This is a genomic window from Micromonospora sp. NPDC053740 (assembly GCF_040677775.1).
GTDB lineage: Bacteria > Actinomycetota > Actinomycetes > Mycobacteriales > Micromonosporaceae > Micromonospora > Micromonospora alfalfae.
This window is the reverse complement of the sequence record NZ_JBFASO010000012.1, coordinates 209,988-264,895: the sequence shown is the minus strand read 5'-3', so window position 1 is coordinate 264,895 and position 54,908 is coordinate 209,988. Positions and strand designations below refer to the sequence as shown.

The following is a 54,908-nucleotide window of genomic DNA, read 5'->3' as shown; positions in this document are numbered from 1 at the left end:
GCCTCCCGGGCCCGGACGAGCAGCCGCTGGCCGGTCGCCGGGTCGCCGGAGTCGCGGTGTAGCTGCGCCCGGCACAGCGCGACCACCGCCGCCGCCACCGGTTCGTCGGAGGCGGCGGCCGGCGAGTCGACGCCCGCCTCAGCGTCGCCGGGCCAGCCGCCGGTCACGTCCAGCCCCGGGAGGGCGAGGGCGAGGTTCGCACTGGCCTCCTCGGGCTGGTCGCGCAGCAGCGCCACAACGGCGAGAGCCAGGTACGCGTGGGCGCAGTCGAGCCGACAGGACCAGCCCCGACCCTGCGGCATGCCGAGCGCGTCCCTGGCTGCCTGCTCGGCTGCCCGCAGCTCGCCGCGCACGGCGAGCAGCAGCGCGGCGCGGCTCGCGGCGACCAGTTCGGTACGAGGCCGGCCGGCTTCCCGAGCGGCCGCCCGGGCCCGCACGAACCGGGCGGTCGGCAGCGCCCCGTCGGCCAACTCGACCAGCCCCAGCGCGGTGCCCGTGAACGCCCGCAGGTCCAGGTCGTCGGCGGCGGCGCCGCCACCTGCCGTCGGGGCGGAACCGGTCACCCCGGTCGGCAGCCGGGTCGGCGTGGCTTCCGCGGGGCGGGTGCGCAGCAGGCGAGCGGCGGCGGCCCGGACCTCGACACGGTCGTCGGCGAGCCGGGCCACTGTCAGCTCCAGCGCGGTGACCAACCGCAGGAACCGGTCCCGGCGCGGCACCGGCAGGCCGGTGGCGTGTTCGGCGGCGGCCCGCAGGTGACCGGTGGCGGCCGGCAGGTCACCGGCGTACGCGCGCTCGGCGGCGCAGGCCAACGCCACCTCCGGGTCGGCGCGGATCACCTCCGCAGGCGGCGGCGTGGGCGCCGAGGCGTGCACCGGGCCCCGGTCGTAGCGGGTCAGCTCCGGCCAGTGCGCGACGAACAGGTCACCGGCCAGGTCCCAGCGGCCGGCGGCCAGGGCGTGCCGCAGAGCGTCGGCGGGCCGGCCGTCACCCGCGTACCAGTCGGCGGACCGGACGTGCAGCTCCCGCAGCTCGTCGGTGGGCAACCGGGCCAGGTCGGCGCGGAGCAGGTCGGCGAGGAGTGACTCGCACCGGTACCAGGGTGGCCGGGTGTCCTCCCGGTGCAGCAGACCGCCGGTCCCGGCCAGGTCGGCCAGCACCTGCCCGGCGTCGGCGCGGCCGGTCAACGCCTCGGCCAGGTCGGCGCAGACGGCGTCGACGACTGCGGTACGGCGCAGCAGGTCCTCCTCGGCCGGGTCGAGCGTCGCCAGCACCTCCTCGCGCAGGTAGCCGGCGATCTCCGGCTGGTCGCCGCCGAACTGCCCCACCCAGCGCTCCGGGTCGGGCTGTGCGCGTACCGCCAGTGCGGCGATGCGCAGCGCGGCCGGCCAGCCACCGGTGCGCTCCCGCAGCCGGTGCACGGCGGTCGCCGGCAGCGCGGCGGCGTGGGCGGTGAGCAGGTCGGCCACCTCGTCGTCGGTGAACGCCAGTTCGTCCGGGCCGATCTCGGTCAGTTCGCCGGCGAGGCGCAGCCGGTGCAGCGGCAGGTGCAGTCCGGCGCGCGCACCGATCACCAGACGGAGCCGCCGCCCGGCATGCCGCAGCAGGAACTCCAGGCCGGTCAACGCCGCCGGGTCGGCGACCCGGTGCAGGTCGTCCAGGATCAGCAGCACCGGCCGGTCGGCGTCGGCGAGCGTGGCGGCCAGCGCCTCCAACTGGTCGGGGCGCGGCGGTCGGTCGGGCACCGGGCCGCCCTCCGTCGCCCCGGTCGCCGAGCGCAGCGCCGCGGCGAGGTACGCCCAGAGCCGGTCGGAGTCGTCGCCGGCCTCCACCGACATCCACGCCGACACCGGGACGTCAGCCGACGAGACCGACAGGTCGCCGGAGTCCGGCACTGTCGCGCCCGGCTGCACGTCGGGTGGCGCGCCGCCCAGCCGTATCCAGGAGGCGAGCAGTGTGGTCTTGCCCCAGCCGGCGGGGGCGGCCACCAGGGTGACCGGTCCCGCGCTGCCCTCGTCCAACCGGCGCAGCAGGCGGGGCCGGGCGACCACCGGCTCCGGCGGCACTGCCGGCGTCAGCCGGGACGCCAACAGTGGTGGCCCCGGTGCCGGTTTGACCCGTACGTGATCCTGTTGCGGCACCCAGCCCCACCCCCACCACACGCTCCGCCCCCGGTCGGCGAGCGGTTACCCGGCACAGGCCGGTTCACCCCTTCCGGGCGAGCGCGCTTCACCCGGGTGCGACAGACGATCGGGGGACGTGAACCGGGAGGACGGGTGGTACCGATGGGACGGCTGGCGCGGGCGGGACCCGCCCTCGGCGGGGCGGCGCTGGCCGGGGCGGCGCGCCTGCTGCGCGTACCCCGTCGGGGTGCCCGGCCCGGCGCAGACGGCGACGCTGCCGCGCCGGCCCGATGGGAGGTGGTGACGGTCGACCGGCCGCCGGAGCAGGTGCTGCCGGAGGGCCACTGGCCGGAGCCGCTACGCCGCCTCGACGGGGCGGTCGAGGTGCGGGTGCGCCTGGCGCCCGGTGACCGGGGCACCGAGCTGGCCGCCCGGCCGCTGGCCGGCGTCACCCCGCCCACCGGGCTGGCCGCGCACCTGGTCGGCGACGACCCGGGTCTGCTGGTCCGCCGCACCCTGCGCCAGATCAAGCAGCGGGCGGAGGCCGGTGAGGTGCTCCGCGCGGACCGGTCCGCGCTGGACCGCCCGGAGGTCCACGGGTGAGAGCGCTCTGTTGGGTGGCAGCCGGCGAGCTGGCCGTACGCGAGGTCCCCGACCCGGAGCTGCGCAACGAGCGTGACGTCATCGTCCGGGTTCGGCGCAGCGCCACCGGCGGGGGTGATCTGCCGCTGCTGGCCGGCCGGCACCCGCTGCTGCGGCCCGGCGACGTGCTCGGTGCGGAGTTCCTGGGCGAGGTGGTGGAGGCCGGCCCCGGGGTCCGCCGACACCGCGCCGGCGATCGGGTGGTGGTCGGCGCGAGCGTGGCCTGCGGCGGCTGCTGGTACTGCCGCCGGGGCCTGCACTCCTGCTGCGACAACGCCCATGCCGACCTGCCCAGCGCCGACCCCGACTGGGTCCGCTCCGACGCCGGCTGTTTCGGCCGGCCCCGGGCGGCGGGCGGTTTCGCTGGCGGCCACGCCGAGTACGTGCGGGTGCCGTACGCCGACGTGAGCGCCTTCCGGGTGCCGGACGCCGTCGACGACGTCCGGGCGGTGTTCGCCGCGGACGTGGCGCCGACCGGGTGGCTCGCCGCCGAGTTGGGTGCGGTACGCCAGGGCGATGTGGTGGCGATCTGGGGCGCCGGGGCTGTGGGCCAGGTGACCGCCCGGGCGGCGGTGCTGCGCGGCGCCGCCCGGGTGCTGGTGGTGGACCGGCACGAGGAGCGGTTGCGGATGGCCGAGCGGCACTCCGACGCCGAGCCGCTCGACTACCGCCGCACCGACGTCGCGGCCGAACTGCGCGACCGTAGCGGTGGGCGCGGGCCGGACGTGTGCGTGGTGGCGGTCGGCACGCCGCCGGCCCGGTCGAGGGCCGACCGGTTCGGTGGCCAGCACGCCGACCGGCCGGACGCGCTGCGGGAGGCGGTGCACGCGTGTCGCAAGAGCGGGGTGGTGGTGGTGCTCGGCGGGACGGACGGGTTCGTCGACGCGTTCCCGCTGGGCGCGCTGACCGAACGGCGGCTCACGCTGCGCGGCGCCGGTCGGCCGGATCTGCGGGACGTGCCGATGCTGCTGGACCGGATGGCCCGCGGCGAGCTGCGGACCGAACACCTGGCCACCCACCGGCTGCCGTTGGCGCAGGGCCCCGAGGGGTACGCGCTGTTCCGGGACCGGGCCGACGGTTGCGTACGGGCGGTGTTCACGCCCTGACTGCCCACTGGTGATCACGTCATCGTCGGCGGTGGATGGCAGACTCCGGGGATGGCCGTGGAGCGAACGTACGACGTGGTGTTGTTCGGAGCGACCGGGTTCACCGGCGGCCTGACCGCTGAATACCTGGCCCGACACGCGCCTGCCGAGCTGCGCTGGGCGTTGGCCGGGCGCAACCCGCAGCGCCTCGCCGCCGTACGGGACCGGCTCGCCGCGATCGACCCGAGCCTGGCCGACCTGCCGCTGCTCACCGCCGACGTGACCGACGCCGACTCCCTGCGGTCGGTGGCCCGGAGCGCCCGGGTGGTGGCCAGCACTGTCGGCCCGTACATCCACCACGGGGAGCCGCTGGTCGCGGCCTGCGCCCGGGCCGGCACCGACTACCTGGACATCACCGGCGAGCCGGAGTTCGTCGACCTCATGTACGTACGTCACCACGCCGAGGCGACACGCACCGGCGCGCGGCTGGTGCACGCCTGCGGCTTCGACTCCGTCCCGCACGACCTGGGCGTCTGGTTCACAGTCAAGCAGCTGCCCGCCGACGTCCCGATCACCGTCGACGGGTACGTGCGCGCCGGCGGCCGGTTCTCCGCCGGCACCTACCACTCGGCGCTCACCGCGTTCTCCCGTACCGGGCAGGCCAGCCGGGCCGCCCGGGACCGCCGGGCGGTCGAGCCGCGCCCCACCGACCGGCGGGTCCGGGCGGTGCCCGGCCGGCTGGCCCGCTCGGCGGAGCTGGGCATCTGGACCGTGCCGCTGCCGACCATCGACCCGCAGGTGGTCCGCCGCTCGGCCGCGGCCCGCCCGGAGTACGGCCCGGACTTCCGCTACCGGCACTTCGCCGCAGTGAAGCGGCTGCCCACGGTGCTGGCCGGCGCGGCCGGGCTCGGCGCGCTGATCGGGCTGGTGAAGCTGCCGCCCAGCCGACGTTGGCTGCTCGGCCGGCTCGCGTCCGGGCAGGGGCCCACCGCCCAGCAGCGAGCGTCGTCCTGGTTCCGGGTCCGGTTCGTCGGCACCGGCGGCGGGCAGCGGGTGGTCACCGAGGTCGCCGGCGGTGACCCCGGCTACGACGAGACGGCGAAGATGCTGGCCGAGTCGGCGCTGTGCCTGGCGCTCGACGAGCTGCCGTCAATCTCCGGCCAGCTCACCCCGGTCGCCGCGATGGGTGACGCGCTGCTCGACCGGCTCGTCCGGGCCGGCCTCACCTTCCGGGTGCTCACGCAGGAGACGCGGGAGCCCGCGGCTTGACCCTCGACCGGGTCGAGGGGGCAGGATGCCCAGCGTGAGCGACCTGCACAGCATCGGCGAGCTGGCCCGGGCCAGCGGCCTGACCGTCAGCGCACTGCGCTTCTACGACTCGGCGGGGGTGCTGGAGCCGACCCTCGTCGACCCGGTGACCGGCTACCGCTGGTACACCGAGGGGCAGATCGCCCCGGCCCGGCTGGTGGCCGGGCTGCGTCGGATCGGCATGCCGGTGCCGGAGATCGCCGCCGCGGTACGCGCCGAGCCGGCAGTGGTGCACAAACTGCTCGACGCGCACCTGCGCCGGCTGGCCGACGGGCTCAGCGACGCCCGCCGCGAGGTCGACCGGCTCCGCGCCCTGGTCGACCCGGCCCCGCCGACCGCCACCACACTCCTGGTCGCCCCCGCCGCCCTGGCCGCCGCGCTCGACGCGGTGCGTTTCGCCGTCGGCGTCGACAGGGAGTTGCCGATGCTCGCCGGCGTGCTGTTCGACGTGGAGGCCGACGGCGTCCGGCTCGTCGCCACCGACCGGTACCGGCTCGCGCTGGCTCGGGCCGGGGCCGACGTCGACGGGCCGCCGGTGCGGGTGTTCGTGCCGGTGGCCCTCGTCGACCAGCTCCGGCCGCTGCTCGACACCGCCGACACCTGGCCGGTACGGCTGACGGTGGCGGGCGCGGACCTGCGGGTGCGGGTGGCCGAGCGCACTGTGGCCGGCACCGCGCTGCCGTACGACTTCCCGGACTACCACCGGCTGCTGCGCAAGTCCGTCGGTGAGCGGCCGACAGCGCGCCGGATCCCGGTGGACGTGGCCGCGCTGCGCGCCGCGCTGGCCGACCCTGCGGCCCCCACAGTCGCCCTCGACCACGACGGCACGACCCGGGAGGTCACAGTGCTCGGCGTCGACGACCAGGGCGGGCTGCGGCTGCTTCCCGCCGGTGACCCGGGCACCGACGCGCTGCGGGTCGGGGTTGACGGTCGTTACCTGCTGGACGCGCTGAACGCGGCCGGCGCTTCGCAACTGGTGCTGGAGCTGGATGGGCCGATCGCACCGCTGGCCGTACGCCGACCGGACGACGCGGACACCTACTCGGTGCTCATGCCGATCCGGCTCTGAGCCGGCGGCCAGCACTCCCCGTCCCGGGAGGAAAAGCCCGCGACGGTAGCATCTGGTGGTTCACCTGTGACCCCGGACGGAGGCGTACGGAGCAGCATGCTCGACATGGAGTTGATCCGGAAGGATCGCGAGGCGGTGGCGACCGCGCTGGCGAAGCGTCTGGATCCCGCCGAGGTCACCCGTGCCCTGGACGAGATCCAGCGGCTCGACCAGGAACGCCGCGCCCTGATCACGGAGATCGACGCCGAGCGGCAGCGCCGCAAGGCCGAGGCCCGGGCGTACGCGCAGGCGAAGCGGGCCGGCGAGGAGCCGCAGGCCGCCGCGCCGGAGGCGGAGCGTAAGCAGCTCGCCGAGCTGGAGTCCCAGCTGGACGAGGTGCAGGCCCGGCTGCGCGACGCGATGAGTGAGCTGCCCAACCTGCCCAGCGACGACGTCGTGGCCGGCGGCAAGGAAGCCAACCGGGTGGTGAAGACCTTCGGCGAGCCGCCGGTTATCGAGAAGGTCCGCGACCATGTGGAGCTGAGCCGCGCGTTGGGCCTGGTCGACTACGAGCGTGGGGTCAAGCTCGGTGGGTCCGGTTTCTGGATCTACACCGGGGTCGGCGCCCGGCTGGAGTGGGCACTGCTCAACTACTTCGTCGACCAGCACATCAGGGCCGGTTACGAGTTCCTGCTCCCGCCGCACCTGCTGCTGGACTCGGCCGGCTTCGCCGCCGGGCAGTTCCCCAAGTTCTACGACGACGTCTACCACCTGGACTCGGCGTCCGCCCCGCGTGGCCAGTTCCTGCTGCCCACGTCGGAGACGGCGATCCTCGGCGCGTACCAGGACGAGATCCTGGAGACCCCGAAGCTGCCGCTGAAGGCGTTCGCGTACACCCCGTGTTACCGGCGGGAGTCGGCCGGCTCGCACTCGGACGAGCGCGGCACGGTGCGGGGGCACCAGTTCAACAAGGTGGAGATCTTCCAGTTCACCCTGCCCGAGCAGGCCGACGCGGCGCTGGAGGAGATGCTCGCCCACGCCGAGAGCCTGGTCGAGGGGCTGGGTCTGCACTACCAGCGCACGTTGCTCTCGGCCGGTGACGCCAGCGCCTCGATGAAGAAGACCCTCGACATCGAGGTGTGGATGCCGAGCACCGGCAAGTACAAGGAGGTGTCGTCGGTCTCCTGGGCCGGCGACTACCAGGCTCGTCGGGCGGCCATCCGTTACCGCGAGCCGGGCGGCAAGCAGACCCGCTTCGTGCACACCCTCAACGGCTCGGCGCTGGCAACGAGCCGGCTCTTCCCGGCCATCCTTGAGCAGAACCAGCAGGCCGACGGCAGTGTCCTGATCCCCAAGGTCCTCCAGGACCGCCTGGGCACCGACCGCCTGACCCCCCGCTGACCGGACCCCCACCCCGCCTCACCCCACCCCACCTTTCCCGCGTTGATCATGAAGTTATTGCCCCTCGCCTCGGCGTGTCGTGGCAATAACTTCATGATCAACAGGGCGAGGGCGGGGGTGGGGGCGGCGGGGGTGGGTCAGGGTTGCTGTTAGCAGCAGGGCTGCCAGGGCGGCTACGAGCAGGGCTGGGCCGATGGTGTCTAGGGCGGTAGCCAGTGTGTGTTGTAGCTGGGACGCTGCTCGGATGACCGGGTCCTGGAGGGCGTCGCGGCGGCCGGCGGCCAGGCGTAGCTCGTACCAGCCGTACCAGGCGACGTAACCGCCGGCGACCAGCAGCACCAGGCCACTGAGGCGGGGCACCAGCGCGCCGACGACGCGCAGCCGGGCCACCAGGCCGTCGCGCAGCAGCGCCACCCCGAGCGCGGCGACAGCTACCACCAGACCCATCCCGAGGGCGTACGCGCCGAACAGCGCCAACCCCCGACCGGTCGAGCCGGCCTGGAGGCTGGTCACCACGATGGCCAGGAACGGCGCGATGGCGCAGCCGAGCGACGCCAGCGCGTACACCGCGCCGAAGAGCGCCATCGACGGCCAGGACCGGGTCAGCCGGGGCGCCCGCGCGGACCAGCCGGGGGCGGGCAGCCGCCGACCGGCGAGCAACCAGCAGCCGGCCACCACCAGCAGCACGCCGAGCGCCACTGTCAGCCACGGCAGCCGGGGCCGCAACCAGCCGGCCAACGGCGCGAGCGCCAGGCCGAACGCGCCGAACACCAGCACGTACCCCACTGTCAGCCCGGCCGCCGCGGTGAGCGCGCGGCCGACCGCGCCGCGGGTGTCCGACTTCCCGGCGACCAACAGCGAGAGGTACGCGGGCAGCAACGCGAAGCCGCACGGGTTGACAGCGCCGAGCATGCCGGCGGTCAGCGCGAGCAGCAGTGTGGCGGTCACGCCCCGGCCAGTGCGGCGACCTTGGCGGTGAGCGCCTCACCGTCGAGGAAGCCGTGGTGGACGACAGCGCCGTTCCGGTCGATGATCACGAAGATGCTCTGCTCGGTCACCTTGAACCGCTTCCAGAGCGCGCCAGTGGTGTCCGCGATCTGCGGCGCTGCGCCGAGGTCGAACTCGGTGACGAACTCCTTCATGGCCTTCCGCTCGCCCAGCCCGGCGACGCCGATGATCGGCACGGTGTCCCGGTACCGGGGTTCGATCTCGGCCACCGTCCAGGCCTGGCTGGCGCAGGTGGCACACCACGGCGCCCAGAACCACAGCACCACCGGTTTGCCGGCGAGCTGTGCCGCGTCGAACACGGCCCCACCGAGCGTGGTCCCGGTGAAGCGCAGCACGTCCGGGACCTGCGCCGGGGCGGCAGGTGGTCCGTCGGTCGTCGCGTCGGTCGGCGTGGGCTCGACGCCGGTCGAGGCCGGGGCCGATCCGGCGGCGGCGGGCCCACCCGGCGCGGTCCCGGTACAGGCGGCACCACCGAACAGTGCCACCACTAGCACCCCGACGGTGGCGGCACCGCGAAGCCGCCCGACCCCTGCCCACGCCCTGCTGATCCGCATCCGCTTCTCCGTTCCGGTCCGGAAGGGACCCCTGCTGGGCCTGACGCTTCGCTATTCGGCCTTGGCGAGTCGGAGAGCCAGCTCCGGGCAGACCTTGACCGCCTTCAGCGCGCCCTCGCGCAGCCAGGTCGGCACGGGGGTGGCCGGGAAGGCGGGGTATCCGTTCGCGTCGAGCCGGATGAAGTCCGGTACGACGTGCGCGCACAGACCGTGCCCGTCGCAGCGGGACCAGTCCAGGGTGAGCTTCTGCGGGTTCGCGTCGGGTGCTCCCGGCAGCCCCATCACGCCCTTGACCCGTCGGCCACAGCCGTCGCCGGTGCTGTGCAGCCGCAGGTCATCGGCGAAGACCTCGATCGCGGAGAGCGCGAACCGGGCGGTGCCGTCGGGGTGGCTGCACGCGCCCCGGCCCCGCACCTCGCCGGCGGCGGCGCGCACCACGTCCGCCGGTTGGCTGCCGGCGACGGCCAGGTCCACCGCGCGGGCCAGGTCCGGCAGGCCCATCTTGCACGGCCCGCACTGGCCGGCGGACTCGCCGGCCAGGTAGCGCACCACCTGGGCGGCTTCACCGAGCGGGCAGGTGTCGACACCGAGCGGGACGATGATGCCCGCGCCGAGGGTGCCGCCGACCGCGGCCAGCCCCTTGCGGGAGACCTCGGCCTTCTCCGCCGCCTCCGGGGTGATCCACTTGCCGTGGTAGCCGCCCATCAGGATGCCCTGGACGTCCGGCACCTCGCAGAGATCGAGGACGTCGCGCAGCGGCATACCGGCTGTGCACTCGACCACCGCCGGTCGGCCCGCCGCGCCGGTCACCGTGAGCAGCACGGTCCCCGGCTCGTCGTCGGTGCCGAGCGCCGCGTACTCGTACGGGCCCAGTCGGGCACCGATGGCGAGCTGCGCGAACGTCTCGGCGTTGGACAGCAGGGTGGGCAGGCCGCTGACCCCCGAGTCGCTGGAGCGTTTCTTGGTGCCCGGCGGGATGTGCGGCAGACCGTTGATCCCGTTGACAAGTGCGCCGCCCTCACCGGAGATGAACCGGTGCGGCACCGTGACGATCGTCGTCTGCACCGGCATCCGGCGCTCGTCGAGGGCCTCCATCAGCGAGTCCCGGCCGACCCCGTCGTCCGCCACTCCGATCACGATCTCGTCGGCGTCCAGGGCGTACGCGGCCAGCGCCGCCCCGTCCAGGATCAGGTGCGGGGCGCGGGTCAGCAGCACCTTGTCCTTCCAGCTGGCCGGCTCCCCCTCGGTGGCGTTGACGACCACAACGGCGGCGAGGTCCTGCCGCTCGCAGGACTCCAGCACCGCGCGCAGTTTGCGGGCGAACGGGAAACCAGCTCCGCCCTTGCCCTTGAGCTGCATGCCCTCGGCGAGCTGGAGCAGCTGCGCCGGCTCCATCGGGCCGATCGGTCCGTGCACCTCCTCGTGCGCGAGCAGGTCGAGTCGGCCGTACTCGGCGAAGCCGGCGGTGAGCCGGGGCTCGCCCACGCAGGCGACCGGTGGCACGACGGTCCGCATCACTTCGCCTCACCCCGCAGCCCGGCCCAGTACGCCCCGTCCACAGCGTCGGCGCTGGCCTTGCGACGCTTGGACTTGCCCTCGCCGGCTGCCCGTCGAGCACGGCGGGACGCCAGGTCGACGAGGGTCGGGGTGTCGTCGACGGGCGGCGCCACCTCGTCCGGCACGTACCGGGCCGGCGGACGCCAGTAGTCCGGCTCCTCGGGCAGGTCGTCCTCGGCGCTGTGCCGGCCGCTGCCGCTGCGCGGCGCCGACGAGATCGGGCTGCTGGAGATCGGGCCGGCGGAGATCGGCTCGACGGAGATGGGGCTGGCGGAGATGGGCTCGTCGGCCTGCCACCGGCGTGGACTGTCCCACGGCTCCTCGGCCTCGTCGAGGGTCGGCTGCGGCGGCGCCGAGTAACGGCTGCCGTCGTCCTCGCTGCGGGACCGGCGACGGGACCGCTCAGAGGTCTGCTCGTCGGCGCGTCGCCGGCCGGTCGGCACTGCCTCGTCGCGGGTGCGGGAGCCGCGCCGCCGGGTCACCGGCTCCAACTCCTCCTCGTCGCGTCGGCGGGTGCCGGTGTCCTCCACGCTGCGGCGGGCCGATCGGCTGGTGGTGCTCTCCTCGGCACGCCGGCTGCGCGAGGACCGTTCGGTGTCGCGGCGGGCTGCCGGCTCCTCCTCCCGCCGACGTCGGCTGGGCCGGGTCGGCTCGACGAGCGAACCGGGCTCGGGCACCACCGGGACGGTGAACCGTTCGGGGTCCCGTCGCGCGGCAGGCGCGGCCCAGGTGGCGGTGGTGGTTTCCGCCCAGGCGGGACGCTTGTCGGCGGCCTTGCTGCGCCGACCCAACCCGGCCAGCAGCGATCGGGCGGTCTTCGCCTCCTCGGCCCGGCCGGCCATCACCGCGTTGCGCACCGATGCCTGGTGCTGCTCGCGGCTGCGCCGACCGATGGTGACCGAGAACCGGACCAGCAGGGCCAGCACCACCAGCAGGAGGCAGCCGGCGTAGCTGAACATCACCCAGGGCGCTGCGGCCCGACCGGCGTTGAGGCCGTGCACGATGGCGAACGGCCAGGCCACGTAGGCGGTGGAGTGCAACGTGCGCCACAGCCACTTCGGACCGACGCCGGCGAAGCGGGCCCGGATGATGCCGGTCCAGATCACGCTGACCATCAGCAGCGCGGCCACAGTGCCGAGCCCGACGTAGAGCCCTCGGCCGCCGACGAACGGCACCAGCGCGTCGGTCGCCGCCGCCCGCCCGGTGGCAATCTTGGTGAGGACGTGGAAGCCGAGCCCGGCCACGCCCAGCACGCCGGTGGCCCGGTGTGCCGACTGCATCAGCACCCGGTGCGGGATGCGCAGCACCAGCCGGTCGGTGGCGAGCAGGCCGAGCATCACGGTGAGGCTCAACGCCACCAGGGACACCACCCCGGCGAAGAACTCGGTGAAGAAGAAGCCGTACGCGTACGCCTTCTGGCCGGTACCGGTCAGCATGACCGCCGCCCAGAGCGCGGCGAGCACCGACGCGATCAGCAGGGCGCTCGCCGGCCGCGACGGGGTCCGCACCCCCCGACTGCTCTCGCTGGTCCGGACGGTCGCCGCCTTCTTGTCCTGCTGTGCCCGGGCCATCTGCTCCTCGATCGTCTCGCGGCGGCGTACCACCGGCCGACCCCTGCTCCCCCATCCAGTACGGACCGGCGGGGCGCGCGGATCACCCGCCGGCGGAAATTTCTGGGCGGAAATCGAACCGAGGGGCGGGGCCGTGCGTTGTAACCACCTCACCCACCGACCTGGACAGTGACGAATGTCCATGCATTGACAGTCGCTGCAACACGCTTGTAACCTTTCAGCAAATTTCAGCCAGGCTTGCAAGATTCCGGCAAGCCGGCACTCCCCCACCGCACCACCACCCCCGCTCCCGTCAGGAGTCCCCATGCACCGACGTCGACGCGGCTCGGCGCTCCTCGCCCTCGGCCTGATCGCCAGCCTGCTCGTCCCCACCGCCGTGACAACACCCCCGGCCGTCGCCGCCCCCTCCGGCGGCAAGAAGGTCATCGTCCAGCTCTTCGAGTGGAACTGGCCCTCGGTGGCCAGTGAGTGCCAGAGCACCCTCGGCCCGAAGGGTTACGGCTACGTGCAGGTCTCGCCCCCGCAGGAGCACGTGCGGGGCAACCAGTGGTGGTTGGCGTACCAGCCGGTCAGCTATCGGATCGAGTCCCGCAAGGGCACCCGGGCCCAGTTCCAGTCGATGGTGAACACCTGCCACGCGGCCGGGGTCAAGGTGATCGTCGACGCGGTGATCAACCACATGTCCGGTCAGGACAACGGCGGCACCGGCTGGGCCGGCTCGTCCTACTCGCACTACGACTACCCGGGCATCTACCAGACCCAGGACTTCCACCACTGTGGGCGCAATGGCGGCGACGACATCGCCAACTACAACGACAGGTACGAGGTGCAGAACTGCGAGCTGGTCAACCTCTCGGACCTGAGGACCGAGTCGGACTACGTCCGCACGAAGATCGCCTCGTACCTCAACGACCTGCTCTCGCTCGGCGTCGACGGTTTCCGGATGGACGCCAGCAAGCACATGCCGGCCGCCGACATCGCCGCGATCAGGGGCAAGCTCTCCCGCTCGGCGTACATCGTGCAGGAGGTCATCTACGGCGCCGGCGAGCCGGTGCAGCCGACCGAGTACACCGGCAACGGTGACGTGCACGAGTTCCGCTACGGCAAGGACCTGGCCCGGGTGTTCCGCTCCGAGCGGCTGGCGTACCTGCGCAACTTCGGCGAGGGCTGGGGACACCTGCCCACCGGCCCGGCTTCGGTATTCGTGGACAACCATGACACCCAACGCGACTCCGGTTGGGTGCTGACCTACCGCGACCGGGGCATCTACGCGCTGGCGAACGCCTTCATGCTGGCCTGGCCGTACGGCTCCCCGACCGTCATGTCCAGCTACACCTTCAGCAACCGGGACGCCGGCCCTCCGTCGGACGGCGCCAACAAGACGCTCAACACCACCTGCTACTCGGGCTGGGAGTGCGAACACCGTTGGCCGGTGATCGCCAACATGGTCGGCTTCCGCAACGCCACAGAGGGTGCCGGTGTGGCCAACTGGTACGACAACGGCAACAACCACATCGCGTTCAGCCGCAGCGGCAAGGGCTTCCTCACCGTCAACGACGAGGACGCCGCGGTGAACGGCCGTTCCTACTACACGGGGCTGCCCGCCGGTCGATACTGCGACGTCATCCACGGCACCTACGCGAACGGCACGTGCAGCGGACCGGTGATCACCGTGGACGGTAGCGGCTGGTTCGCGGCGAACGTGCCGGCGCACGACGCCGTGGCCATCCACATCGGCGCACGAATCTGATTCGGCCGGGGCCTCCGGACGGCGGGTCTCGCCGAACCGGGGGCCCCGGAGCACTCGCCACCATAGAGTGGTTTCGTGCCGTTTGACCGAAAGAATCCGTACCGTCGCCGGGGCGTCTGGGTGGCCGCCGCGATCGGCGTACCCGCATTGCTGGTGACCGCGCTGCTGGTCGGCCAGGCCCTCACCCCCAGCTCGACGGCCCCCGACGACCGCAACGTGGTGGTAGCCGACCCCACTCCGAGCAGTGTGGAGCAGAGCCCGGAGGAGCCGATCCCCCCGGCCGCACCCGCCCCGGACGGGCTGCCGGTGGTCGACTACGACCCCGCGCCCGGAGGCTTCCCGGCCGATCCGTTCACCATGGACGTCACACCGCTGACCGACGGCCTGCACCCGACCAGCCGGATCGCCGCGTACGACGCGCCCGGCGGTCGGCCGCGTGCCTTCCTCGAACCGACCATCAGCGGTGTCGAACTGACCATGCCGATCGCCCAGCGACGCGCCGGCTGGACGGCCGTTCTGCTGCCCTCGGCAAACCGCCAGCTCGCCTGGCTGCCGCCGGGCGGGTTCGAGACGGTGCCGCTGCGCGACCAGATCGTTGTGGAACGCGCTGTCCACCGGCTCACCTGGTACCGGGCCGGCAAGGCGGTGCGCTCCTGGGAGGTCAGCCTCGGCCAGTCGGGGCAGGAGACTCCACTGGGGCGGACCTTCATCCTGGGCCGCACCCCACCGCCCGAGGAGGTCTACGGCGGGGTGGACATCTACGCCCTCGGTTCGGTGCCCGACGACCCGGAGTCGGTGCCGTCCGGGCTGCGCGGCGCGCACATCGGGGTGCACACCTGGAGCCACGACGGCGAGCTGGGCGAGAACACCACGAACGGCTGCATCCGGCTGACCCGCAGCGGTCAGCGGGAACTGCTCGCCGAGGTCCGTCCCGGCAGCAGCGTCGTCGTGGTCGACAAACTGGCCACCCCACCGCCGACCGCCTGAACACCGGCGCACACCGTCACTCGCCGAGCAGCCAGCCGTTCTGCTCGGCGACCCGGATCGCGTCGGCCCGGTTGCGGGCACCGGTCTTGCCGATCGCCGCGGACAGGTGGTTGCGTACCGTGCCCTCGGAGAGGTGCAACGCCCTGGCCAGGTCGGCGACGCTGCCACCGCCCCGGGCGGTCCGCAGCACCTCGGTCTCCCGCTCGGTCAGCGGGCTGACCCCGGCGGCCAGGGTCTCCGCTGCCAGCGTCGGGTCGACCACCCGCAGGCCGGCGTGCACCCGGCGGACCGCGTCGGCGAGTTGCCGGGCCGGGGTGTCCTTGACGACGAAACCGCTGGCACCGGCCTCCATGGCCCGGCGCAGGTAGCCGGGTCGGCCGAAGGTGGTCACCACCAGCACCCGGCAGGTAGGCAGCGCGGCCCGCAACGCCGCTGTGGCGGCGATCCCGTCCAGGCCGGGCATCTCCACGTCCAGCAGAGCGACGTCGGGAGCGCTGCGTCGGGCCTCGGGCACCACCTCGTCGCCCCGGCCGACCTCGGCGACCACCGTCAGGTCCTCCTCCAGCGACAGCAGTGCGGCCAGTGCACCCCGGACCAGCGCCTGGTCGTCGGCGAGCAACAGCCGGATCGGCGTGGAGCCGCCGCTCATCGGGCCTCCCCCGGCGCGTGCACCCGCAACAGAAAACCGTCGCCCGCCGGCCGCCGGCCGACGGTCACCACAGCGTCCAGCCGCCGCGCCCGCTCCCGCAGGCCCACCAACCCGTGCCCGCTCGGGTCGGGAGTGGACGGGCCACGACCGTCGTCACTGATCTCGACCCGATCCGCGTGCACCCGAATGGCGCAGCACCGCGCCCCGCTGTGCCGGACCACGTTTGTCACTCCTTCCCGTACCGCCCAGCCGAACAACCGGTCCCACTCCTCCGGCAGCTCCGGCACCTCGGCCGACACGTCAGCGGCGATGCCCGCCGCGGCCAGCGCGGAGCGGGCTCCGGCCAGCTCGGCGGCCAGGCTGACCTCGCGGTACGCCCCGACCGTCTGTCGTACGTCGGCCAGCGCGGCCCGGGCCAGTGCCTCCACCTCGGCGATCTCGGCGGCGGCCCGCTCCCTGTCGACAGTGATCAGACGCCCGGCCAATTCGGCCTTGATCGCCACCACGGTCAGCGAGTGCCCGAGGATGTCGTGCAGGTCGCGGGCGGCGCGGGACCGCTCCTCGGCGACCGCGAGCCGACCGATCTCCTGTTGGGCGGCGCGGAGTTCGCTGTTGCGCTGGGCCAACCGGGACACCCCGAACATGGCGAACGAGGCGAGCAGCACCGCAAAGACGATGCCGTTCTCCGCCTCCCACCCCGGCACCAGCCAGGACGCCACCACGGGGGTCACCGCGCAGAGCACCACGGCGGCCAACGCCTCCCACGGCGGCAGCAGGAACACCGCCGCCGCGGCCACGTAGACCAGGCAGGCCAGCCAGTCCCCCTCGGTGCCCGGGAGGCTGGCCAGGCCCACCGCGAGCAGCAGCGCCAGCCCGGCCCGCGCCCGGCCGACCGGGATCGGCACCAGCGACTGGCGCAGCTTGCGGGCCCACTGGAACAGCAGCACGTAGCCGACGCTGAAGACGACAAGGGCCACCACGCCGAGGACCCGCCGCCACAGCTCCGGCTGGTGCAGCGCGGTGGCGAGCGGCACGTTGAGGAAGAACAGCCAGACGGCGGCCAGCAGCCAGCCGGTGACCCGCCAGTGGCGGCTCACCGGCCAGGGCTGCCCGGTCGAGAGGTCCATCGTGTTCACGCTAGCGGTCGCGGCCGGTCAGACCCGCGCGGTGTCCCGGCGGAACAGCCGGGCCGCGCCGACGCCGAAGAGCAGCGCCCAGACGACGAGGTTCGCTACCGCCGCCAGGCTCACCCCGTCGCCGGTCAGTGGGGCGCGGGCCAGCACGCCCATGCCGTACACCGGGGTGAACTTCGCGACCTGCTGGAGCACGTCCGGCAGGACCTCGACCGGAACGAACAGCCCGCCGAACATGGCCAGCACCGCCAGCACGGGGCCGATGATCTGCATGACGTTCTCGGCCGGCGCCAGGTAGCCGATGAAGAGACCGAACGCGGCGAAGACCAGCGAGCCGACCCAGGCGGCGAGCCCGGACAGCAGCCAGACGTACGCCGGGACGCGGACGCCGGCCACGGCACCCACCAGGAACTCGATGACCACCGCGAGTAGACCGAGGCTCATCGCGGTGATCAGCTTGGTCGCCACGTACGCCGCCGGGCGGAGCGGGGTGAGCCGCAGTTGCCGGCTCCAGCCCAGCGCCCGTTCGGTGGCGACCGCGCCACCGACGCTGGTGGTCGCCACCATTGCCGCGTAGACGGCCAGGCTGATCATGACGTACGCCGTCACCGGTCGACCGTTGTCCAGTGACTGCCCGCCCTGCGGCAGGCCGAAGATGAGGAAGAAGACGCCCGGCATGATCAGCGTGAAGGCGAGGGTGCGGCGGTTTCGCAGCACCCGGCGCAGCTCGATGAGCAGGGCGCCGGGGGCGAACCCGCCCAGCGCGGGCAGCCGACGGTCCGGCTCGGTGACAGCGGAGCGGGTGGGGGTGGAGGTGGTCATCTCAGGCTCCGGTCTGCGCTGTGGTCAGGGCGAGGAAGGCGTCCTCGAGGTTGCGGGAGGTGATCTCGACGTCCCGGGCGGCGGTCCGGGTCAGCAGGTGCCGGGCGACGGCGTCCGAGTCGCCGGTCCGCACCAGCACGCTGTCGCCGCGCACCTCCACGGCGTCCACCCCGGACAGCGCGGCGAGCGCGGCCTGGTCGGCGCCGGGCAGGGTGGCACGCACGGTACGGCCGGCCGCCAAATTCTTGATCTCCGCTGTGGTGCCGTCGGCGACGATGCGCCCCTGCCGGACCAGCACGATCCGGTCGGCGTACGCGTCCGCCTCGTCGAGGTAGTGGGTGGCGAAGATGACCGTCCGTCCACGCCGGGCATCGCGGCGCAGGGCCTGCCAGAAGTCCCGCCGACCCTCGACGTCCATGCCGGTGGTCGGCTCGTCGAGCACCATCAGGTCCGGGTCGGGCAGCAGGGCCAGCGCGAAGCGCAGTCGTTGCTGCTGACCGCCCGAGCAGCGCCCGACCACCCGGTCGGCGATGTCGGTGATGCCGGCCCGCTCCAACACCTCCGCCGCCGGGCGGGTGTGCCGGTAGAAGTGGGCGGTCATCCGTACCGTCTCGCCCACTGTGAGGTCCTTGAGCAGCCCGCCGGTCTGGAGCACGGCGGCGACCCGGCCTCGGGCCACCGCGTCGTCCGGCGTGCCGCCGAGGACGCGGACGGTGCCCGTGTCCGGGCGGGACAGCCCGAGCAGCATGTCGATGGTGGTGGTCTTGCCCGCGCCGTTCGGGCCGAGGAAGGCCACCACCTCGCCGGGCTGCACCCGTAGGCTCAACCCGTCGACAGCGGTGACCGCGCCGAAGCGCTTGGTGAGGCCGTCCAACTCGACAGCCGGATGCGTACTGGTCATGCCACTGATGCTCCGGCGGCGCGTACCCCGATGCCCGGAGCGGCCGTCACCTCCCGGCCGTGACATTTGTCAGGGGCCAGGTGTCACGGAGAGTGACCTCCGCGAGACCAAATACCGCGACGAGCGTGATGTCCCTGAGTCATCACGATGTCCCTGAGTCATCACGCTCACTGCCATGTCCGGCCCGAGCGCGCTTCGCCGTGTCGAGCAAGCGGCGGAGGAATTCCCGGCGCGGCAGCGGGTAACCGCTCGGCCGGACGCCGCGACACCGGGAGGACGCGATGGGTGCCACGCCGCAGGGTCAGGTCGACACGGTCGTGCTGATCCACGGGCTCTGGATGACGCCCCGCAGCTGGGAGGGGTGGGCCCAGCGGTACACCGAGCGCGGCATGCACGTCATCGCCCCCGCCTGGCCCGGCATGGACCGGTCCGTGGAGGAGTTGCGCGACGACCCCGGCCCGATCGCGGAGCAGAGCATGGCCACCATCGTGGCGCACTACGACCGGATCATCCGGGCACTACCCCGACCGCCGATCATCATGGGGCACTCGTTCGGCGGCCTGTTCGCCCAGGTCCTCGCCGACCGGGGACTCGGCGCGGCGGTGGTGGGAGTGCATCCCGCGGCGGTGAAGGGCGTGCTCAAGGTGCCGCTGAGCCAACTGCGCTCAGGCTTCCCCATCCTGCGCAGCCCCGCCAACCGCGGCAAGGCCGTCCCGTTCACCCCGGACGACTTCGCCTACACCTTCGGCAACACGATGAGCCGCGAGGACTCCGACCGGGCCTGGCGGCGCTACGCCGTCCCCGGCGCCGGGCGGGTCTTCTTCGAGGGCGCGTTCGCCAACCTCGACCCGCGCTCGCCGGCCCGGGTCGACGTCGGTCGTATTGATCGGGCGCCGCTGCTGCTGATGGCCGGCGGGTCCGACCACGTGGTGCCGGCGTCGGTGGTCCGCACCAACGCCGGGCTCTACCAGAAGTCCCGGGCCCTCACCGCGTACGAGGAGTTTCCCGGCCGCTCGCACTTCACCGTCGGGCAGGACGGCTGGGAGAAGATCGCCGACTACGCGCTGGACTGGGCGCTGCGGGCGGCGGCCCTGCCCCGGGAGATGACCATCGCCAGCGAAACCCCCCGCCGATGACCCGCCATCGCCGAAACTCACTGAGTAACCAGTGCATCCACTACTAGACGATGACGAACCGTACGGGTTCGTCCAGCACCACGGCAGCGCCCTCTAGGTCGGCCAGGCGCGCAGCCAGTGTGGCTGCGGCCAACCGTTTCGGCAGGGCGGCGCCGAACTTGAGACCGTCCAGGGCCTTGTCGTTGACCTCTGACGCCGCGGGCGGGGTCGGCGGCGGCCAGCCGGGCGTACTCCAGGATCTTGGTCATCTCGCCGCGGGTGACGGGCTTCTCGTCGTCCGGCATGGCCGGACGGCCCGGGTAGGACCAGGCGAGGAGCTCCCCGGTCAGGTTGGCGAACGCCTCGGCGAGGGTGCCACCCCGAGGGTCGCCGACGTGCAGGCCCTCGGCGAGGGTGTGGAACACCCCGATGGTGTCGTCCTGCACGTCGGAGCCGCGCGACGTGGCCGACCCGTACGCCTGCATCATGGCGCTGATCAGCGTGCCGCGCAGTTGGGTCTGGCGCTGCTGGAGGTAGACCCGGCCCTGCTGCCGGTCGGCGAGGGGCCAGTCGGCGGCCAGCGAGTTGAGCCGGTCGCCAGTGCCGTTGCCCAGCAGGTAGTTGATCCTGGCGAGCTGGCCGACCTTGCCCATCAGCTCGTCGCTGAGGAAGTAGGGCAGCCAGAAGACGGTCCGGGAGCCCCGTTCCAGGCGCTCGATCCGGGCGCGGGAGACGTTCGGCAACTGACGCCGACTTATTGAGGGGATGCCGCCTGTCGGCATCCCCTCGCCGTGTTTGCCCAGACAGCGACGCCAACTCGGCCAGCAGACCGCCACGCCACTGTTCACTTTGAGCGTGATGACTCTGAAGCATATTGATGCCCGCGTGTCATCACGCTCGTTGGCACCCCCTCCCGCTCCCTACTCAGCTCCGGCCCCATTCGCCGCCCTCCGTTCCCATAATCCGTCGATCATGGAGTTGTGGTGGGCAACGATAGATGGCAAATCGTCAGCTAATAGGCACCACAACTGCGTGATCGACCGCAGCGGCGGTGGCAACCGGACGTGGAATGCCTGCGGCCGTGGACGGCCAGCGAACCGACCATGCGCAAGGCACAAAGTCTCTTACCGAGGTGTACGATTCGCGTCCACGCCTAAGTCATGATCCACGGTCGAGGAGAAGCGGTGAGAATCAGCCCATACCAGTGGCCGGAGGATGGCGACGAGCACGACGTACTCGTGGGCATTGCGCCCAAGCGAGTCACCCTTCTCCTTGAGGGTCGGAACGCGTGGCACTCGAAGTGGATCCGCAGCTACCAGGGAAGCGCCGCGATGTTCTTGAATCAGGCGTCTGCTCGGGACGCAGCCGAGGAGCGGCGCAAGCAGGGATCAGTCTTCTACGTCTTCGATACACCGGCGCTCCTCCTCTTCGGCGTCTACACCAACTGCGTCGTGACTGATTTTCACCAGGATGACCCTTTTAATGGTTTCGTAGGATTTCGGCAGCCCACCTACGATCCGTGGCTCGGATGGCGAGGAATTCTTCCAGGCGTGAAAATGCACACCGCTGTCGCTTCAATCGGCCCAGAGCGATCCATGTGGGAGGAGCGGTCGCTGAGCCAACACTCCTTCATTCGTGGAAGCGTCAGCGACGGCAGGGAGATCGCCGACCTGGAAGACGGGCTAGTGAGCGTCTCCTCGTTTTCTCAAGGCAGGGCCTACAGACTCGGATGGCGCGATCGCGAGCAGCGCTATTCAACGAAAAGCGTAAGCAGAGCGACCGATGTCTGGTTTGAGCACATGCATGCGATTCCAGAAGTACGAAGGCTGATGAGGAGCGTGTGGGAGACATCCGACCACGGGGCACGTGACCAACCGAAGAGCTCCGTAGAAGAATCACGGCAACTGCTGGCCACGGCCCTCCTGAACCACGCTTCGAACACGTGGAGACCGGATTGAAATTGCCGGTAGTCGGGTCGTACGCAGGATTGGCGACGGCGGCTATCCGAGGCAACCCGGCTCGGTCGCCACGAAAGGTAGTCAAAGGAACGGCTGCCGTCCTCCTACTGCGGGCCCCGCCGCCTTCGGGCACCCGTCTTCGCGGGCCGTCGGACCAGGCTGCCTTCGTCCTGCGCCTCTCGTAGAACAAGGCGAAAGCCGTTCTCCGTGCTCGGATCGTAATCAACCACCACGCGCTGCTCCGCCAGGTCGCGCAGAAAGGCGTTGACCCGAGTCTCGGCGTGTTCATCGAGCTTCTTGCCGTGACGTCGCCGGCCCTCCTGCCGCAGGCAGTACAGGTAGTAGTTGTTGCGGTGCTGGTGCTTGACTGACCATGGCACCAACTCCTCGTCGGAGACAGCGCGCGCGTCGAGACCATTCTTGCCGCGGAAGTAACTCCATCCGGACGCGCTGATCCTGATGTTGTACTTCCGCTCGTGCTCCGCTGTCATCCAGGCGTACGACCGGCCCTCCTTGATCCAGCGAATGGCCTCATCCGCATTCTGGATCTTGGTTGGTGGTGCCATGCAGGTGCCTTTCGGTGGTAAGGACAAGCCGCCTGTGCGCACGTGCGGCCAAGTCGAGCAAGCCAGGATAGTTCACGGCAACTCGGGCACCCCGCGCACCAGCCTGCACCACTGGTCCGGCGACGCGGCCCGAGACCGTGTTGGTCACCGTGTCGGCCCTCACGGTTGCCTGCTGGAAGATCTCCCAGCGCCGGCGTAGCTCTTGATCAAAGAGCGGATCCTGCGCGGCCGCGTCGACCAGCGCCCGCCGTAGAGCAACATCTCGGTCATCGGATGTCAATGACGCTGGCTCGGCCTCGATCAAGGTCCGTAGGCCAGAGTGGTCCGCGGCCTTGCGGCGAACAAGGCGCACCAACGAGGCAAACGCTGCTTTTCCTGCGTCGGCCATGCCCTCTACGGCACGGGTCGACAGGGCCACCGCGATGGCCGCGAGAATCGGATCATCCATCTGGCTCTCCCCGGTTCGCTCCGGCACCTAGCTCTTCCCAGCCGACATCTTCCAGTCGTCGCTGCACGTCCGCCGCTACCGGATCGTCGAGTTCCAGCAGCGTCAGGAGGGCATCTGCAAGGGCTTCCCGGGCGGCCGTCCTGCTCCCAGATGTACGAGCTGGAGTTGATCTGTTCCCAGCGCGGTGAATCCTCCCGCATGCGCCGACCCTTCCGCCCCGGCCGTCATGTTCCGGCTCAGGCTGCGCACTTACCGTTTCGCCGCTTGATCAGCGGAAACCACCACTCGCGTACGTAGTGCATCTGGTCAAACACGCTGGGTATCAATAGACTCTGCTCGACGTCCTTCCCATCCCCTCGGGAGGTCGGCATGGGCACCTCGACGCGTCTACCAGGTCCGAAGAACGGCAGCTGGACCGCTGCCAAAGGCCGGCTGGGCACCTGGACGCCGGACGCCACCAGCCGACCCGATCAACTACTCGAGCATGACCAACAGCGCGCCGAGGCGATCGCGGCCCAGTACCAGCGATCGTTGCGGGACGCCCTGAACGCAGATCCGGAGGCGTTCGGCATCCGTGCGGCAGCGGAGCAGGCCGGCGGACGGCTGATCGAGTTCCTCGATGGCCTCGGGCGAGCGGATCTTTCGCTGGTGGGGGACTTGGCCGTAGGGGATGACGCCGACGAGTTCGTCCGGCGGTTCGTCGGTCAGATCGCCGGCGATGGCCAACTCATCGTGGACGCCGCCGTCCGCCGGGCCGCCCGACGCGTCGCGGAACACCTCGTGACTCAGGAAGGACCGCTCGCCGACCCTGGCCGTCCAAGACCGGTCACCGGCGAGCTGTTCTGCGCGTTGTATCGGGCGTTCTTCGGTGAGGTGGTCGGCGAATTCGTACACATCCTCATCGCGGAAAACGTCAAGATCGCCGTACCGGCACTGGCCATCCTCGACCCGACCGATGTGGTGGCTGGCTTCGTTGCCGACCAGGTAGTCAAGGTGCTGCCCAACCCCTGCGCCGAGGCAGTCAAACATGGGCCGGAGCCACCACGGCTCGCCGATGTCGCCAAGGACCTGCTGACCACCACCGTGGCGCAGGCCCTCGGGCTCGGCGACAGCGGATTGGAGTTGGCGGCGTGAGCCGGGCCAGCCTCGCGTATCACTACGCAGCCCGGGGCGGCGTGTCCACCGATAGGAAGCGGGAGACCATCGGATGGCCACTGCTGGAGCACGCCGACGAGCGGTTGCAGAAATTGGCGGAGGTACCCCAGGACCGCCCGGACTGGGCCCAGGACCTGTTGCAGATCGCCCGAGCCGTGTACCTGGCCGACAAGCTGTCGCTGCGCGAGTACGCAGTCGACGGCTGGACCCGAAGGATCGACCTCTCCGTGGAGGTGGTCGACCCCTCCGTCTGGAGCCCGCCGACGCTGCGGCTGCTGTCCCGCCTCGCGGAGACGTTAAGCGCGGATCAATGGACGATCAACATCCGGGCCGGCGGGCAGCGATGGCCCCAGCAGGGACGGACCACCTACGCCGAGGTGGGAGAAGTGGCTCTGTTCTCCGGAGGGCTCGATTCCACCGCGTGGGCGGCAGAGCGGGCCAAGGTCGCGGCCGACCCCCTCCTGCTCGTCTCCTATTTCGAACCCCAGTAGAGCAGCAAGCAGGACCAGACTCTCAGTGCGATCGAGAGCTCGGCCTGTCGCGACATCGAGCAGCTCAAGGCGTCGCAGCAGGTCCGTCTCACGAGGAAGCTGGAAAAATCCGCGCGTACCCGCGGGCTGCTCTATCTCGCCACCGCCATCTACCTCGCCGCCGCCCACGGGGGTGCCACAGGTGGTCGTACCGGAGAACGGGCAACTCGCCGTCAATCCTCCGCTCACACCGGCCCGGGCGGCCGCCTGCTCCACGAAATCCGTACATCCCAGGACACTGCATCTGCTCAACTCACTGATCGACGCGCTCGGCGGCGGGGTGACCGTCGTCAACCCGTACCTGCACCTCACCAAGGGAGAGGTCTGCCAGCAGGCCCTGAACGCCGGTCTGGCCCCGGCAACGCTCACCCATGCCACCATCAGCTGTGGGCGCCCACCACGGGATCGACCGGTCGCCGAGCACTATCACTGCGGGACCTGTTACCCCTGTCTGGTACGCCATTCTGGTCTTCTTTCCGCGCTCGGCAGCGACAGCACGCCGTACAAGACGGATGTGTGGATGCTCGGCGACCGGGAGAAGGCTGCCATCGATCGGCGGGCGCTGCACCAGTGGTTGTGCCGCCCCATCTCCGTTCGAGACCTGACCACCGACACTCCGCTGCCGGACACCATCGACCCTGGCCCACTGCTTGAGGTCGTTGAGCGCGGTCGGACGGAACTTGGGCAGATGTTCGCTCGGCACGGGCAACCGATCACACCCATCGAGACGCCACCTCGTCGGCTGGCATGGGCAGACTAAGTAGGGGTATGAGCCTGGGATGAGGGCCAGTTTCCGGCTTGGCCGGGTCGCGGGAGTGCCGGTCGGCGTCAACTGGAGCGTGCTGGTCATCTTCGCGTTGATCGCGTGGGGGTTGGCCGCGAACCAGTTCCCCCGTTCGTACCCCGACCGCTCGCCGGTGGCGTACACGCTTGCCGGGCTGGCCGCGGCGGTGGTCTTCTTCGTCGGCCTGCTCGCCCACGAGGTGTCGCACGCGGTGGTGGCCAAGCGCAACGGGCTGGAGGTCGACGGCATCACGCTGTGGCTGTTCGGCGGTGTGGCCGAGTTGCGGGGCGAGCCGCGTGACCCGGGCGCGGAGTTGCGGATAGCGGGCGTCGGCCCGCTCGTCAGCCTGTTGATCGGGGCGTTCTTCGGTGCCATCGCGGCGCTGCTCGCGCTGGCCGGGCAGGGCGGGCTGCTGTTCGGGGCGGTGGCCTGGCTGGCGGGGATCAACGTGCTGCTGGCCGTCTTCAACGTGCTGCCGGCCGCGCCCCTGGACGGTGGTCGGTTGCTGCGTGCCGCTGTCTGGAAGGCCACCGGTGACCGGACCCGAGCGTCAGTGGTCGCCGCCCGGGCCGGCTGGGTGCTGGGTGTGCTGCTGATCGGCCTGGGGTTGTGGCAGTTCCTGTCCGGGGTCGGTTTCGGTGGGCTCTGGTTGGCGCTGATCGGCTGGTTCCTGATCGGGGCGGCCGGGATGGAGGAGCGTCAGGCCCGCACCGGCAACGCGCTGCGCGGGATTCGGGTGGGCGATGTGATGACCCCGCAGCCGCAGACCGCCTCGGCGCAGATGACTGTCGCGGACTTCGTCGACCACTACCTGTTCGCGTACCGGCATTCGGCGCTGCCGCTGACCGAGGACGGCCGACCGACCGGCCTGGTCACCGTCGACCGGGTGCGGGGCGTGCCGCCGGAGCGGCGGGCGTCGACCACGCTGGCCGAGGTGGCCTGTCGAGCCGACGAACTGGTGCTGGCCCAGCCCGGTGAACAGCTCAACGACCTGCTCCCCCGACTCTCCGAGTGCGCCGACGGCCGCGCCCTCGTGGTGACCGAAAACGGCCACCTGACCGGGATCGTCTCCCCCAGCGACATCAGCCGCGCTGTCCAACGCAGCACCCTGGTTGGCCAGGGCGGTCAGCGGGGGAAGTAGCGGTCCAGGGCGTCGGTGTGGAACTTGGCCTTTGGGTCCAGGTTGGTCAGGAGGGCGGCGAAGTCGGCGTAGCGCGGGTAGCGGGCGGACAGCTCGGCCGGGTCGGTGACGAAGACCTTGCCCCAGTGTGGGCGGGGCGCGAAGGGCGCCAGCCGCTCCTCCACGGCGGCCACCACCGGCAGCACCGCAGCGGTGTCGTCGACCCAGGTGAAGTGCAGCACGAAGCTGTCCCGCCGGTAGTTCGGGCTGAGCCACAGCTCGTCGGCCGCCACCGTGCGCAGCTCGGACACCAGCAGCACCGGGGCGATCAGGTCCGCCAGGTCGTCCAGCGCGGCGAGCGCGTCGGCCGCCGCCGTCCGCGCGACGTGGTACTCGGACTGCAGTTCGTCGCCGCTGCTCGGGGTGAAGCCGAGCTTGAAGTGCGGCAGCCGCTCGTGCCACGGGCCCGGCTCGCCGAGCTGCGGGGTGCAGTTCTCCGCCGGCATCCCGAGCACCGGGTGCCGGGGCTGGTCGGCGGCTGTGGTGCCCAGCCAGTCCGCAGGGGGTGGCGGCTGGTCGGCCAACTGCTTGCGCCACACCTCGCGCAGCCGGGGCTCACGGAAGTCGGTGAAGACACTCACGCTGTACGCCGAGCCGAGTGCCTCGTCCAACGCCGTCCGGTCCAGGTCGAGGCGTACGTACTGGCGCAGCGCGAAGGTCGGCACGACGTCCAGCGTGATCCGGGTGACCAGGCCGAGCGCGCCGAGCCCGACCACCATGCCGGCGAACGTGTCGGTGCCGCGGTCGACCCGGAGCAGATCGCCGTCGGCGGTGACCAGTTCCAGGCCGGCGACCGCGCTGGCCAGGTTGCCGTGGGTCTGGCCGGAGCCGTGGGTGGCGGTGGCCACCGCGCCGGCCACCGAGATGTGCGGCAGTGAGGCGAGGTTCGCCACCGCGTACCCCTGGGTGTGCAGTTGTCGGGCGACGTCGCCGTAGCGCAGCGCGCCGCTCACTGTGACCTGCCCCCGCTCGTGGTCCACCTCGACGACCGGGGGCAAGCCGGCGAGGCTGACCAGGTCACCGTCGGTGTCGCCGAGACGGTTGAAGGAGTGCCCGCTGCCCACCGCCCGGATCCGGTTGCTGCCGGCGACGAGCCGCCGCAGTTCGTCGACTGAGGTGGGGCTGTGGAACGCCTTCGCGGCGTACTGCACGTTGCCGGCCCAGTTGCGGCGCGGAACGTCGGTGGCCGACGCGGCGTGCGATCCCTGCGCGGTCATGTGGCGGTCTCCCGATCGGTGCTCTGGTGGTCGGCCAACGCGGTGACGAGGGCGTCCAGAACGGTATCCGTCTGGAATGTGCTGTAACCACGTTGGGCGATCGGCAGACCGGCAGTGGTGGCGCGTTCGATCTCTCCCCGGGCCGCCTGCCGGGCTGACGTGTCCCCGGTCATCAGCGCGTCCTGGCCGCGTCGGATCAACCGGTCGACCCGGTCCATCTGGTAGCCACGCAGGCCGACCGTAAGCTCCGGTGCCTCGAAGGCGGCGCGGCGCACCGCGAGCAGGTCGACGAACCGGTCGCCGGCATAGCGGGTGAGCGCGGCCGACACCTGCTCGGGCTGCTCACGGACCTGGTCGAGGACGAGCAACTCGACTGCCGCTCGGCCGTCGAGCGGGTGGCGGGCGGTCACCAGCTCACGCGGCACACCCTGCACCGGCACCATCAGCAGTCGCGGCGGCTCCGGATGGCCGTCGCGCCGGGGCGGCTCGTCGAGGACCAGCACGTCCACCTCGGCCCACCCGATCTCCCGACGCAGGCCCGGCCGCCGGATGGTGAGCCCGTCCGCGTGGATCCCGAATCGGAACGGCCGCATCGCGCTGACCAGCGCCACCGCGCCGAGCGCGATCGCCCCCACCGCGATGATCGTCCGTAGCAGGGCGCCGTCGCTGGGATAGACCAACAGCAGCACTCCACCGAGTACGCACACCAGGGCGAGCACACGGGCCCCCCGATTCCGGCGCAGTTCCACGCTCGGACCCCCGTTTCATGACCGTGGCGTCGGTCCCGACATCTTCCGCCAGACCGGGCACCAGGGACACCGGTCGATCGGGCACGGTTGTTCTCGTCGTCGTCGGGGAACCCTACGCCCATGAGTAGCTACCGCGATCCGGCCGCACGAGGTGACGTCTTCCCCTCCGAGGAGGAGCTGGACCCCACCGGCACCGAGGTCGAGCAGGCCAGCGCGCCGCCGGCCGGCGGGTTTCCGAGCCACCCGTCGCCCACTCCCGGTCCTCGACCGACACCGGCACCGGCGCCCGCCCCGACGCCGGTGCCGGCACCCGGCCCGCCGCCGCGCGCCGGTGGCGCACAGTCGATCGTGACCCGTCACCTGGACGGCTCGGTGGAGGTGGTCACCGACCTCGACGGTGACGGCGTCGCCGACGTCGTCCAGATCGACGTGGACGGTGACGGGATCCCGGACATCACCTACGTGGACAGTGACCGCGACGGGCGGCTGGACACGGTGCTGGGCGACCCGAACGCGGTCGGGACGGGCACGCACCGCGCCTGACCGGCGGCGTCGTCCCACCGCCATCGGGCTGACTCAGAGCTTCGCCATCACCTCGCTGGCGACCAGCTCCAGGTGCTCCAGATCGCTGAGGTCCAGCACCTGGAGGTAGAGCCGCTCACTGCCGATCTCCGCGTACCGGCCGATGGTGTCCAGCACCTCAGCGGGCGTCCCGGCCAGACCGTTGGCGCGCAGCTCGTCCGGGTCCCGGCCGATGACGGCGGCCCGGCGGGCCACCTCGGCGTCGTCGCGTCCGCAGCAGAGCACCAGCGCGTTGGACCAGACCATCCCGGCCGGGTCCCGGCCGATCTCGACGCAGGCCGCGCGGACCCTGTCGAACTGCGCCGCAGTGTCCGGCACCGAGGCGAACGGCAGGTTGAACTCGTCCGCGTAGCGGGCGGCCAGCCGGGGCGTGCGCTTCGGGCCTGTCCCGCCGAGCAGGATCGGTGGACGCGGCTGCTGCACGGGCTTGGGCAGGGCGGGCGAGTCACGGACCGGGTAGTACCGGCCGTCGTGGTCGAACCGCTCCCCCGTAGGCGTGGCCCAGAGCCCGGTGATGACGGCGAGCTGCTCCTCCAGCCGGTCGAACCGCTCGGCCAGCGGCGGGAAGGGGATGCCGTACGCGCTGTGCTCCTCGGCGTACCAGCCGGTGCCGATGCCCAGCTCCACCCGGCCGCCGCTCATCTGGTCGACCTGCGCCACTGTGATCGCCAGCGGGCCGGGCAGCCGGAAGGTGGCGGCGGTCATCAGCGTGCCGAGCCGGATGCGGCTGGTCTCCCGGGCCAGGCCGGCGAGGGTGGTCCACGCGTCGGTGGGGCCGGGCTCACCGCTCACGTCGCCCATCATCAGGTAGTGGTCGGACCGGAAGAACGCGCCGTAGCCGGCGTCCTCCGCGCAGCGGGCGACGGTGAGCAACTGGTCGTAGCTGGCGCCCTGCTGGGGCTCGGTGAAGATCCGAAGTTCCATGATCCGAGCATAGGGAGCCGATCGGTGGTACCGCGTCGGGACGGCGGCTGTAGTCGTATGCTTTGACAGTCATATGACGGAGAAGGCATATTGGGCAGGTGTCCACCGACGCCTTCACGGTCCTCGCCGAGCCCACCCGGCGCCGGATCCTCGATCAGCTCCTCGACGCCGAACGCAGCGTCGGCGAGTTGGTCGACGGGCTCGGGGTCAGCCAGCCAGCCGTCTCCAAACACCTGCGGGTGCTTCGCGACGCCGGCTTCGTCACCTGCCGGACAGCAGCCCGACAGCGGATCTACCGCCTCGACCCCGGCCCGCTGCGGGACGTCGACGGCTGGCTCGACCCGTACCGACGGCTCTGGGCCCGACACCTTGACGCCCTGGAACGGCACCTCGACAGTCAGGAGCAGTGAATGGACCGCGACGCGTTCCGCCCGAGCCCACCCGCCGACGTGCGCGCCGAGCCCACCGACGCCGGCGCGACACTGGTCTTCGTCCGCGACCTGCGGCATCCGCCAGCCACCGTCTGGGCGGCACTGACCGACCCGGCCCAGCTCGCGCAGTGGGCGCCGTTCCTCGCCGACCGCGATCTCGGCAACGCCGGCGCGGCCGTGCTCACCCTCGTCGACGGCGAGACCACCCAGGAGGACCCGGCGACGGTACGCCGGGCCGAGCCGCCGCACCTGCTGGAGTACACCTGGGGCGACGACCTGCTGCGCTGGGAGCTGAGCCCGCTGGGCAGCGGCACCCGGCTCACCCTTCGGCACACAGTCGCCGACCGGGGCATGCTGCCGATGGTCGCGGCCGGCTGGCACCTCTGCCTCGACGTGGCCGACCGGCTGCTCGACGGCGCCCCGGTCGGCCCGATCCGCGGCGCGGAGGCCAAGGACCACGGCTGGCCCGAGCTGCGCGACGCGTACGCCGAACGGCTCGGTGAGGGCTGACCGGCGCGGTTCCGGCGGCCCCGGAGCCCGGAGCCGCCGGAACCCGGTCAGACGTACGGCCGCTTGGCGTACGCCTCGCGGAGCGCGGCCAACCCGACCGCCTTCGGCGTCAGGGTGCCCCACCCGGAGTTGAAGTAGTTGGTGCGCACGATCCGTGGCCCACGCTCGGCGTTGAGCTGGGCGATCGCCGCCGGCACTGTGGCGATCCAGGCCGCCTGGTCCGGGATCTCGGCCGACCTGACCCCCCATTCGGCGATGATCACCGGTCGGGACAGCGCCACCGGGCCGAGATCCGCGACCGCCCAGTCCTTGGTACGACGAAACCGGGCCAGCGCCGTGTGGCTGGCGTTGGTGCCGTACGCGTTCCACTGGAGATAGTCGAGGCGGGACATCAGCGACTCCGGGTGGGTGCGCTGGAAGCAGGCCCGGTCGAAGCCGCCCAGCCCCACCGAGAAGGTCGTCCCGGCCGGCAGCGTCCGTGCCTTGAACCACGTGACGATGTAGTTCATCGCCTGCACCGCCCGGGCGTCCGACTCGGCCCAGGTGTACGCCTTGCCGTTCTCGGTGGTGCCGAACTCGTGGTCGGTGTCCAACTCCGAGGCGAGCTGGATGTTCACCCCGAAGCCGAGCGTCCGGTACTGCGACAGTGCGCGGGCGAACAACCCGTCACACTGCCCCTTGAGCACCTGGTCGTACCCGTACGCCTTCGGCCAGGTCGTACCGGCTCGCTGCTGGATGGTCATCGATGGCGGCGGCACCGTGTAGGTGGCGCCGTCCACCGTGAAGCTCTGCGACCCCTGATTCTGGGTGCCGTAGTGCTTCAACTCCAGGACCATGTTCATCTGCACACCGGCCTTGCCCAGATTGACCAACCAGGGCCGGTTGTAGCCGGGGAAGATAAAGCCGTCGGCGAGGCTGCGGTACTGGGTGAGTGACCGGAAGTTGCCGCCGGCCATGTCGGCAGTCGGGTCGGCGCCGCCGGAGAGGTAGTAGCCGCCGAGCACGGGTTGGCCCAGGCTGTAGTCGGCGGCGGCCGTCGCGGTGTTGCCGGCGGCGTCGCGGACCTGGACGGTTACCCGGGGCATCACGCCACCGACCGATACACGGCCACGGAGCCGTTGTCGGAAACCCGGGTCCAGGTACGTCCGGAGTTGTCGGTGACGGTCACGGTGAGCGGGTCGATGACCGCCGTGACCTTGACCGGCGCGCTGCTGTTGCCCTGCGCGTCGGTGACCACGATGGTGACGGTCAGCGGTTTGGTGTCGGCGTCTGAGTAGGTGACGGTCAGCAGCATCTGGTCACCCGGCGCGAAGACGGATGCGTTCAAGGCTGCGGTTGCCGTGGGAGCGGCCATGTCGGGCCCTTTCTTGCTCGGTCGCCGGGTCTCGGCGCGCGGTCGAGCTACGCCGGACCCCGGCGGGGTCCACAGTGCGAAAGGCCGGCGGGGCACGGGGACGATAGGCACTACCGGCGGACGGCGCTGCCTGACTGCCTGTGGTGCAGACGTCCCTGTCCCGATGGGCGGAGGCACCGCTGCGGGCGCCCGCAGGGGTGTCGGTGACAGCCACGCCCTGTCGTACGCGCGATCGGCACGGCGGCTGTGCCGTGACCGCCACGGCTTCGAGGCCGGGCTGGGTGAGGGCGGCACCGGTGCGGACGATGTTGTCCCCACCGGGCCGGAGGATCGGGATGTGGCCCGCCACCCGTCTACCTCCACCTGCCCCAAGGGTGCTCTACCAGGGGCTTTACCGTCTTGTCCGAATTGCGACAAGGGCCCGGAAGGGTGCGGCGCGACGGTTACTCGGGCGGCGTCCCGCGCACGGCCCAGGCCCGCGCGGTGAGCCGGATCGACCCGTCCGGCTCGACCGGCAGCCGCGTGGCCAGCGACTCGCGCAGCGCGGCCCGGTCGGATTCGGCCAACGTCGCGACGTACCCCGGCGCCGACCCCTGACCGCCGAGGAACGGCGTCCAGTAGTCGGCGAAGTCGGTGAAGGTCGTCGGTACGTCGACCGGCCAGACCGACACGTCCCGCAATCCGGCCCGCTCCCACAGCGTGCGGAGCGTGTCGGGCTGGCCCACAGTGGTGCGTCTGCCCTCGTCCCGCTCGATCGAGGTCGGGTCGAGCTGTGCGGCGGCGGCCCAGAAGTGCCGCATCATCGCCATCCCCTCGGCGTAGTCCCACACGTAGGCGGCCACCACCCCGGCCGGCCGGACCACCCGGGCGAACTCCGCCACCGCCCGCGCGGGCTCCGGCACGAAGTTGAGCGTCAATCCGCTGACCACCACGTCCGCGACGCGATCGGGCAGCGGCAGCGCCCGGGCGTCACCGACCTGGAAGGCCGCCCGGGGGTCGGTGACCCGGGTACGCGCGACCGCGACGAAACCCTCCGACGGGTCGATGCCGGTTATCTCGGCCGGATCGTTGTGGGTGAGGATCGTCGAGGTCAGCGCTCCGGTGCCGCTGCCCACGTCGAGCCAGTGCCGCCCCGGCGCAACGGCCAACCCGCGCAGGAAGTCCACAGCGACCAGGCGGCTCCACCGACCCACGTACGCCTCGTACGCGTCACCGTTCGCCCACACCGGCTGCACCATCCCGGAACGATACGACAGGCCGGGGCTGCCGATGCCGGCGTTCAGTCGAGATGGTCGGCGGGGGCGGTCTGGAGCAGCCAGGCCAGCGGCATCCGTGCCTGCGCCTCGTAGGTGCCATCCCCGTTCAGCCGGTGCAGGGTGACCGTCTGCGCGGCGTCCCGATCGACCACCCAGTACTGCGGGATCCCCGCCGACGCGTACTCCCGGACCTTGGTCACCGAGTCCATCGCCTCGGAGCCCGGCGAGACGATCTCCACGACGAGTACGACGTCGGTGACCGTGGCCCAGACGCTGCGGGAGGGCGGCTTACGCCAGACACTCACATCAGGGATACGACCACCGTCACCGTCCGGTCCGGAGATGCGCACACCGACTGCCTGAAGCACCTGCTCGGCGGGCCACCCCGCCACGATCAGCCAGGCGAAGAGGCGACTAGCGATCATGGCGTGTTCCGAATCTGGCGGCGGCATGACCGACAGGACCCCCTCGGGGCTGGTCTCGTAGCGGTGACCGTTCGGATCGGCAGCGTTCATCGCCGCCACGTCGTCGAGCGTCACAACGGCTGGCATGTGCATGCCGACAGCCTCAGCGCTCATGGGTCTCATCCTAGGGGACCACTGGCGCCGACCACCGCACCCGAAGGCTCAGCGACGCCGCCGCGCCGGGTCGAGCAGGGCGGGCGGGGTGTCGAACTTCTCGTCGGCGGCAAGATCGACCCCCGGTGCGACGATGGCGTCGATCGCGTCCAGCACGTCGGCCGGGAGCACGGTGTCCGCGGCGGCGAGTTGGGCGTGCAGGTGGTCGATGGTGCGGGGGCCGATGATCGCGCTGGTCACGGCCGGGTGCGCGGTGACGAACCCGAGTGCGAGTTGGATCAGGGTGAGCCCCGCCTCGTCGGCGACGGTGGCCAGCCGCTCGACGGCGTCGAGCCGGGCCTGGTTGGCCGGGACGCTGAGGTCGAAGCGGGCGGGCAGGATCGCTGAGCGGCTGGTGGTGATCTCCCGGCCGGCGCGGATCGCGCCGGAGAGCCAGCCCGAGGCGAGCGGACTCCAGGCCAGCACGCCCAGCCCGTACTGCTCGGTCACTGGCAGGACGTGGGCCTCGATCCCTCGTTGCAGGATCGAGTAGCTGGGCTGCTCCGTGACGTACCGGCTCAGGTGGTGCTCCCGCGCGGCCCACTCGGCCTGCACGATGCGGTACGCGGGGAAGGTCGAGGAACCGAAGTAGCGGATCTTTCCCGCCCGTTGCAGGTCGGTCAGCGCCGACAGGGTCTCCTCGTCGCTGGTGGTCGGGTCCCACCGGTGGATCTGGTAGAGGTCGACGTGGTCGACGCCGAGACGGCGCAGGCTGTTGTCCAACTCGGTGACCAGCCAGCGGCGCGAGCTGCCCCGCTGATTGCGCTCGTCGCCCATCGGCATGCCGGCCTTCGTGGCCAGCACGATGTCGTCGCGACGGCCGGCGATGGCAGTGCCGACCATCTGCTCGGACTCGCCCTGGCTGTACATGTCGGCGGTGTCGATCAGGTTGATTCCGGCCTCCAGCGCGGCGTCGACGATCGCCGTCGCCTCGCGCTGGCTGGTGTGTCCCAGCTTGCCGAAGTTCATCGCGCCGAGCACGAGGGTGCTGACCTGGACGCCGGTGCGCCCCAGGGTGCGGTACTGCATGGCTGTTCCTCCACTGAAGGGTGATGTGGCGCTGGCCCACAGGCTCTGGCATCCTGAACAAGTGGAACCATGTTCCGCTAAGAACAATACGGAACAGCGTTCCGTTTGCCAAGGCGAGTGACGGGGGTAACGGCGCGGTGGCCGACATCGACAGCGGATCAGGACGGCCGAGCCCGCGGAAGCGGGCCGACGCCCGGCGCAACGAAGCGACGCTGCTGGACGCCGCCGCCGCGGCCTTCGTCAGCGCGGGCGTGGACGCGCCGGTACGCGACATCGCCGCCAGGGCCGGCGTCGGTGTGGGCACCATCTACCGCCACTTCCCGACCCGCGCCGACCTCATCGTCGCCGTCTACCGGCACCAGGTCGAGGCATGCGCGCAGGCCGGCCCGACACTGCTGGCCGACAGCGACACACCGCATGCCGCACTCGCGCAATGGATCAACCTCTTCGTCGACTTCCTGGTCACGAAGCACGGCCTCGCCGAGGCGCTGCAGTCCGACAACGCGGCCTTCGAGACGCTGCACGCCTACTTCCTGGACCGCCTCGTGCCGGTGTGCGCCCAACTGCTAGACGCCGCTGCCGCAGCGGGCGAGATCCGCCCCGACGTGACAGCCTTCGAGTTGCTGCGCGGTGTCGGCAATCTCTGCATCGGCGCTGGTCAACCCCGCTACGACGCGCGTCGCATGGTCGAACTCCTCGTCGCGGGGCTGCGCCAACGCCAGAGCGCCGGGCCGCGCTAACTTATTGATCATGAAGGACTGGGAGCTTCGGCCTGCCTCGGCGGCGGACGTCGAGGCGGTGGCCGAGTTGCGGGCGGTGGTGCTGCGGGCCGATCTGGAGCGGCTCGGGCGGTACGACGAACAGCGGGTGCGGCAGCGCCTGCGGGACGGTTTCGCACCGGCGTACAGCTGGGTCGTCGAGGTGGGCGGCGCGTTCGCCGGCTGCGTGGCGCTGCGGCCCGACGCGGACGCCCACTGGCTGGAGCACTTCTACCTGGCCCCGCGGCTACAGGGCAGCGGCATCGGCACGGCGGTGCTGCGCGAGCTGCTGGAGCGGTGCGACAGCGCCGGCACGCCGGTGCGGCTGAACGTGCTGCGGGGCAGCCGGGCCCGAAGGCTGTACGAGCGGCACGGTTTCGCAGTCGACACCGAGGATCCGGTGGACGTGTTCATGGTCCGCGCTCCCAGGACGATCACCGCCGAGGACCGGCCAGTGTCAATGTAACGTTGACAGATGACGTCGGGGCTGGCTCGGTTGGCGGAGGTCCGCGCTGCCCGCGCCCGCCTGGACGAGCAGGAGCTGGAGATCATCGACCGCGCGCGCCACGACGGTGCGACGTGGGCCCAGATCGCGACCGCCCTCGGCCTCGGCAGCCGGCAGGCCGCCGAGCAACGTCGACAACGACTGGTGGCGGCGCGGTGGTCGCGGCGGCAGCAGCTCGACCTGCGGATGCCTGCGCAGATCGCGGCGTTGCGGGCGGCGGTGGCCGATCTCGGCCGGTGGATCGGCGCCGATCAGCGGTGGGACAGCCGATTTCGTCGGGCTGCGCTCGTCCGGAGCACGGTGGACGCCGCCTTGGACGCCGCCCCGGGCTCGCTGCACGCGTTGGCAGTGCTCCTCGCCACCGATCTCGCCGAAGCGGGTGAGCGACTGCCAGCGCCCGCCCGGAGCGCCGCAACGAAGATCAACCTCGCCCTGTCAATGGATCGTTGACATTACACAGCGGCATTGCCTGCACATCGCTCAAGCTTGAGGATGAGTCACCTCGACTCAACTCGGAGTGCTCATGCGTCGCAACGCCTGCCTGTTCGTGGCGATCTCCCTGCTGTCCGGCTTCGGCAGCAGCGCCATGTCCCTGGTCGCCGGCATCTGGATCCTGGACCTCACCGGCTCCACCAGCCTCGCCGCCCTCGCCGGGCTCTGCGTCTACGCCCCGGTGCTCGCCGGCCCGTGGCTGGGCGGTCTGCTCGACCGGGCACCCCGGCGACCGCTGGTCATCGCCGTCAACCTCGTGCTGGCAGCCTCCCTGCTGGCGCTCCTCGCGGTGCGCGGGGCGGGGCAGACCTGGCTCATCTTCGCCGTCTCGTGCGCCTACGGCGTCAGCTACGTGCTGATCGACGCCGGCGAGACGGCGCTGCTGCCGTCGGCACTCGCGCCAGCCGAACTCGGCGACGTCAACGGGTGGCGCTCCAGCGCGCAGGAGGGCATGAAGCTCGTCGCTCCCCTGGCCGGGGCCGGCCTCTACGCGTGGCGGGGCGGCCACGCTGCCGCCGCCCTCAGTGCGGCAATGCCGGTCCTGGTCGCCACCCTGTACGCGCTCCTTCGCCTGGACCGGACGCCCACCGACCGGCCCACCGAACGTGGCGACGGGCCGCGTACCGGATTGGTGGTCCTGTTCGGACAGCGAGCGACCCGACTGCCGGTCGTGCTCGCCGCGGTGTCGATCGCCATGTCCGGCCTTACGACCGCGGGAATCTACGCGATCGTCGTCACCGAGCTGCGCCTGCCGACGACGTTCCTGGGTGTGCTGGCCAGCGCGCAGGGCGCCGGTTCCATTCTCGGTGGCCTGATCGTCGGCCGGCTCATCGCGGCGAGAGGTCCCGGTGCCGTCGGTGTCGCCGGGACGGCGCTGTTCGCGATCGGCTGCCTGGCGCGCTGCCTGCCGTGGTGGCCGGCCACCGTCGTCGGGGCGATGGTGGCCGGCGTCGGGCTGCCCTGGACCCTGGTCGCGGCGGTGACCGCCGTGCAGACCCACACGCCGTCGGCGCTGCTGGGCCGGGTCTCCGCAACGGCCAACACCGCGATGTTCGGACCACTCGTCGTCGCGATCCCGCTCGGCTCCGCGGCCGTCCACCTCGGCGCCCGCCCGCCGCTCATGGCCGCCGCGGCGATCTGCCTGACCGCCGTGGTGGTGGCCACGATCCGCCGCCGGTCGACGCCACCCGACGAAACTCCTACCGCTTCCACACCACGCCGAACGGCGGGAACGGGTCCGGCGAGCCGCTGACCGGTGTCAGCCGCGGACCGGATGGGTCGCCTGGAAGGCGAGTCGACGGTCCGCGTCGGCGGCGATCCGGTCGAGGATGTCATCCAGGTCGAGGAAGACCGACCAGCGCTCGCGGCCGGTGGCGTCGGCAAGCCGGTCCACGAGCAGCTCTTCCAGTCGGTGACCCGCTTTCCCTTCCACACCTTGTCGGCCACGCTGACCAGCAGGTCGTCAACGCCGATGCCGTCCCGGTGCCAGGACGCGTGGTCGCGCGCGAAGCGGGCCGAGGCCTCGGCGACGCCGTGCTGAAGCAGCAACTCGTAACCGGCGGGCTCGTGCGCGGACCCGGGCCCGGACAACTCCTCCGGATGCCGGACCTTGCCGATGTCGTGGGTGGCGGCGCCGAAGAGCACCGCCTCGCTGTCGAACGGGAGTTGCGGGAACCGGTTCGCCATCGCGTCGGTGAGCTGCGCGGCCACGTCGTGCACGGCCCGCAGGTGCGCGGCGAGGCGCGGCGGCGCGTGCAGGGCCTCCAGTAGGGCGACGGCCTGGTCGGGCAGGGGCCGTAGCGGCGGGTCCGCGGGTGCGGTGAGGGCACGGCGCAACAAATCGGACGTCACCGCGGCAAGGGTACGACCAACCGCCGTGCGATCCGTTGATCAAGTGATGAAAAATAGGTCAGGAACGGCGCTCAAAGCTACTTTTCATCACTTGATCATGGTGCGAGCGGTGGGACGGGTTGACCCCGGCCCGGTGTCCCGGCAGCCCACACCCGGCGGCCGGGGCGGTCACAGCCGCGGCCGGTGTGACGGGCACCGGGACGGCGCCGCGACACTCGTGGATAGTGTCTAGTCATGCCGCTCAGTCCGGACGAGGTCGAGGTGTTCGAGCACTCCAGGGCCCGCCTGGAGGCGATCGCCTACCGCCTGCTGGGTTCGGCCAGCGACGCGGAGGACGCCGTCCAGGACACCTTTCTCCGCTGGCAGGGCGCGGACCGGCAACACGTCGAGACGCCCGAGGCGTGGCTGACGAAGGTCCTCACCAACGTCTGCCTCAACCAGTTGACCTCGGCACGGGCCAGGCGGGAGACCTATGTGGGCACGTGGCTGCCCGAACCGGTCCTCGCCGGGGACCGGATGCTCGGTCCGCTCGACACCGCCGAGCAGCGCGAGTCGGTCTCGATGGCGGTGCTCACCCTGCTGGAGCGGTTGTCGCCGAACGAACGCGCGGTGTACGTGCTGCGGGAGGCCTTCGGCTACTCGCACGGTGAGATCGCCGAGATCCTCGGCATCACCGAGTCGAACTGCCAGCAGACCTACCGGCGTGCCAAGCAGCACGTCACCGCCGAACGGGCCCGCGCGGAGGTCGACCGGGCCACCGCCCGGAAGATCGTCGCGGAGTTCCTCACTGCGGCCAACAACGGCGAGATCCAGCGGCTGGTGGAGTTGCTGACCGACAACGCGACGAGCACCGCCGACGGCGGCGGCAAGATCCCGGCCCGGGCCGCGCCGATCGTCGGCGCGCTGGCGGTGGCGAAGTTCCTGCGTGGCCTGTTCAGGCCCGCCGACGTCAAACGGGACCTGGTCGGTGGCAGCCCGGCCATGTACGTCACCACCGCCAACGGCGCTCCGGCGGTGGTGGTCGTGATCGACGACCGGGTCATCGGCGTGATGTCGCTGGAGGTGACGCCCGAGGGTGTCACGGCCATCCACAACCAGGTCAACCCCGACAAGCTCGTCCGCGCCACCCGGCAGTGGTCCGCCTCGGAGCACGAGGAGCCCACCCTGCACGTGTGGTGACCTGCGGTGACGCCGCTCAGTTCTCGCCGGCGGTGATCAGGCCGGTCTCGTACGCGCAGATCACTGCCTGGGTGCGGTCGCGGAGGCCGAGTTTGGTCAGCACGTTGCTGACGTGGGTCTTCACCGTGTGCTCGCTGACCACCAGGGTCTGGGCGATCTCCGCATTGGCCAGGCCGCGGCCCAGCAGGTGCAGGGTCTCCCGTTCGCGGGTGGTGAGCACGTTGAGGCGGGCGTCGGGCGCGGCGGCCGACCGGGGCGGCCCGGGTCGGTGGCGGCCGGTGATGTCCGAGATGATCTGCCGGGTCACCGACGGAGCCAGCAGCGAGTCGCCGGCGGCCACGACACGTACCGCGTGGACGAGGTCGTCGCGGCGTACGTCCTTGAGCAGGAATCCGCTGGCGCCGGCGTAGAGCGCCTCGTAGATGTAGTCGTCCTGGTCGAAGGTGGTCAGCATGATCACCCGACTGGCGCTCTCCGCGCAGATGCGGCGGGCGGCCTCGATACCGTCCATCGTCGGCATGCGAATGTCCAGGAGCGCCACCTGCGGCTGGTGCTCCCGGACGGCGGCCACGGCCGCGGCACCGTCACCGACGTCGGCGACGACTGTGATGTCCGGCTGGGCGTCGAGGATCATGGAGAATCCGCTGCGGACAAGCTCCTGATCGTCTGCGATCACCACCCGAATCGTCACGCTGGGAACGGTAGCCGAGCCTCGACTGTGAACCCGCGTCCACCTGTCACCGGTTCGGCCCTCGCCGTACCGCCGCAGGCGATCGCGCGTTCCCGGATGCCGACGAGGCCGTGCCCGCCGCCCGGGCCGCCGGTTCCGGCGCCATCGTCGGTCACCGTGACAGTGAGGGCATCGGGCGACCAGCCCAGGTGTACGTCGACGGTGCTGGCCGCCGCGTGCTTGACCGCGTTGGTGAGGGCCTCCTGCACGATCCGGTACGCGGCCAACTCCACGTCGGCCGAGACCGGGCGCGGCTCGCCGGTCACCCGCAGGCCGGCCACCGGTACACGGTCGATCAGCGACCGCAGTTGGGCCAGGGTGGGCTGCGGGCTGCGGGGACCGGGCTCGTTGCGCAGCAGGCCGAGCATGCCGCGCAGCTGCACCATGGCGTCGCGGCCGGCGGCGGCGATCGCGTCGAACGCCGCCTCGGCCCGCTCCGGTGCGGTGCGTACGGCGACCGGCCCGGCCTCGGCCTGCACGATCATGAGGCTCACCGCGTGGGACAGCACGTCGTGCATCTCCCGAGCGATCCGGGCCCGCTCGCGTGTGGCGGCCCGATCGGCTTCGAACTCGCGCTCCCGCTCGGCCCGGAGCGCCCGGTCCTCAAGGGCTGTCGCGCGCTCCTGCCGGGCGGCGCTGAGCCGACCCAGCACGTACGCGGTGAAGAACACCAGGAAGGTGTAGAAGTACTCGCTGACGCGGTTGGAGTTGAACGCCACCCCTGCGGCCACCCCAGGGAAGGTCGCGCCGAGTGCCCACCAGCGCTGCTGGCGACCACCGAGCGCGGCGACGGTGTAGAGGGCGACCAGCCCGCCGTACGCGAGCGGCTGCCCCGGCGCATCCGCTGCCTTGCCCGCGATAGTGGCCAGTGCCACCACCAGCAGGACCGTGAGCGGCACCCGTCTGCGCCAGATCAGCGGGATCGCCGTACCGGCGGTCAGCAGGTAGGCCAACGGCCCTGGCTCACCACCCGGTCCGGGAAGCACGAACGGCACTGACACCGCGATCAGGACGAACACGGTGATCGCCGCGTCCACCAGGTACGGATTGGTGGTACGCACGAGGCGGGCAAGCGACATCGCGACAGTATTCACAGCCCCTGACCTCCTCCCCCACTGGCACCCGATCCCCCCGGTGGTGGGGGGATCGGTTCGGGACTCGCCGCTCAGGCGAGGGCGGGCACCGGCTGCGTCGGGGTGGCGGCGGCGCCCCGGGCCAGCGGGAGGAAGGAGACCAGCAGCAGGGCCGAGCCCAGCGGGATCAGGTCCTTGTCGATGAACGGCGTGGCGAGGTCGGCCAGCACAAGGATCGGCGTCCACAGCTTGACCCGGCGCTGCACGGCGAGCAGGACGACCAGCACGAGCTGGCCGAGGTAGAAGGCGTAGGGCCCGAAGTCGTAGGCCAGCTGTGCGATGCCGGGCACTGTGCGCACGTCGTGGATGATCATGCTCATGCCGTAGTTGTCGGTAGCCAGAAAGCCGGCGACGAGGTCGATCGAGAACTGGGTGATCAGCGCCAACGCCCCGAAGGTGCCGGCCGTGGCGCTCACCGTCGCGAGGGCCCGGCCGCCAGCCATGCGGCGCATCTGCCAGAACACCGAGATGAACGCGACGAGCGCGCCGAGGAACGCGAGGTGCCCGATGGTCCAGGCCGGGCCGGGACCACGAACACCGTCCAGGCCGTCGATCAGACGGACGATGCCGTAGCCCATGACCAGGACCGGGGCGGCGACGAATGCGGGGCGAAACTGCATTGTGGTGACTCCTTGGGAGGCGTTCACGTCGTGTGTTCGACGTGATTGAGCCTGCCGTTTCGCCGCCGCGCGGACATCGCTCCGCCCGGCGATCTTGCCGCCGTCCGGCACCTCCCCCGCACGCATGAGCTCCTCCCTCGCGCGAGCGAGTGAGATCGAAAGCTGGTGACCCAGGTCATAGCCGCGGCCTGTCAGGAATCGCGCCGCTGTCCGGTTCAGGAAGCGACCACCCACCGAGACAGGAGTGCCACCATGAAGCACCGCATCGTCGTCCTCGGAGCGGGGTACGCCGGAGCCATGGCCGCCGGGCGCCTCGCCAAGCGGCTGCACACCGACGACACCGAGATCACCCTCGTCAACGCCGACGCGGATTTCGTCGAGCGGGTCCGCATGCACCAACTCGCCACCGGACAGGACCTCAAACCACGTCCGCTGAGCGAGGTCTACGCCGGCACCGGCGTCAAGCCCCGACTGGCGCGGGTCACCGCCGTCGACGTCGACAGCCGGACCGTCGCGCTCGTCGACGACAACGGCACCGACGAGATCACCTACGACACGCTCGTCTACGCGCTCGGCAGCGTCACCGCCGACCATGGCGTCCCCGGGGTCGCCGAGCACGCGTACGACATCGCCGGCAGGCCCTCGGCGCTGCGGTTGCGCGACCGCCTCGCCCACCTCGCTGCCGGCGGGACCGTGCTCGTCGTCGGCGGCGGCCTCACCGGCCTCGAAGCGGTCACCGAGATCGCGGAGACCCGGCCGGACCTCGATGTCGCGCTCGCCGCCCGCGGCGGTCTCGGCGACTGGCTCAACGGCAAGGCGCAGCAGCACCTGCGTGGCGTCTGCGACCGGCTCGGCATCACAGTGCACGAGCACAGCGACATCGCGCGGGTCGAGGCGGACGGTGCTGTCACCCGCGACGGCCGGAAGATCCCGGCTCAGGTGACGGTGTGGACGACGGGCTTCGCCGTGCACCCGATCGCCGCCGCCACGACAGTGGCGGTCGCCGACACCGGGCAGATCATCGTCGACGACAGCATGCGGTCGGTCTCACACCCCGAGGTGTACGCGGTGGGCGACGCCGCGATCGCCGCAGGACCGGGCGGCAAGCCGCTGCGGATGTCCTGCGCCTCGGGCATCCCGATGGCCTGGCAGGCCGCCGACGCCATCGCCGCACGCCTGACCGGTCGGGCGAAGTTCCCGAAGGCCCCGCTGCGCTACTTCAACCAGTGCATCAGCCTCGGCCGCCGCGACGGCATCATCCAGTACGTGACCGCCGACGACCGGGCCAGGCCGGCCCTCCTCACCGGGAAGCTGGCGGCCCGCTACAAGGAGTTCGTCTGCATGGGCGCGGCCTGGAGCATCGCGCACCCGATCATGTACCCGGTCCGCCGCCACCGCGTCGTCCCGACCCGATCGGAGATCCGTGCAGCCGTCTCCTGAGCGGCGCATGGGCGGCCCCGGCGAGGCCGTTGAGTGATGCCGAGTAGTGCCTGCGGTTCGGCGGGCCGCGGTCCCGCTGGGAGCGGCCCGCCCGCATTCGCCTGAAGCCGACTACCAGCCGTGGCCCCAACCGGCTTGAGCTGGCGCGGCCATCCAGGTGACCGCCAGGATGGCTCCGAGGGCCGTTGCGTAGATAACACGACGGATTCGCATCAAGGTCTCCCTCTCAAAGGGTGTGCTGCCGATGAACAGACGACAGCGCTGACGGATTGTCGGGGCCCCAACGTGTCGGCGAGATTCGTCACCCAGTTGTGCTGGCCAGCGTCTGGGTGATTGGACATCAGCGTATTGACGCCAACTCGGCGTCCGCTACGGTCGATGCCTGTTCCGAACAGAGGCGTCCTGTCCGGGCTGCTCACGGGGCTGTCCGGAGTTGTTCGAGGCGCTCAGACCGGCTGCGTCTGCGCGACCAGGTGCACCAGCACCAGCGTCGAACAACTCGGCTGGCCCGCTGGTCGTCCACGTACCCGCGTCTTCCCAGTCGGCGAGCCGGTCGGGTGGCCGTTCTGCCTCGCTTGTCACCATGCGCTCCCGCAGGCCGCCTTCGCCACCAAGGCTGCCGATCCTCGAGGCCGACGTGGTGGCGGCGCGGCCGAGCCGTCCGGGAAACGGCTCGGCCCGCTTGTCGCTGCGTCAGGGTGTCACCCGGGTGGCCGGGCTGTCGCCCGGCAGACCTCCCGCGTCACTGACCGTTTCCACCGGCGGCAGCGGGGTGGTCCCGAGGACGCCGCCGTCGGTGGAGTACGCGGTGAACGTGGCCGCCTGGTTCGGCGGTACCCGGGTGGTGCCGGCATTCGACGCGTCGAGGGCGACAGTGGCCGGGGGTGCGCCTCCGACCGTCACAGTGACGCGGGCCGCGTCCGGCGGGGCGATCACCCGCACCTCGCCCGTGGGAGGCCGGGTGCCGTCCTCGGTCCGGACCCGCCAGCCGATCGGTCGCCTGTCGACGCCCTCGGCTGGCAACAGCAGCCGCAGGTCGATCCACCAGCCGGTCCGATCGTCGCCGTGCATGGCGTACGCGATCACTCCACCGCCGGCCGGCTGCACGGTGAGCAGCGCGGCGGCCTGGCCGTGCTCGCGGCCCGACCACCGCACCCGCACGGTCGTGTCGACGGCCGGGAGGTGGCTGTTCTGGAGTGCCGTCTGGACGAAGTTGCGGAGGTTGGCGTCGTCGAGCGGCGCACCTCGGGCGGGTTGGCGAGCGCCGGCGAGCAGGGCGTCCATCTCCGGCCCGGTCGGATCGATCCCCGCGTACGGACCGCCGCCCAGACCGACCTGGAAGAACACCCGGTCGCTGCGGCTGACCCGGACGACGGGTTCGTTCGGCAGGGGTTCGGGTGGCAGCACGGCGAGCCCGACCCCGCCGCCGTCCGCCCTGGCGGTGTCCTGGTACTCCACAGTCCCCCTCGACGTGTATCGGGGGTCGCCACTGATCGTCACTGTGGAATCGGGCGGACCGACCGCGACCGCAAACCCGGCCCGGTCGGGGTATGCCTGCATCAGCGTCATCACCGGGTCGTCGTCACCCTCGCCGTGGCCGCCGTACCGCATCTGCTGGGCACCAGCTCCGGCCGGACCCACGTACCAGACCAGTGCCTCCCTGGTCAGCAGGCCGAACCGCAGCGGCACCGCGACCAGGGCGACCCGGTGGCCCGGCTGGTCACTGCCGTAGATCAGCCGGATCCGGTCACGGTCGCCGATCTTCCAGGCACCCACCGGGGCGTCGATTCGCACCGGCGGATCGGCGCTGATCCGCGCCCGGAGCGTGTCCAGCCAGGCCCGGTCTGCGGCCAGCGCGCCCCGCGGTGGCGCGTCGAGCAGCGCCGTGGGAGTGGCGGCGACCGCGATGCCCGGTGCCCATCCGGGCAACGGAACCACGTTGGTCTGGACCCCGACTAGCGCGACCCCGACCGCGGCGGCCAACGCCGTGCGGATCAGCCGCGTCCGCTGGTGCCGTCGCTCCCGGCGGGCGAACCCGGGCCAGGGGTCCTCGGGTACGTCGACGCCGTGCGCGGCCTGCCGTAGCGCCGGACTGAGCGTCGAATTGGCGAAGCTTCCGGTCATGCCAGTTCCTCCTCGAGCCGTACCGGGGACTGAGCGGCGGGTGGGGCGGCGAAGTCGCTCCGCAGCCGGGCCAACCCGCGCGACGCCTGGCTCTTCACCGCACCGACCGAGCAGCCGAGAACCTTTGCGGTGTCCACCTCGCTGAGATCCTCGAAGTAACGCAGCACCAGCACCGCCTGTGTCCGAGGCGGTAATCGCCGCAACGCGGCGAGGAGTAGTTGCCGCTGCTCCACCTGCACGTACGCGTCGTGCGTCGGCTGGCTGTCGCCGGTCAGCAGCGGCACCTCCAGCGGCCGCCGTCGGCGCCGCCAGGAGATCGCCGTGTTCACCATCGCCCGGCGTACGTAAACCTCGGGCGCGTCCCTGCGCAGCACCCGGCCCCAGCGCCGATGGGTCTTCTCCAACGCCGACTGCGTCAGGTCCTCGGCTGTCCCCCGGTCACCGGTCAGCAGGTAGGCCGTTCGGAGCAGCGATCCCCACTGTCGTTGGACGAACAGCCGAAACTCTTCGTCGTCGTCGTGCCGACTCACGCCACCTCCAGGTCGCGTCCACCTCGCGTCTAACTGCGGACGCAGAGTGAGACGCCACCGGTGGCCTCGGGGGTTGAGTGGAGGATCGCACGCCGGGCTCGCGCCTACGGCTCAGTCCTCTGGTTGTTGACCCGTCGACGGCCCGTCGGACCCGGCCTGGCGCTCGGCCAGCCAGATGGCGTGTCCCTTGAGCAGGTATCCGATCCAGTAGATCGCGAAGAGGATCAGGAAGCATGCGAAGAACACTCCCGAGATGATGCTCGCGAGAATGAGCGCTCCCTCGCCGTCGCTCAGCCCATAAATCATGAACCCGACGAGGCCCAGGAGAAAGAAGAAGACCATGTAGAGCGGCAGTGTCGAGCCGTCGGCTGGGTGGGACGCGCGAGGCAACCACGGGACGCGAGGGTCATTACTGATCACCTGCCGAGTATCGGGGACACGCCCGGTCACCATCCGTCCCTGTCAGACACTCGTCGGCGCTGCCGTCCGGTGGCAAGCGAACCGGGATCCCGCTCCGCCTCGACCAGGGAGGTCGAGGCGGAGCGGGACCGTCGACGGGCTACCGGTTAGAACCCGCCCCATTGTTTGGCCGAGCATTTCCAGGTCTTCCCGCCGTTCTGCGAGACGCACCAAATGAGGATCTTGCCGAGGATGGGCAGGTTGAGGGTGAAGAGGTGGCCCCGGGTCTTTGCGTACACGACGCCGGACTTCTCGGCGATGTCGGCCAGCGCCCACCCGGGGTCCGGCCCGTCCACTGTCGCCACCCGGCGCATCGACTCGATGTCCTTGCCGTCCAGCAGCGTCTTGATTTCGTCCGCCGTGGGCTCACGTTCGCCGATGAGCGTCTCCACTGTGTACGGCCCGTCGGCGGCGACGCCGTTGGCCTTCTCGAAGGCAGCCTTCGTCCCGCCCACAGTGGTGCCGCCATCAAGGTCGAGGGTGAGGATCACATCGCCCGTCCGGCGCGACAACAGGCACTGCCAGATGGTCTTGCCCGAGGCGACGCACATGGTCAGACACCACTCCCGGCCGTCGGGGGTGGAGGAGGAGAAGAGCAGTGACGTCGCCGTCCCGCTGTCGCCGCTGCCGTCGTACGCCCCGTCGGCGAGGTCGGCCATGGTGGTGCCGAGGACGCCCCGGCTGCCCGGAATCGTGCCGACGACAGTGACCCCGTCGACCTCCTTGCCGGCGGCGAGCGCTTCGAGTTGGTCGCCGGTGAGGGTCCGCCCGCCGGTGTCGACGGCCAGCACCTTGTCCAGGTCGCCGACGGGTCGGCCGGTCAGGTCCTCGAACTGTTGAAGCATCGTGCCCGGGGCACCGGGGTGGTCGGTGATCGTCGTCCGGGCCTCCCCCTCGGCGGCCTGCGACGGTGCGTACGAAGCGGTCAGCCCGACGATCAGGGCGGTCGTGACGATGGTGGCGCGCCTGGTGATGTCCCGCAGAGTTGTCATCCTGTCCTCATCTCGGTGATCGGTGTCGGCGGGGTGGGCCGGGCTACCAGCGACACGTGACGATGTCGCCGAAGTCGTTGGGGGACCCCAGGTCGCAGTGGTCGTCGATCCACTCACCGATGTCGCTGATGGTGTCCACGATCCAGGCGATCGCCGCCTTGATCGCGCCCCAGATGCTGAAGTAGACGACTGTCGTCTCGGGGGTGCCGCCGGCCTCGTCGATGACGTCCTTCGTCGACATGGCGGCATTGGGCTTCTCGATGATGTCCAGCACCCGTACCCCGGTGGTGTCCTTGCCGGCCAGCAGCGCCTCGACCTGCTCCGGGGTCCGCTCCTTGCCGTCGTCGACCGCCACTATCGCGCGGTCGATCAGCGCCTCTCGACTGCCGCTGACGGCCTGGGCGATGCCGGTCATCTCGCCCACCGTGAGGTCGTTGCCGAGCGCCGGCCCGGTGAACCGCCGCACCGAGACGGCACCCGCCGGGTCGATCCGGATCTCGCCGGCCGTGATCATGTCGTCTGCTGAGAACGGCGCCCAGGCGAACGTCCACTGCCCGGCGACGCAGCGGAACTGGCCGTACTCCCGGCCCTCGGGCGCGGTGTCGGTACGGACGACTTCGCCGCGCTCGTCGACGTGCTGGACCACGCAGTCGGCGCCCTTCTGCGGCGGCTTCTCGGTCTGGGCCACGGCGGCGGAGGACATGGCCAGCACCGTCCCGCTGACCACCCCGATCACCGCGAGGCGGTGTGCCAAACGACTCATCGAACGCTCCATTCCTGATGCGGAAGAAACTGGTGTCCGAAGAGTGGCGGGGAAGGCTGAAGCGGCCCGGAAACGGCGCTGAAAGCGGCGTACGTCAGTGCAGCCGCGTGGCGTCGAGCTGGTCGAGGTCGGCGCGGATCGCGTCGGCGTCGGCGTCGCCCAGCTCGTCGAGGATGGTCAGGGCCCGGCGCCACGCGGCACGGGTGGCGGGGAGGTCGCCGAGCGCCCGGTGGCTGCCGCCGAGATTGACGTACGTGCTCGCTTCGGCGTACCTGTCGTTCACCTGCGTGAAGAGTTCGAGGGCGTGTTCGTAGCAGGCGATGGCGCGCCGGTGGTCGCCGAGCTGGTGGTGGGCGTGGCCGAGGCTGTCCCAGGTGTCGGCCTGCCCCTGGACGTCGTCCACCTCCTGCAACATCCGCAGCGCCTCGCCGCACGATGCGAGGGCATGGTGGTAGTCGCCGAGCAGCGCTTCCTGCCAACCGACAGCGTTGAGGGTGTACCCCTGCCCGGCCCGGTTTCCGGTCCCCCGGAACAGGGTCAGCGCCCGCCGGGAATGGCGCAGCGCCTGCTGGTGCTGCCCCTGCCGCTCGGCCAGTTGACCGAGGTTCAGGCAGGTGTGCGCCCGCCCGGCGTCGTCACCGAGGTCGGTGAACAGGTCGAGCGCGCGCCGCAGGTGGTCGTCGGCCTCGTCGTACCGTCGGAGCCGGGAGCAGGCGAGACCGAGGCTGCGGTGCGCGTGGCCCTGCCCCGCCTGATCCCCGATGCGGGACGCGGCGGCCAGCGCGATCCGTTGCGTGCCGAGCCAGTCCTGCCAGTGCCCCTGCCGGTGCAGGAAACCGGCGATGGTCCAGGCGAGCCGCCAGGCGTGTCCCTCGAACCCGGAGCGCGCCGCGAGCGGTACCGCGGCGAGGAGGACGGGGACCTCGGTGGTGAACCACGCCGCCGCGGTCGACCGGCTCCTGCGGCGCTCCAGGGTCACGCCCGCCGAGGGTGGCGGGAGGTTGATCTCGCTGAAGTGCGGGTGCAGTGCCAGGTCGGCGGCGTGAGCGTTGTGCAGGCAGTGGTCGAGCAGCCGGTGAATGGCGGCCCGACGCTCGGCCGGCGGCTCGGCCTCGTCGGCGAGGCTGGCGGCGTACGCGCGCAGCAGGTCGTGGAACGCGTAGCGCCCGTACGTGTGCTCGGTGAAGAGATTCGCCCGGGTCAGCTCGGTGAGCAGGGAGCCGGCCGCCTGCCCGTCGACACCGGCCAGGCTGGCCACGGCCGGAGCGGAGACGTCCGGGCCGGGATGCAGGCTCAGCAGCCGGAACAGCCGCGCCGCAGGTGGGCTGAGCGTCCGACACGACCAGGAGAAGACCGCCCGCACGTCGGTGGCCTCGTCGCCTGCCCGGAAGGCGTCCAGGTCGCCCAGCTCGTCGGCGACGGAAGCCAACGAGAAGTGCCGGTTGGTGGCGGCTCTGGCGGCCACGATGGCCAGGGCGATGGGCAGCCGCGCACACCGGTCGGCGATGGTGTCGGCAGCGGCGGGCTCGGCGGCGACCTGGCGCTCCCCGAGCCGGCGGACCAGCATGTCACGGGCTTCGCCGGGGCTGAGCAGGTCGAGCGGCACCGGTTGGGCGCTTTCGGTGACGACCAGCGGGATGAGCTGGTCGCGGCTGGTGACGATGGCGAGACAGTCCGGTGAGCCGGGCAGCAGCGGCCGGACCTGTTCCGCGTCGCGGGCGTTGTCCAGCACCACCAGCACTCGCTTGCCCGCCACCGTCGTGCGGTACAAGCTCGCCATCGTGTCCGTGTCGCGGGGCATCCGGGCCACCGGAACGCCGAGCGCCTCCAGGAAGCCGTGCAGCGCTCGCGCCGGTTCGGTAGGTGTGCCCGCCGGGTCGAAGCCGCGCAGGTTGACGTAGAGCTGCCCGTCGGGGAAGCGCTCGGCCGCGCGGTGCGCCCAGTGCACGGCGAGGGCGGTCTTGCCGACGCCGGCGGTCCCGGACACCACGACGGCGCCGCCCCGGTCGACCAGCGCGTCGAGGGCCGCGAGCTCCGCGTCGCGTCCGGTGAACGTGGGTACGGGGGGAGGCAACTGCGCCGCGACCCGCGGTGGTGCCGCCGTGGCCGGTGCGGCGATAGCGGTGTCCTGGCGCAGGATGGCGCACTCCAGGTCGCGTAGCCGCGGACCCGGGTCGAGGCCGAGGTTCTCCCGCAGGTTGTCGCGCAGCCGCCGGTACGTGGCGACCGCCTCCCCCTGTCGGCCGTCGCGGTACAGGGCGAGCATCAGCTGCGCGTGCAGGTGCTCGTCGAAGGGGTGCTGTCGGACGAGCCGTTCCAAGCCGGGGACGAGGCTGGCGTGCTCACCGACGGACAGCCGGGCCTCGGCGAGCGATCGTTCGGCCTCCAACCGTAGGCGTGCCAGGTGTTCGGCCTGCTCCTCAAGCCAGGCCGACCCGGCCACATCGGCCAGCGGTGGGCCCCGCCACAGTGCCACGGCGGCCGTCAGGTGCCGTACCTGCTCGTTGCGGTCCGTCGAGCGCCGGGCCAGCTCGATGAGGCGTTCGGCGGCCTGGACATCAGTGGAATCCGGCCCGGTGTCGAGCAGATATCCGGGTTGCCGCGCGACGATCGATCCGGGCTCGCCGAGCACCCCGCGTAGGTAGGAGACGTGGCGTTGCAACGTGTTCGCCGCGGTGGCCGGTAGCTGGTCGCCCCAGACCACGTCGATGAGCCGGTCGATGCTGACGACACGGCCCGCGTGCAGCGCCAACGTGGCCAGTACCGCTTTGCGGCGCACGCCGTTCACCGCCTGCGGACTGCCGCCGACGACCACCTCCACCGGCCCGAGCAGCCTGACGCGCACGCCCGTACCAACCATCGAAATCACCGAATCAAACTAACGTCCCCAGCCCAGCAAACTCGATCTATTCGTCGCGTAATGGACACGATCCACGGGGCACCAGAAACGGACTCCGGGAGCTACCGTCTAGCGCACTACGGCTGGGAGGTGCGCCAATGGGCCATCGGCTGCGGCGCGTCGCGATGCTGCTGCTCGGTGCCGTGTTGCTGGGTACGGTCGGCCTGAGCCTCGGTTCCTGGTACGGCGGTCGCGGTGTCACGCCGCCCAGCGACGACCAGGCGCAGAGCCTGGCAGCGCACCTGCTTCCTGGCGCGGTGCCGGGCGACTCGAGTCTGGTCGAGCACGGCTACCGGTGGGGCGTCAGTCTCGCTGCCGACGACCTGGGCTCGGGCCACACGTCCTTCTGGTACCACGATGGTGACGACTGTGGGCTCGCCGAGAAGCTGCGGCGCAGCGCCGTGACGCAGGGGTGGCAGGGCCTCCGCCGCGTCCCTGGCTACCTGTGCGACGGCTGGCGGGCCGAGCGCGACGGACTGACGGTCACGCTCGACTATTCGGCGAGCGGAGCAGAGCTGACCATCGCACCGGCCGCTCCCGGCAAGTTCCTACCCAGCACGGTCGCTGGCACCCTCGCGGGCGCCGCAGCCGGCGCGGCGCTGTTCGGGTGGGTGGCACGGCGACGTCGACCCGTACGCCTGCTGGTCTGCACCCTGGTGACGGCTGGCCTCCTCCCGGGCGTCGCCCTCACCTGGACGGCCCTGGGCCCGGGCATCGTCACCGAGCCGGTCTGGCCCGTCTGGCCCGCTCTCGCTGCCCTGCTGGTGCCCCTGTGGCTCGTGCTCCTCCTGGTCGGCGTGTATGCCTTCCCGAAACGCGAGACCGAGACCGACTCCAGCTCTCGGGTCACGGCGGTGGTGGTGAGTGTCGCGTGCGCGCTGGCCCCCGGGGTGATGGTCGCCGCGCTGCTCTTCATGTTCGTTCGAGCGCAGCCCGACCGTCCGACTGCCGTCGACCCCGTCGTGCCGTGGCCGACGACCGAAGGCGGCAACGTCCAACCGTCCCCGTCCTTCCGATAGGTGCCAGAACTTCAATGCACGATCTGGATCAGGGATGGCCGTAGGCTGGCCTCGCCCACGAGTCGCCGATGGAGGGCGCTGTGACCACACGTAACGGCAAGGTGATCGCCGACCAGACCATCTTCGCCGACGGGTACTCGGCCGGGCTGAACCAGAGCGAGGAACGCCCGTTCGGCGACGACGGTGGTGACGGCTGGGGCCGTGGGCTGCACGCCTGGATGTTCGACGCCGCCGAGGAGAACCAGGCCGAGCTCGAACTGAGCAACACCGCCTCAGCGGTCATCATGGGCCGCAACATGTTCGGCCCGGTGCGCGGCGGATGGGATCGGCAGTGGAACGGCTGGTGGGGTGACGACCCACCGTTCCACAAGCCGGTGTTCGTGCTCACCCATCACGCACGCGAGCCACAGCCGATGACGGGCGACACCACCTTCCACTTCGTCACCGACGGGATCGAGTCGGCGCTCGCGCAGGCTCGCGCGGCGGCCGGTGGCGGCGACATCCTGATCCACGGCGGTGCGACCACCATCAACCAGTACCTCGCCGCCGGTCTGGTCGACGAGCTGCGGCTGCACATCGTGCCGGGCACCCTCGGCGCCGGCGTCCGGCTGTTCGAGGGCGTCCCGCCGCTGAACCTCGAACAGGTGACGGCGCGTGCGGCGAGCACGGTCCTGCACGTCACCTACCGCGTGCTCTCCTGAACCGACGGAGGATGCGTTGTCTGCCATCGCGTCACTGACAGTGATCCCCAGGGACAGCATCACCGAGCTGGCTCGCCTGGCCCGCACATCGCCATCGTCGTTCCGCGCGTACCTGGCCGAACACGGGAGCAGGGCGCGGCAGGAGTACGACTGGTCCGGCTACTGCATGCTGTACGTCCTGACCTATCTGGAGGAACGCGGCATCGACCTGGAACCGCCGGAGTTCAATGCCGAGTCCGAGGCCATCAACAGCGCGCACGGCCTGACCACGCTCATCACTCCAGCGCCAGGGTTACCGGATCAGCTCGACCCCGGCGCGCACCGCGAGGAGGAGTTGGCCGCGCACTTCGAGGAGATGGGGGTGGCCTTCGAGGAGAGCGGCACGGCCGGTCTGGACACGCTGAGGCTGTTGCGCGACAGCATCTCCGAACTCCGCGAAGACCAGGTGTTGCTGCTCAACATCGGCTGAATGCTGCCGATCAAAGGTGAGGTCGGCAGCATTCAGCGCGTCCGCGAACAGAGTCAGGGTGACCCACAGGTGTAGAGCCAACTCCTGCCCCGCGTGGTGGCATCGACCGTTGTAGGGTGCTGCCGTGGGATACTCGGTGATGCCCTCAGGCCGTCTGCACCTCCCGGAGTCGGAGGACGCGGCTGCGGTCGCCGCTGTCCAGGCCGCCCTGGCTGAACGCGGTGGTTGGTACAGGCCGGGTGAGTTTCCGTCGGATGGCACCCTGGTCGACCTGGCGGATCCGGCCAGGGCCACAATCGTCCGCGACGGAGACTGGATCGAGTTCGGGTACGACGACGAGGGCGACCCCAAGTGGTCGAACCACACGACGGCCTTCTACGTCGCGATTGCGCCGTTCGTTCGCTCGGGAACCGTCCAGATCGAGGGCGAGGACCGCTCCCGCTGGTCGTACACCTACGCGAACGGGCAGATCACCCAACAGGGTTGGAACGGTTGGGATGGGTCCATCGAACCGTTTGGCGAGTATGTGGACCACCCGTAAGCGCGGTCACCCACCGCCCGCCAGGACTTCGGAGTCTCCTCGCCGCGCAGTCTCCCAGACCGGCCGCTGGGGCTCGTCGTTGTGCACGACGATGTCGGCGTGCCGGATGGGGCGAGCCGTAGCGAAGTAGAGCTGCTGCGAGGGGATGTAACGCTCGCGCCAGCGCCGCTCGATATCTACCCGGGTCGACACCCGGCGCTCTCGGATCACGGCACGATCCACTGTCTTCTCCAGCGCCGTCGACACGAAGATGCGCAGGTCCCACCGATCAACCAGTTCCGGGCGCAGGAGGAAGACGCCGTCGAAGACGAGCACGGCGTCGGCCGGGGCGGCCGTGACCGGCGGGGACAGCACGGCATCCGCGCTGCGGTCGTAGACAGTGGGCTGGAAGCGTCGATCTCCGCCCGGCCCCAGCGGATCGAGCAGCACCCGGTTCAGCGCCGCGTAGTCGTGGGTGTCGTAGTAGCAACCTTCGGCCGAGTACTCACCGCGCGGGTAACGCTGCGCCCGGGGGAAGAGGAAGTCGTCGATAGTCGCGCGGATGACGTCGCGGCCCTTCTCGCGCAGGACGACGGCCAGCTCATCGGCGAGGGTGGTCTTCCGGGCGGCGGGCGGCCCGTCGATGGCGACCCGCGTCGGGTGGGCGACAGCGACGGACCCGACCACCTCAGCCAGGTGCCCGAGCAACTCGTCACGAGTGCCTTGAACCATGACTCCCCGTCCTCACGGCATCCATCAAGGTCGTTCACATCACGTACGGTC

The 54,908-nt window shown here is 71.3% G+C and carries 58 protein-coding genes and 1 pseudogene (1 of these 59 only partly in view); 26 read left to right on the top strand and 33 right to left on the bottom strand.

The genetic code is table 11. From position 1 onward, the window contains the following. Window positions 1–2,138, bottom strand: the 5' portion of a protein-coding gene (locus tag AB0K35_RS28810) for a LuxR C-terminal-related transcriptional regulator (protein ID WP_363889340.1). 709 nt of this gene lie to the left of the window's left edge; 2,138 of the gene's 2,847 nt are visible here — the first part of the coding sequence; the start codon lies at window positions 2,136–2,138; its stop codon lies off the left edge, out of view. 144 nt (window positions 2,139–2,282) lie between these two features. On the opposite strand from AB0K35_RS28810, the gene AB0K35_RS28805 reads away from it, so the two are divergent. The 5 genes from AB0K35_RS28805 to serS all read left to right on the top strand — a co-directional run bounded on the left by AB0K35_RS28805 (window position 2,283) and on the right by serS (window position 7,604). Next, a complete protein-coding gene (locus AB0K35_RS28805) occupies window positions 2,283–2,723 on the top strand; it encodes a hypothetical protein (RefSeq protein WP_363889337.1) in 441 nt (146 codons plus the stop codon). After that, window positions 2,720–3,868 carry an alcohol dehydrogenase catalytic domain-containing protein gene (locus tag AB0K35_RS28800; protein WP_363889334.1) on the top strand — a complete coding sequence of 383 codons (1,149 nt, stop codon included), beginning with the start codon at window positions 2,720–2,722 and terminating at the stop codon, window positions 3,866–3,868. Before AB0K35_RS28805 ends, AB0K35_RS28800 begins: the two co-directional genes overlap by 4 nt. Before the next feature lie 51 nt (window positions 3,869–3,919). Then, a complete protein-coding gene (locus AB0K35_RS28795; protein WP_238670088.1) occupies window positions 3,920–5,116 on the top strand; it encodes a saccharopine dehydrogenase NADP-binding domain-containing protein in 1,197 nt (398 codons plus the stop codon). A 25-nt stretch (window positions 5,117–5,141) separates the two neighbouring features. Beyond that, window positions 5,142–6,224: a MerR family transcriptional regulator gene (locus tag AB0K35_RS28790; protein ID WP_363889331.1), complete on the top strand. Its 1,083-nt coding sequence runs from the start codon at window positions 5,142–5,144 to the stop codon at window positions 6,222–6,224. Between the two features lie 96 nt (window positions 6,225–6,320). Beyond that, window positions 6,321–7,604 carry a serine--tRNA ligase gene (gene serS, locus AB0K35_RS28785; RefSeq protein ID WP_238670406.1) on the top strand — a complete coding sequence of 428 codons (1,284 nt, stop codon included), beginning with the start codon at window positions 6,321–6,323 and terminating at the stop codon, window positions 7,602–7,604. Between the two features lie 54 nt (window positions 7,605–7,658). Here serS and AB0K35_RS28780 read toward each other — a convergent pair whose 3' ends face one another. Genes AB0K35_RS28780 through AB0K35_RS28765 form a run of 4 tightly spaced genes read right to left on the bottom strand, consistent with a single transcriptional unit; the run spans window position 7,659 to window position 12,327 of the window. Further along, a complete protein-coding gene (locus AB0K35_RS28780) occupies window positions 7,659–8,552 on the bottom strand; it encodes a cytochrome c biogenesis protein CcdA (protein ID WP_363889328.1) in 894 nt (297 codons plus the stop codon). Further along, window positions 8,549–9,166: a redoxin family protein gene (locus AB0K35_RS28775; protein WP_363889325.1), complete on the bottom strand. Its 618-nt coding sequence runs from the start codon at window positions 9,164–9,166 to the stop codon at window positions 8,549–8,551. The genes AB0K35_RS28780 and AB0K35_RS28775 overlap by 4 nt, the downstream gene beginning before the upstream one ends. Before the next feature lie 51 nt (window positions 9,167–9,217). Further along, complete coding sequence (locus AB0K35_RS28770; protein WP_363889323.1) at window positions 9,218–10,681, bottom strand: NADH-ubiquinone oxidoreductase-F iron-sulfur binding region domain-containing protein; 1,464 nt, start codon at window positions 10,679–10,681, stop codon at window positions 9,218–9,220. Beyond that, the gene (locus AB0K35_RS28765) at window positions 10,681–12,327 is read right to left on the bottom strand and encodes a ferric reductase-like transmembrane domain-containing protein (protein WP_363889320.1); all 1,647 of its coding nucleotides are present in this window, start codon (window positions 12,325–12,327) and stop codon (window positions 10,681–10,683) included. Before AB0K35_RS28765 ends, AB0K35_RS28770 begins: the two co-directional genes overlap by 1 nt. A 271-nt stretch (window positions 12,328–12,598) precedes the next feature. On the opposite strand from AB0K35_RS28765, the gene AB0K35_RS28760 reads away from it, so the two are divergent. Next, entirely contained in the window at window positions 12,599–14,044 is a 1,446-nt protein-coding gene (locus AB0K35_RS28760; RefSeq protein WP_363889317.1) for an alpha-amylase family glycosyl hydrolase, read from the top strand. Between the two features lie 75 nt (window positions 14,045–14,119). Next, on the top strand, window positions 14,120–15,031 hold the full coding sequence (locus AB0K35_RS28755) for a L,D-transpeptidase (protein WP_363889314.1): 912 nt from the start codon (window positions 14,120–14,122) through the stop codon (window positions 15,029–15,031). 16 nt (window positions 15,032–15,047) lie between these two features. Here the strand turns inward: AB0K35_RS28755 and AB0K35_RS28750 are convergent, their stop codons facing one another. Genes AB0K35_RS28750 through AB0K35_RS28735 form a run of 4 tightly spaced genes read right to left on the bottom strand, consistent with a single transcriptional unit; the run spans window position 15,048 to window position 18,536 of the window. Next, entirely contained in the window at window positions 15,048–15,680 is a 633-nt protein-coding gene (locus tag AB0K35_RS28750; protein ID WP_238670096.1) for a response regulator transcription factor, read from the bottom strand. Further along, window positions 15,677–16,807 carry a histidine kinase gene (locus tag AB0K35_RS28745; protein ID WP_238670097.1) on the bottom strand — a complete coding sequence of 377 codons (1,131 nt, stop codon included), beginning with the start codon at window positions 16,805–16,807 and terminating at the stop codon, window positions 15,677–15,679. Before AB0K35_RS28745 ends, AB0K35_RS28750 begins: the two co-directional genes overlap by 4 nt. A 27-nt stretch (window positions 16,808–16,834) precedes the next feature. After that, window positions 16,835–17,635: an ABC transporter permease gene (locus tag AB0K35_RS28740; RefSeq protein WP_357280883.1), complete on the bottom strand. Its 801-nt coding sequence runs from the start codon at window positions 17,633–17,635 to the stop codon at window positions 16,835–16,837. A gap of 1 nt (window position 17,636) precedes the next feature. Continuing rightward, window positions 17,637–18,536 (bottom strand): ABC transporter ATP-binding protein, encoded by a 900-nt coding sequence (locus tag AB0K35_RS28735; RefSeq protein ID WP_363889308.1) that lies wholly within the window; start codon window positions 18,534–18,536, stop codon window positions 17,637–17,639. A 281-nt stretch (window positions 18,537–18,817) separates the two neighbouring features. Between AB0K35_RS28735 and AB0K35_RS28730 the strand changes: the two genes are divergently transcribed. Then, the gene (locus AB0K35_RS28730; protein WP_238670100.1) at window positions 18,818–19,672 is read left to right on the top strand and encodes an alpha/beta fold hydrolase; all 855 of its coding nucleotides are present in this window, start codon (window positions 18,818–18,820) and stop codon (window positions 19,670–19,672) included. Window positions 19,673–19,689: 17 nt separating this feature from the next. On the opposite strand, the gene AB0K35_RS28725 is transcribed toward AB0K35_RS28730, so the two are convergent. Further along, on the bottom strand, window positions 19,690–20,499 hold the full coding sequence (locus AB0K35_RS28725; RefSeq protein WP_363889305.1) for a hypothetical protein: 810 nt from the start codon (window positions 20,497–20,499) through the stop codon (window positions 19,690–19,692). Window positions 20,500–20,835: 336 nt separating this feature from the next. Between AB0K35_RS28725 and AB0K35_RS28720 the strand changes: the two genes are divergently transcribed. Continuing rightward, a complete protein-coding gene (locus AB0K35_RS28720) occupies window positions 20,836–21,609 on the top strand; it encodes a hypothetical protein (RefSeq protein WP_238670102.1) in 774 nt (257 codons plus the stop codon). 104 nt (window positions 21,610–21,713) lie between these two features. Here the strand turns inward: AB0K35_RS28720 and AB0K35_RS28715 are convergent, their stop codons facing one another. The 3 genes from AB0K35_RS28715 to AB0K35_RS28705 all read right to left on the bottom strand — a co-directional run bounded on the left by AB0K35_RS28715 (window position 21,714) and on the right by AB0K35_RS28705 (window position 23,400). Then, window positions 21,714–22,175 (bottom strand): hypothetical protein, encoded by a 462-nt coding sequence (locus tag AB0K35_RS28715; RefSeq protein ID WP_238670103.1) that lies wholly within the window; start codon window positions 22,173–22,175, stop codon window positions 21,714–21,716. Then, on the bottom strand, window positions 22,141–22,623 hold the full coding sequence (locus AB0K35_RS28710) for a hypothetical protein (RefSeq protein ID WP_363889302.1): 483 nt from the start codon (window positions 22,621–22,623) through the stop codon (window positions 22,141–22,143). The genes AB0K35_RS28715 and AB0K35_RS28710 overlap by 35 nt, the downstream gene beginning before the upstream one ends. Window positions 22,624–23,097: 474 nt before the next feature. Then, the gene (locus AB0K35_RS28705) at window positions 23,098–23,400 is read right to left on the bottom strand and encodes a hypothetical protein (protein WP_363889300.1); all 303 of its coding nucleotides are present in this window, start codon (window positions 23,398–23,400) and stop codon (window positions 23,098–23,100) included. A gap of 3 nt (window positions 23,401–23,403) precedes the next feature. Between AB0K35_RS28705 and AB0K35_RS28700 the strand changes: the two genes are divergently transcribed. The 4 genes from AB0K35_RS28700 (at window position 23,404) to AB0K35_RS28685 (ending at window position 26,233) form a co-directional block, all read left to right on the top strand. After that, the gene (locus AB0K35_RS28700) at window positions 23,404–23,757 is read left to right on the top strand and encodes a hypothetical protein (RefSeq protein WP_363889297.1); all 354 of its coding nucleotides are present in this window, start codon (window positions 23,404–23,406) and stop codon (window positions 23,755–23,757) included. A 41-nt stretch (window positions 23,758–23,798) separates the two neighbouring features. Next, window positions 23,799–24,269, top strand: coding sequence for a hypothetical protein (locus tag AB0K35_RS28695; RefSeq protein WP_363889294.1), 471 nt, complete (start codon window positions 23,799–23,801; stop codon window positions 24,267–24,269). A 181-nt stretch (window positions 24,270–24,450) separates the two neighbouring features. Next, a complete protein-coding gene (locus AB0K35_RS28690) occupies window positions 24,451–25,068 on the top strand; it encodes a 7-cyano-7-deazaguanine synthase (RefSeq protein ID WP_363889291.1) in 618 nt (205 codons plus the stop codon). A gap of 19 nt (window positions 25,069–25,087) precedes the next feature. Further along, window positions 25,088–26,233, top strand: a complete 1,146-nt coding sequence (locus AB0K35_RS28685; RefSeq protein WP_238670107.1) for a site-2 protease family protein — start codon at window positions 25,088–25,090, stop codon at window positions 26,231–26,233. Here AB0K35_RS28685 and AB0K35_RS28680 read toward each other — a convergent pair. Together AB0K35_RS28680 and AB0K35_RS28675 are read right to left on the bottom strand one after the other, a co-directional pair. Then, window positions 26,218–27,489: an FAD-binding protein gene (locus tag AB0K35_RS28680; protein ID WP_238670108.1), complete on the bottom strand. Its 1,272-nt coding sequence runs from the start codon at window positions 27,487–27,489 to the stop codon at window positions 26,218–26,220. The two genes, AB0K35_RS28685 and AB0K35_RS28680, sit on opposite strands and share 16 nt — an antisense overlap. Continuing rightward, entirely contained in the window at window positions 27,486–28,208 is a 723-nt protein-coding gene (locus AB0K35_RS28675; protein WP_238670109.1) for a hypothetical protein, read from the bottom strand. Before AB0K35_RS28675 ends, AB0K35_RS28680 begins: the two co-directional genes overlap by 4 nt. 150 nt (window positions 28,209–28,358) lie before the next feature. Here AB0K35_RS28675 and AB0K35_RS28670 point away from each other — a divergent pair, with 150 nt between their 5' ends. Next, window positions 28,359–28,781, top strand: coding sequence for a hypothetical protein (locus AB0K35_RS28670; RefSeq protein WP_238670110.1), 423 nt, complete (start codon window positions 28,359–28,361; stop codon window positions 28,779–28,781). 33 nt (window positions 28,782–28,814) lie between these two features. On the opposite strand, the gene AB0K35_RS28665 is transcribed toward AB0K35_RS28670, so the two are convergent. Then, a complete protein-coding gene (locus tag AB0K35_RS28665) occupies window positions 28,815–29,744 on the bottom strand; it encodes an LLM class F420-dependent oxidoreductase (protein ID WP_238670111.1) in 930 nt (309 codons plus the stop codon). 98 nt (window positions 29,745–29,842) lie between these two features. Between AB0K35_RS28665 and AB0K35_RS28660 the strand changes: the two genes are divergently transcribed. Together AB0K35_RS28660 and AB0K35_RS28655 are read left to right on the top strand one after the other, a co-directional pair. After that, a complete protein-coding gene (locus AB0K35_RS28660; protein ID WP_238670112.1) occupies window positions 29,843–30,154 on the top strand; it encodes a metalloregulator ArsR/SmtB family transcription factor in 312 nt (103 codons plus the stop codon). Continuing rightward, entirely contained in the window at window positions 30,155–30,685 is a 531-nt protein-coding gene (locus tag AB0K35_RS28655; RefSeq protein ID WP_363889287.1) for an SRPBCC family protein, read from the top strand. 47 nt (window positions 30,686–30,732) lie between these two features. Here AB0K35_RS28655 and AB0K35_RS28650 read toward each other — a convergent pair whose 3' ends face one another. The 5 genes from AB0K35_RS28650 to AB0K35_RS28630 form a co-directional block, all read right to left on the bottom strand. Next, entirely contained in the window at window positions 30,733–31,770 is a 1,038-nt protein-coding gene (locus AB0K35_RS28650; RefSeq protein ID WP_238670114.1) for a hypothetical protein, read from the bottom strand. Then, a complete protein-coding gene (locus tag AB0K35_RS28645) occupies window positions 31,770–32,039 on the bottom strand; it encodes a hypothetical protein (protein ID WP_124859437.1) in 270 nt (89 codons plus the stop codon). Before AB0K35_RS28645 ends, AB0K35_RS28650 begins: the two co-directional genes overlap by 1 nt. A gap of 443 nt (window positions 32,040–32,482) precedes the next feature. Beyond that, window positions 32,483–33,277, bottom strand: coding sequence for a methyltransferase domain-containing protein (locus AB0K35_RS28640; RefSeq protein ID WP_363889283.1), 795 nt, complete (start codon window positions 33,275–33,277; stop codon window positions 32,483–32,485). Between the two features lie 41 nt (window positions 33,278–33,318). Beyond that, window positions 33,319–33,873, bottom strand: a complete 555-nt coding sequence (locus tag AB0K35_RS28635; RefSeq protein WP_238670116.1) for a Uma2 family endonuclease — start codon at window positions 33,871–33,873, stop codon at window positions 33,319–33,321. 48 nt (window positions 33,874–33,921) lie between these two features. Beyond that, entirely contained in the window at window positions 33,922–34,941 is a 1,020-nt protein-coding gene (locus AB0K35_RS28630) for an aldo/keto reductase (RefSeq protein ID WP_357361818.1), read from the bottom strand. 146 nt (window positions 34,942–35,087) lie between these two features. On the opposite strand from AB0K35_RS28630, the gene AB0K35_RS28625 reads away from it, so the two are divergent. The 4 genes from AB0K35_RS28625 (at window position 35,088) to AB0K35_RS28610 (ending at window position 37,948) form a co-directional block, all read left to right on the top strand. Then, complete coding sequence (locus AB0K35_RS28625; RefSeq protein WP_238670407.1) at window positions 35,088–35,681, top strand: TetR/AcrR family transcriptional regulator; 594 nt, start codon at window positions 35,088–35,090, stop codon at window positions 35,679–35,681. Between the two features lie 10 nt (window positions 35,682–35,691). Next, the gene (locus AB0K35_RS28620) at window positions 35,692–36,165 is read left to right on the top strand and encodes a GNAT family N-acetyltransferase (protein ID WP_363889279.1); all 474 of its coding nucleotides are present in this window, start codon (window positions 35,692–35,694) and stop codon (window positions 36,163–36,165) included. 9 nt (window positions 36,166–36,174) lie between these two features. Continuing rightward, window positions 36,175–36,654, top strand: coding sequence for a hypothetical protein (locus tag AB0K35_RS28615; protein WP_238670119.1), 480 nt, complete (start codon window positions 36,175–36,177; stop codon window positions 36,652–36,654). Between the two features lie 73 nt (window positions 36,655–36,727). After that, window positions 36,728–37,948 (top strand): MFS transporter, encoded by a 1,221-nt coding sequence (locus AB0K35_RS28610; protein WP_363889276.1) that lies wholly within the window; start codon window positions 36,728–36,730, stop codon window positions 37,946–37,948. A gap of 6 nt (window positions 37,949–37,954) precedes the next feature. On the opposite strand, the gene AB0K35_RS28605 is transcribed toward AB0K35_RS28610, so the two are convergent. Beyond that, entirely contained in the window at window positions 37,955–38,089 is a 135-nt protein-coding gene (locus AB0K35_RS28605; RefSeq protein WP_363889273.1) for a hypothetical protein, read from the bottom strand. A 98-nt stretch (window positions 38,090–38,187) separates the two neighbouring features. Next, window positions 38,188–38,382: pseudogene (locus tag AB0K35_RS28600) on the bottom strand (HD domain-containing protein); the annotation flags it as partial. A 399-nt stretch (window positions 38,383–38,781) separates the two neighbouring features. On the opposite strand from AB0K35_RS28600, the gene AB0K35_RS28595 reads away from it, so the two are divergent. Further along, complete coding sequence (locus AB0K35_RS28595; RefSeq protein WP_363889270.1) at window positions 38,782–39,726, top strand: RNA polymerase sigma-70 factor; 945 nt, start codon at window positions 38,782–38,784, stop codon at window positions 39,724–39,726. Between the two features lie 16 nt (window positions 39,727–39,742). Here the strand turns inward: AB0K35_RS28595 and AB0K35_RS28590 are convergent, their stop codons facing one another. The 3 genes from AB0K35_RS28590 to AB0K35_RS28580 form a co-directional block, all read right to left on the bottom strand. Further along, a complete protein-coding gene (locus AB0K35_RS28590; protein WP_308193527.1) occupies window positions 39,743–40,417 on the bottom strand; it encodes a response regulator transcription factor in 675 nt (224 codons plus the stop codon). Next, window positions 40,414–41,535: a histidine kinase gene (locus AB0K35_RS28585; protein ID WP_363889266.1), complete on the bottom strand. Its 1,122-nt coding sequence runs from the start codon at window positions 41,533–41,535 to the stop codon at window positions 40,414–40,416. Before AB0K35_RS28585 ends, AB0K35_RS28590 begins: the two co-directional genes overlap by 4 nt. An 86-nt stretch (window positions 41,536–41,621) precedes the next feature. Continuing rightward, a complete protein-coding gene (locus AB0K35_RS28580) occupies window positions 41,622–42,209 on the bottom strand; it encodes a hypothetical protein (RefSeq protein WP_363889263.1) in 588 nt (195 codons plus the stop codon). 252 nt (window positions 42,210–42,461) lie between these two features. Between AB0K35_RS28580 and AB0K35_RS28575 the strand changes: the two genes are divergently transcribed. After that, window positions 42,462–43,649, top strand: a complete 1,188-nt coding sequence (locus AB0K35_RS28575) for an FAD-dependent oxidoreductase (protein WP_363889260.1) — start codon at window positions 42,462–42,464, stop codon at window positions 43,647–43,649. 693 nt (window positions 43,650–44,342) lie between these two features. Here the strand turns inward: AB0K35_RS28575 and AB0K35_RS28570 are convergent. From AB0K35_RS28570 to AB0K35_RS28545, 6 genes are all read right to left on the bottom strand, one after another. Next, complete coding sequence (locus tag AB0K35_RS28570; RefSeq protein ID WP_363889257.1) at window positions 44,343–45,773, bottom strand: hypothetical protein; 1,431 nt, start codon at window positions 45,771–45,773, stop codon at window positions 44,343–44,345. Next, a complete protein-coding gene (locus AB0K35_RS28565; RefSeq protein WP_363889254.1) occupies window positions 45,770–46,303 on the bottom strand; it encodes a SigE family RNA polymerase sigma factor in 534 nt (177 codons plus the stop codon). The genes AB0K35_RS28570 and AB0K35_RS28565 overlap by 4 nt, the downstream gene beginning before the upstream one ends. A gap of 111 nt (window positions 46,304–46,414) precedes the next feature. Further along, a complete protein-coding gene (locus AB0K35_RS28560) occupies window positions 46,415–46,723 on the bottom strand; it encodes a hypothetical protein (RefSeq protein WP_363889250.1) in 309 nt (102 codons plus the stop codon). Window positions 46,724–46,869: 146 nt separating this feature from the next. Then, window positions 46,870–47,754, bottom strand: coding sequence for a hypothetical protein (locus tag AB0K35_RS28555; RefSeq protein WP_363889247.1), 885 nt, complete (start codon window positions 47,752–47,754; stop codon window positions 46,870–46,872). 43 nt (window positions 47,755–47,797) lie between these two features. After that, a complete protein-coding gene (locus tag AB0K35_RS28550; protein ID WP_363889245.1) occupies window positions 47,798–48,517 on the bottom strand; it encodes a hypothetical protein in 720 nt (239 codons plus the stop codon). Window positions 48,518–48,611: 94 nt separating this feature from the next. Further along, window positions 48,612–51,362, bottom strand: a complete 2,751-nt coding sequence (locus tag AB0K35_RS28545) for a BTAD domain-containing putative transcriptional regulator (RefSeq protein WP_363889243.1) — start codon at window positions 51,360–51,362, stop codon at window positions 48,612–48,614. A 152-nt stretch (window positions 51,363–51,514) separates the two neighbouring features. Here AB0K35_RS28545 and AB0K35_RS28540 point away from each other — a divergent pair, with 152 nt between their 5' ends. The 4 genes from AB0K35_RS28540 to AB0K35_RS28525 all read left to right on the top strand — a co-directional run bounded on the left by AB0K35_RS28540 (window position 51,515) and on the right by AB0K35_RS28525 (window position 54,146). Then, the gene (locus tag AB0K35_RS28540; RefSeq protein WP_363889241.1) at window positions 51,515–52,435 is read left to right on the top strand and encodes a hypothetical protein; all 921 of its coding nucleotides are present in this window, start codon (window positions 51,515–51,517) and stop codon (window positions 52,433–52,435) included. 80 nt (window positions 52,436–52,515) lie between these two features. Beyond that, window positions 52,516–53,136, top strand: coding sequence for a dihydrofolate reductase family protein (locus tag AB0K35_RS28535; protein ID WP_363889239.1), 621 nt, complete (start codon window positions 52,516–52,518; stop codon window positions 53,134–53,136). Between the two features lie 16 nt (window positions 53,137–53,152). Next, the gene (locus AB0K35_RS28530; protein WP_363889237.1) at window positions 53,153–53,605 is read left to right on the top strand and encodes a hypothetical protein; all 453 of its coding nucleotides are present in this window, start codon (window positions 53,153–53,155) and stop codon (window positions 53,603–53,605) included. Window positions 53,606–53,729: 124 nt separating this feature from the next. Continuing rightward, entirely contained in the window at window positions 53,730–54,146 is a 417-nt protein-coding gene (locus tag AB0K35_RS28525; RefSeq protein WP_363889235.1) for a hypothetical protein, read from the top strand. A 6-nt stretch (window positions 54,147–54,152) separates the two neighbouring features. Here the strand turns inward: AB0K35_RS28525 and AB0K35_RS28520 are convergent, their stop codons facing one another. Continuing rightward, window positions 54,153–54,857 carry a uridylate kinase gene (locus tag AB0K35_RS28520; protein ID WP_363889233.1) on the bottom strand — a complete coding sequence of 235 codons (705 nt, stop codon included), beginning with the start codon at window positions 54,855–54,857 and terminating at the stop codon, window positions 54,153–54,155. Between the last annotated feature and the right edge of the window lie 51 nt (window positions 54,858–54,908).

Excerpts from the sequence above, each read along its gene's own strand:
- AB0K35_RS28805 (WP_363889337.1), top strand. The coding sequence starts at position 2,283 with ATGGGACGGCTGGCGCGGGCGGGACCCGCCCTCGGCGGGGCGGCGCTG.
- AB0K35_RS28795 (WP_238670088.1), top strand. The coding sequence starts at position 3,920 with ATGGCCGTGGAGCGAACGTACGACGTGGTGTTGTTCGGAGCGACCGGG.
- AB0K35_RS28790 (WP_363889331.1), top strand. The coding sequence starts at position 5,142 with ATGCCCAGCGTGAGCGACCTGCACAGCATCGGCGAGCTGGCCCGGGCC.
- serS (WP_238670406.1), top strand. The coding sequence starts at position 6,321 with ATGCTCGACATGGAGTTGATCCGGAAGGATCGCGAGGCGGTGGCGACC.
- AB0K35_RS28775 (WP_363889325.1), bottom strand. The coding sequence starts at position 9,166 with ATGCGGATCAGCAGGGCGTGGGCAGGGGTCGGGCGGCTTCGCGGTGCC.
- AB0K35_RS28770 (WP_363889323.1), bottom strand. The coding sequence starts at position 10,681 with ATGCGGACCGTCGTGCCACCGGTCGCCTGCGTGGGCGAGCCCCGGCTC.
- AB0K35_RS28760 (WP_363889317.1), top strand. The coding sequence starts at position 12,599 with ATGCACCGACGTCGACGCGGCTCGGCGCTCCTCGCCCTCGGCCTGATC.
- AB0K35_RS28750 (WP_238670096.1), bottom strand. The coding sequence starts at position 15,680 with ATGAGCGGCGGCTCCACGCCGATCCGGCTGTTGCTCGCCGACGACCAG.
- AB0K35_RS28745 (WP_238670097.1), bottom strand. The coding sequence starts at position 16,807 with ATGGACCTCTCGACCGGGCAGCCCTGGCCGGTGAGCCGCCACTGGCGG.
- AB0K35_RS28740 (WP_357280883.1), bottom strand. The coding sequence starts at position 17,635 with ATGACCACCTCCACCCCCACCCGCTCCGCTGTCACCGAGCCGGACCGT.
- AB0K35_RS28735 (WP_363889308.1), bottom strand. The coding sequence starts at position 18,536 with ATGACCAGTACGCATCCGGCTGTCGAGTTGGACGGCCTCACCAAGCGC.
- AB0K35_RS28730 (WP_238670100.1), top strand. The coding sequence starts at position 18,818 with ATGGGTGCCACGCCGCAGGGTCAGGTCGACACGGTCGTGCTGATCCAC.
- AB0K35_RS28715 (WP_238670103.1), bottom strand. The coding sequence starts at position 22,175 with ATGGCACCACCAACCAAGATCCAGAATGCGGATGAGGCCATTCGCTGG.
- AB0K35_RS28710 (WP_363889302.1), bottom strand. The coding sequence starts at position 22,623 with ATGGATGATCCGATTCTCGCGGCCATCGCGGTGGCCCTGTCGACCCGT.
- AB0K35_RS28685 (WP_238670107.1), top strand. The coding sequence starts at position 25,088 with ATGAGGGCCAGTTTCCGGCTTGGCCGGGTCGCGGGAGTGCCGGTCGGC.
- AB0K35_RS28680 (WP_238670108.1), bottom strand. The coding sequence starts at position 27,489 with ATGACCGCGCAGGGATCGCACGCCGCGTCGGCCACCGACGTTCCGCGC.
- AB0K35_RS28670 (WP_238670110.1), top strand. The coding sequence starts at position 28,359 with ATGAGTAGCTACCGCGATCCGGCCGCACGAGGTGACGTCTTCCCCTCC.
- AB0K35_RS28665 (WP_238670111.1), bottom strand. The coding sequence starts at position 29,744 with ATGGAACTTCGGATCTTCACCGAGCCCCAGCAGGGCGCCAGCTACGAC.
- AB0K35_RS28655 (WP_363889287.1), top strand. The coding sequence starts at position 30,155 with ATGGACCGCGACGCGTTCCGCCCGAGCCCACCCGCCGACGTGCGCGCC.
- AB0K35_RS28650 (WP_238670114.1), bottom strand. The coding sequence starts at position 31,770 with ATGCCCCGGGTAACCGTCCAGGTCCGCGACGCCGCCGGCAACACCGCG.
- AB0K35_RS28645 (WP_124859437.1), bottom strand. The coding sequence starts at position 32,039 with ATGGCCGCTCCCACGGCAACCGCAGCCTTGAACGCATCCGTCTTCGCG.
- AB0K35_RS28640 (WP_363889283.1), bottom strand. The coding sequence starts at position 33,277 with ATGGTGCAGCCGGTGTGGGCGAACGGTGACGCGTACGAGGCGTACGTG.
- AB0K35_RS28635 (WP_238670116.1), bottom strand. The coding sequence starts at position 33,873 with ATGAGCGCTGAGGCTGTCGGCATGCACATGCCAGCCGTTGTGACGCTC.
- AB0K35_RS28630 (WP_357361818.1), bottom strand. The coding sequence starts at position 34,941 with ATGCAGTACCGCACCCTGGGGCGCACCGGCGTCCAGGTCAGCACCCTC.
- AB0K35_RS28620 (WP_363889279.1), top strand. The coding sequence starts at position 35,692 with ATGAAGGACTGGGAGCTTCGGCCTGCCTCGGCGGCGGACGTCGAGGCG.
- AB0K35_RS28615 (WP_238670119.1), top strand. The coding sequence starts at position 36,175 with ATGACGTCGGGGCTGGCTCGGTTGGCGGAGGTCCGCGCTGCCCGCGCC.
- AB0K35_RS28610 (WP_363889276.1), top strand. The coding sequence starts at position 36,728 with ATGCGTCGCAACGCCTGCCTGTTCGTGGCGATCTCCCTGCTGTCCGGC.
- AB0K35_RS28595 (WP_363889270.1), top strand. The coding sequence starts at position 38,782 with ATGCCGCTCAGTCCGGACGAGGTCGAGGTGTTCGAGCACTCCAGGGCC.
- AB0K35_RS28585 (WP_363889266.1), bottom strand. The coding sequence starts at position 41,535 with ATGTCGCTTGCCCGCCTCGTGCGTACCACCAATCCGTACCTGGTGGAC.
- AB0K35_RS28580 (WP_363889263.1), bottom strand. The coding sequence starts at position 42,209 with ATGCAGTTTCGCCCCGCATTCGTCGCCGCCCCGGTCCTGGTCATGGGC.
- AB0K35_RS28575 (WP_363889260.1), top strand. The coding sequence starts at position 42,462 with ATGAAGCACCGCATCGTCGTCCTCGGAGCGGGGTACGCCGGAGCCATG.
- AB0K35_RS28570 (WP_363889257.1), bottom strand. The coding sequence starts at position 45,773 with ATGACCGGAAGCTTCGCCAATTCGACGCTCAGTCCGGCGCTACGGCAG.
- AB0K35_RS28555 (WP_363889247.1), bottom strand. The coding sequence starts at position 47,754 with ATGACAACTCTGCGGGACATCACCAGGCGCGCCACCATCGTCACGACC.
- AB0K35_RS28550 (WP_363889245.1), bottom strand. The coding sequence starts at position 48,517 with ATGAGTCGTTTGGCACACCGCCTCGCGGTGATCGGGGTGGTCAGCGGG.
- AB0K35_RS28540 (WP_363889241.1), top strand. The coding sequence starts at position 51,515 with ATGGGCCATCGGCTGCGGCGCGTCGCGATGCTGCTGCTCGGTGCCGTG.
- AB0K35_RS28520 (WP_363889233.1), bottom strand. The coding sequence starts at position 54,857 with ATGGTTCAAGGCACTCGTGACGAGTTGCTCGGGCACCTGGCTGAGGTG.